This window comes from Catenovulum sp. 2E275 (assembly GCF_025515275.1).
Lineage (GTDB): Bacteria > Pseudomonadota > Gammaproteobacteria > Enterobacterales > Alteromonadaceae > Catenovulum.
In genome coordinates, this window is sequence record NZ_JAOPFU010000019.1 from 1 (window position 1) to 57671 (window position 57671).

The 57671-nt window shown below is 38.1% G+C and carries 39 protein-coding genes and 2 tRNA genes (1 of these 41 running past the window's edge); 24 read left to right on the plus strand and 17 right to left on the minus strand.

The window, feature by feature from the left end; genetic code table 11:
• Positions 1–77 (plus strand) — tRNA-Met (locus tag N7931_RS10520).
• 151 nt (positions 78–228) lie between these two features.
• On the opposite strand, the gene N7931_RS10525 is transcribed toward N7931_RS10520, so the two are convergent.
• Positions 229–1188, minus strand: a complete 960-nt coding sequence (locus N7931_RS10525; protein ID WP_262793918.1) for a TIGR03899 family protein — start codon at positions 1186–1188, stop codon at positions 229–231.
• A gap of 291 nt (positions 1189–1479) precedes the next feature.
• Here N7931_RS10525 and N7931_RS10530 point away from each other — a divergent pair, with 291 nt between their 5' ends.
• From N7931_RS10530 to N7931_RS10560, 7 genes are all read left to right on the plus strand, one after another.
• On the plus strand, positions 1480–3690 hold the full coding sequence (locus tag N7931_RS10530) for an EAL domain-containing protein (RefSeq protein WP_262793919.1): 2211 nt from the start codon (positions 1480–1482) through the stop codon (positions 3688–3690).
• A gap of 276 nt (positions 3691–3966) precedes the next feature.
• Positions 3967–5523 (plus strand): 2-isopropylmalate synthase, encoded by a 1557-nt coding sequence (leuA, locus tag N7931_RS10535; protein ID WP_262793921.1) that lies wholly within the window; start codon positions 3967–3969, stop codon positions 5521–5523.
• 28 nt (positions 5524–5551) lie between these two features.
• Positions 5552–6652, plus strand: coding sequence for a 3-isopropylmalate dehydrogenase (gene leuB / locus N7931_RS10540; protein WP_262793923.1), 1101 nt, complete (start codon positions 5552–5554; stop codon positions 6650–6652).
• Between the two features lie 119 nt (positions 6653–6771).
• Positions 6772–8181 (plus strand): 3-isopropylmalate dehydratase large subunit, encoded by a 1410-nt coding sequence (gene leuC / locus N7931_RS10545; RefSeq protein WP_262793924.1) that lies wholly within the window; start codon positions 6772–6774, stop codon positions 8179–8181.
• Positions 8181–8783, plus strand: coding sequence for a 3-isopropylmalate dehydratase small subunit (gene leuD, locus N7931_RS10550; protein ID WP_262793926.1), 603 nt, complete (start codon positions 8181–8183; stop codon positions 8781–8783). The genes leuC and leuD overlap by 1 nt, the downstream gene beginning before the upstream one ends.
• Positions 8784–9124: 341 nt before the next feature.
• Positions 9125–12193, plus strand: a complete 3069-nt coding sequence (locus N7931_RS10555) for a glycoside hydrolase family 15 protein (RefSeq protein WP_262793927.1) — start codon at positions 9125–9127, stop codon at positions 12191–12193.
• A gap of 176 nt (positions 12194–12369) precedes the next feature.
• Positions 12370–13566, plus strand: coding sequence for an HD-GYP domain-containing protein (locus N7931_RS10560; RefSeq protein WP_262793928.1), 1197 nt, complete (start codon positions 12370–12372; stop codon positions 13564–13566).
• Here the strand turns inward: N7931_RS10560 and N7931_RS10565 are convergent.
• Both N7931_RS10565 and N7931_RS10570 read right to left on the minus strand, forming a co-directional pair.
• Positions 13563–15350, minus strand: coding sequence for an ABCB family ABC transporter ATP-binding protein/permease (locus N7931_RS10565; RefSeq protein ID WP_262793930.1), 1788 nt, complete (start codon positions 15348–15350; stop codon positions 13563–13565). The two genes, N7931_RS10560 and N7931_RS10565, sit on opposite strands and share 4 nt — an antisense overlap.
• A 48-nt stretch (positions 15351–15398) precedes the next feature.
• A complete protein-coding gene (locus tag N7931_RS10570; RefSeq protein ID WP_262793931.1) occupies positions 15399–17354 on the minus strand; it encodes a monovalent cation:proton antiporter family protein in 1956 nt (651 codons plus the stop codon).
• A gap of 279 nt (positions 17355–17633) precedes the next feature.
• Here N7931_RS10570 and N7931_RS10575 point away from each other — a divergent pair, with 279 nt between their 5' ends.
• Together N7931_RS10575 and N7931_RS10580 are read left to right on the plus strand one after the other, a co-directional pair.
• Positions 17634–18536 carry a GGDEF domain-containing protein gene (locus tag N7931_RS10575; RefSeq protein ID WP_262793932.1) on the plus strand — a complete coding sequence of 301 codons (903 nt, stop codon included), beginning with the start codon at positions 17634–17636 and terminating at the stop codon, positions 18534–18536.
• A gap of 141 nt (positions 18537–18677) precedes the next feature.
• A complete protein-coding gene (locus tag N7931_RS10580) occupies positions 18678–19013 on the plus strand; it encodes a hypothetical protein (protein WP_262793934.1) in 336 nt (111 codons plus the stop codon).
• 61 nt (positions 19014–19074) lie between these two features.
• On the opposite strand, the gene syd is transcribed toward N7931_RS10580, so the two are convergent.
• Complete coding sequence (syd, locus tag N7931_RS10585) at positions 19075–19620, minus strand: SecY-interacting protein (protein ID WP_262793936.1); 546 nt, start codon at positions 19618–19620, stop codon at positions 19075–19077.
• A 47-nt stretch (positions 19621–19667) separates the two neighbouring features.
• On the opposite strand from syd, the gene queF reads away from it, so the two are divergent.
• The 6 genes from queF to N7931_RS10615 all read left to right on the plus strand — a co-directional run bounded on the left by queF (position 19668) and on the right by N7931_RS10615 (position 27380).
• Positions 19668–20516, plus strand: coding sequence for an NADPH-dependent 7-cyano-7-deazaguanine reductase QueF (queF, locus tag N7931_RS10590; RefSeq protein ID WP_262793937.1), 849 nt, complete (start codon positions 19668–19670; stop codon positions 20514–20516).
• 188 nt (positions 20517–20704) lie between these two features.
• Entirely contained in the window at positions 20705–22279 is a 1575-nt protein-coding gene (locus N7931_RS10595; RefSeq protein ID WP_262793938.1) for a GGDEF domain-containing protein, read from the plus strand.
• A gap of 49 nt (positions 22280–22328) precedes the next feature.
• Complete coding sequence (ppnN, locus tag N7931_RS10600) at positions 22329–23687, plus strand: nucleotide 5'-monophosphate nucleosidase PpnN (protein ID WP_262793939.1); 1359 nt, start codon at positions 22329–22331, stop codon at positions 23685–23687.
• 15 nt (positions 23688–23702) lie between these two features.
• Positions 23703–24407 carry an SDR family oxidoreductase gene (locus tag N7931_RS10605; protein WP_316250576.1) on the plus strand — a complete coding sequence of 235 codons (705 nt, stop codon included), beginning with the start codon at positions 23703–23705 and terminating at the stop codon, positions 24405–24407.
• A 114-nt stretch (positions 24408–24521) separates the two neighbouring features.
• On the plus strand, positions 24522–26363 hold the full coding sequence (locus N7931_RS10610) for a hypothetical protein (protein WP_262793940.1): 1842 nt from the start codon (positions 24522–24524) through the stop codon (positions 26361–26363).
• A 9-nt stretch (positions 26364–26372) separates the two neighbouring features.
• Positions 26373–27380 carry an isocitrate dehydrogenase gene (locus tag N7931_RS10615; RefSeq protein ID WP_262793941.1) on the plus strand — a complete coding sequence of 336 codons (1008 nt, stop codon included), beginning with the start codon at positions 26373–26375 and terminating at the stop codon, positions 27378–27380.
• 72 nt (positions 27381–27452) lie between these two features.
• Here N7931_RS10615 and N7931_RS10620 read toward each other — a convergent pair whose 3' ends face one another.
• From N7931_RS10620 to ppc, 3 genes are all read right to left on the minus strand, one after another.
• Positions 27453–28631, minus strand: coding sequence for a pectate lyase (locus N7931_RS10620; protein ID WP_262793942.1), 1179 nt, complete (start codon positions 28629–28631; stop codon positions 27453–27455).
• 478 nt (positions 28632–29109) lie between these two features.
• Positions 29110–29736, minus strand: coding sequence for a hypothetical protein (locus N7931_RS10625; RefSeq protein ID WP_262793943.1), 627 nt, complete (start codon positions 29734–29736; stop codon positions 29110–29112).
• A 145-nt stretch (positions 29737–29881) separates the two neighbouring features.
• Entirely contained in the window at positions 29882–32509 is a 2628-nt protein-coding gene (ppc, locus tag N7931_RS10630; protein ID WP_262793944.1) for a phosphoenolpyruvate carboxylase, read from the minus strand.
• Between the two features lie 599 nt (positions 32510–33108).
• Between ppc and N7931_RS10635 the strand changes: the two genes are divergently transcribed.
• Positions 33109–34020 (plus strand): DMT family transporter, encoded by a 912-nt coding sequence (locus tag N7931_RS10635; RefSeq protein ID WP_262793945.1) that lies wholly within the window; start codon positions 33109–33111, stop codon positions 34018–34020.
• A 101-nt stretch (positions 34021–34121) separates the two neighbouring features.
• Here N7931_RS10635 and N7931_RS10640 read toward each other — a convergent pair whose 3' ends face one another.
• From N7931_RS10640 to N7931_RS10665, 6 genes are all read right to left on the minus strand, one after another.
• Positions 34122–35126, minus strand: a complete 1005-nt coding sequence (locus tag N7931_RS10640; protein WP_262793946.1) for a YbaY family lipoprotein — start codon at positions 35124–35126, stop codon at positions 34122–34124.
• Positions 35127–35743: 617 nt separating this feature from the next.
• Positions 35744–36148, minus strand: a complete 405-nt coding sequence (locus tag N7931_RS10645) for a VOC family protein (protein ID WP_262793948.1) — start codon at positions 36146–36148, stop codon at positions 35744–35746.
• A 23-nt stretch (positions 36149–36171) separates the two neighbouring features.
• On the minus strand, positions 36172–38685 hold the full coding sequence (locus N7931_RS10650) for a TIM-barrel domain-containing protein (protein ID WP_262793950.1): 2514 nt from the start codon (positions 38683–38685) through the stop codon (positions 36172–36174).
• A gap of 70 nt (positions 38686–38755) precedes the next feature.
• The gene (locus N7931_RS10655; protein WP_262793951.1) at positions 38756–40666 is read right to left on the minus strand and encodes an alpha-amylase family protein; all 1911 of its coding nucleotides are present in this window, start codon (positions 40664–40666) and stop codon (positions 38756–38758) included.
• A 100-nt stretch (positions 40667–40766) separates the two neighbouring features.
• On the minus strand, positions 40767–45059 hold the full coding sequence (locus N7931_RS10660; protein ID WP_262793952.1) for an alpha-1,6-glucosidase domain-containing protein: 4293 nt from the start codon (positions 45057–45059) through the stop codon (positions 40767–40769).
• 34 nt (positions 45060–45093) lie between these two features.
• On the minus strand, positions 45094–48009 hold the full coding sequence (locus N7931_RS10665; RefSeq protein ID WP_262793953.1) for a TonB-dependent receptor: 2916 nt from the start codon (positions 48007–48009) through the stop codon (positions 45094–45096).
• 463 nt (positions 48010–48472) lie between these two features.
• Between N7931_RS10665 and N7931_RS10670 the strand changes: the two genes are divergently transcribed.
• Positions 48473–49570: a GGDEF domain-containing protein gene (locus N7931_RS10670; RefSeq protein WP_262793954.1), complete on the plus strand. Its 1098-nt coding sequence runs from the start codon at positions 48473–48475 to the stop codon at positions 49568–49570.
• Position 49571: 1 nt separating this feature from the next.
• Here the strand turns inward: N7931_RS10670 and N7931_RS10675 are convergent, their stop codons facing one another.
• Positions 49572–50111, minus strand: a complete 540-nt coding sequence (locus tag N7931_RS10675; protein WP_262793955.1) for a hypothetical protein — start codon at positions 50109–50111, stop codon at positions 49572–49574.
• 170 nt (positions 50112–50281) lie between these two features.
• On the opposite strand from N7931_RS10675, the gene dgt reads away from it, so the two are divergent.
• From dgt to N7931_RS10690, 3 genes are read left to right on the plus strand one after another with little or no spacing between them, the layout of a single operon-like run.
• Positions 50282–51670, plus strand: a complete 1389-nt coding sequence (gene dgt, locus N7931_RS10680) for a dGTP triphosphohydrolase (RefSeq protein WP_262793957.1) — start codon at positions 50282–50284, stop codon at positions 51668–51670.
• Positions 51663–52457, plus strand: coding sequence for a hypothetical protein (locus tag N7931_RS10685; protein WP_262793958.1), 795 nt, complete (start codon positions 51663–51665; stop codon positions 52455–52457). The genes dgt and N7931_RS10685 overlap by 8 nt, the downstream gene beginning before the upstream one ends.
• Entirely contained in the window at positions 52450–52878 is a 429-nt protein-coding gene (locus N7931_RS10690; RefSeq protein WP_262793959.1) for a hypothetical protein, read from the plus strand. The genes N7931_RS10685 and N7931_RS10690 overlap by 8 nt, the downstream gene beginning before the upstream one ends.
• A gap of 122 nt (positions 52879–53000) precedes the next feature.
• Here the strand turns inward: N7931_RS10690 and N7931_RS10695 are convergent, their stop codons facing one another.
• Both N7931_RS10695 and N7931_RS10700 read right to left on the minus strand, forming a co-directional pair.
• Positions 53001–54047, minus strand: a complete 1047-nt coding sequence (locus N7931_RS10695; protein ID WP_262793960.1) for a succinylglutamate desuccinylase/aspartoacylase family protein — start codon at positions 54045–54047, stop codon at positions 53001–53003.
• Positions 54032–55510 carry a hypothetical protein gene (locus tag N7931_RS10700; protein ID WP_262793961.1) on the minus strand — a complete coding sequence of 493 codons (1479 nt, stop codon included), beginning with the start codon at positions 55508–55510 and terminating at the stop codon, positions 54032–54034. Before N7931_RS10700 ends, N7931_RS10695 begins: the two co-directional genes overlap by 16 nt.
• A 128-nt stretch (positions 55511–55638) precedes the next feature.
• Between N7931_RS10700 and trmB the strand changes: the two genes are divergently transcribed.
• Positions 55639–56364, plus strand: coding sequence for a tRNA (guanosine(46)-N7)-methyltransferase TrmB (gene trmB / locus N7931_RS10705; protein ID WP_262793963.1), 726 nt, complete (start codon positions 55639–55641; stop codon positions 56362–56364).
• A 239-nt stretch (positions 56365–56603) separates the two neighbouring features.
• Here the strand turns inward: trmB and N7931_RS10710 are convergent.
• Positions 56604–56688, minus strand: a tRNA-Leu gene (locus N7931_RS10710).
• A 177-nt stretch (positions 56689–56865) separates the two neighbouring features.
• Here N7931_RS10710 and N7931_RS10715 point away from each other — a divergent pair.
• A complete protein-coding gene (locus N7931_RS10715) occupies positions 56866–57381 on the plus strand; it encodes an RDD family protein (protein ID WP_262793964.1) in 516 nt (171 codons plus the stop codon).
• Between the two features lie 257 nt (positions 57382–57638).
• Positions 57639–57671: the 5' end (the start) of a sodium:solute symporter family transporter gene (locus N7931_RS10720; RefSeq protein WP_262793965.1), read on the plus strand. Its footprint extends 1551 nt past the window's final position; 33 of the gene's 1584 nt are visible here — the first part of the coding sequence; the start codon lies at positions 57639–57641; its stop codon lies off the right edge, out of view.

Here is a 57671-nt window from a genome sequence, read left to right on the forward strand (position 1 = left end):
CGCGGGATGGAGCAGCTTGGTAGCTCGTCGGGCTCATAACCCGAAGGTCGTTGGTTCAAATCCAGCTCCCGCAACCAATTCTTTTTTAGTCTCATCTTTATTATTCTTTTACTCGCCCTCGGGCTGCACTCTGGAATGTCGTTGCTTCAAATCTAGCTTCCACAACCAATTTTTTTATAATTTTATTATTCCTTGTGCTGTATTTTTTTCTATTTAAGCTAAAAATCACTAACTTTTTATTACTTCACACTCAGGTGCAAATATTTCGCTGAGTTGATTAAAATATTCTTCTTTTGCGCTGGTTGCAATTAAACTGGCTAACTCTCTGCCTGCTTGAGTTAATTTATAATAAGTCAGAATAATATTTGGCTGTTTAATGGTGAGAATAACTTTTGATTGCATGGTTTCTAATGCCAGCGCATGGCCAAGCGGGAAAGGCGAGCTTTCTATTTCACTAGAATAAATTAATCCTAGGTCGATTAAACTTAATAAGTCAGGATAGCTTAGTCCAAATTTGCTTAAATTAATGTGTTTTGCTTTGGCTGGTTTAAACCAGTTTAAAATACCTTGCTGGCGATATAAGCCTGTCATAATTTTACCGCCCGTTCCTGATTTATCTTTTAACAACAGCGCGCAGGCAAGTTGAAAAGTACAAGCTTCTTGATAAGTCATTTTTTTGAGTGTATCTAATGCCCGTAACGAAAAACGATTAGGTTTGGCGGTTTGCATTGCCAAAATTTTACCCCAAAGCTGCTGCATTGGCCGCGAATAAATACTCTCAGCCGCTTCAAAAAACTGATACAGCCAATCCGGATCAACTTCTTCATTGGCGTTAGAACTATCAATATATTCTGCCGCATCTTCTAAAATCCGCTCTAAATTTTGTTGTTTTTGAACTAATTTTAATCGGTCTCGGCGATTGGCTCTTTGCTCTAAGGTAAAAGGTTTTTTATCCGGCCCTGTAGCTTTATCTAAACCAAATTTAATTGCTATGGCCTGAAGTTTTTGTAAATTTTGAGCCGTATTATCTATCGCTACTTTTGGTGTATTTTGTTTCCCATTATTTAAGTTTTGTTGTATTTGGGTTGGCGGTGTAGCCTTACCCTGAGCTTCTAGCTTAGGTTCTATTGATTGTGGAGGGGAGTTCGGTTGCTTTAAATTAACATTAGAGTTAGTTTCTATTTTCATGGCACTACTCCAGATTTTGTTAGGTAGTTTTACATCATATTAGCTAATTGTTTGAGTCTACCTGATTTAATAAACTTGCTAAAAGAATATATACAAACTTTATTTCTTATCTATTCCTACCTAAGCTATTAGTTAAGATGTGTCGATCTTTCATCATTAAAATTTAATTAAAGGGATCAACCATTCTCGGAAACTAGTTGCTCCAATTTATATAGCTTATATAGCGCAACGAGTTCACTTACCTTTCTAAACTGTAGCTTAAAGCTCACTAGTGAAAAATAAAGGTTATTTATGAATTCAACAGGCAATGATGATATTTTTTTGTTTGCAGAAGAAAATGAAGAAGCTTGTTTAACTTCAATAGATGAATATGGCTGGCACATTTTAATTGTTGATGATGACAAAGAAATACACACAGTCACGCAACTTGCACTTTCTGGTGTGAGAATTCTTGGTAAACCTTTATTATTTGGACACGCTTATTCAGGCAAAGACTCTGTTGAATACCTTAAAAGTCATAACGATGTGGCTATAGTATTAATGGATGTCGTAATGGAAAACGACAATGCAGGTTTGGATGCGGTGAAACAAATTCGTGATGAGCTACACAGAGACGATACCCGAATCATTTTGCGTACAGGCCAGCCAGGTTACGCCCCTGAAGAACAAGTAGTGCAAGAATATGATATTAATGACTATAAAACCAAAACTGAATTAACTCGCAATAAACTGGTCACCACCTTAATCTCAGCTCTACGCAGTTATAAACAAATTTGTCAGATTAAGCAAAACCATTTTTATCTTGAGCATATTATTTTAGCTAGCACTTCGTTGCAACAACAGCATCAGATTAATCAATTCGCTAAGCTGGTTATTGAGCATTTTTGTTTGTTAACCCAAATACTACCAGATGGCTTATTAGCAATTAAAAATACCTTAGCTGAAAAAACGCCAATTATTGTTATGGGTGGGAGTCAAAAATACCAGCAATATGAAAATCAAGCACTTGAGTTAATCGACAATGACCGTATTATTCGCCAAGTTAGTTTATGCATTAATCAAAAACAAAATATAATTTCAGAGCAGGATACAACCTTATTTATTAATAATCAGAAATACCAAGCTGCGCTGTATATTAATGCAACCCCAAATTTGGCTGAGTTAGGCTCATATATCGAAATTTATTTAGCCAATATTTCAATCGCGCTCGATAACATCACTTTAATTAAAGAGCTAAAAATTACCGCTTTTACCGATAAACTAACCGGCTTGCAAAACCGGGCCGGATTTATTAAATCACTCAATAAATTTATTGAACAACCTTCTCTAGGCGATACAGTTGTACTGGTCGATATTTGTCATTTTTCAGAAGTTAATCATGGGTTAAGTCAGGAAATTGGCAATCAATTATTAAAAGCTTGTGCCGACCGCTTGCAGGATGAATATGGTGAAAGCTGCCAGATTGCACGGATAAATGCAGATGTATTTGGCATTATTGGATCTGCGGATAAAGTGTCCCCTGAAAAAATAGAAGATACATTTAGTTTTCCGTTATTAGTGGCTAATCAAAGATTTCCAATTTATGTCAACTCAGGGTTTTATCAGCGGGAAACAACAGCTCAAACCGGCTTGCAAGTTTTAAAATATGCTGATATTGCCCTTAATCAAGCCAAACAATCTCATGCCCCGTCATTTGCTTATTTTGATGAGGCTTTTGAACAAAAAATGGCGTGGCGGTTAGGCATGGTGCAGCAACTTAGGGCAGATTTTCAAGCAGGACGATTACAGCTTTGGCTGCAACCTCAAATATCGCTGGATACTCAAAAAGCAACAGGTTGTGAAGCCCTGCTCCGCTGGAAAACCGAACAAGGCAATATGATTTCACCAGATATTTTTATTCCAATTGCCGAACATAGTGGCTTGATTAATGAAATTGGGGACTGGGTAATTGAAGAAGCCTGTCGCCATATAAAACAGCTCGAAAACCGTGGGATTCATAACATTAATATTTCAGTCAATGTATCGATTGCTCAATTTAGGGACCCTACTTTTATTTCTAAACTTTGCAATACCATTGATTTATTTAATGTATCGCCCGAGCAATTTGGCTTAGAGATTACCGAAAGCATTTTAATGGATAACCCGAAAGTGATTATTGAATCGCTTAATACCCTAAAACAACACGGTATTAATATTTCATTAGATGATTTTGGCACTGGCTTTTCATCTTTAAGTTATCTCAACCAGCTACCAATTACGACCATGAAAGTTGATCGCTCTTTTATTAATGAAATGGATACAACCAATGGCGAAGTGATTGTAGAAACCATTCTTGCTTTAGGTCAAAAACTAAACCTGATTACCATTGCCGAAGGCGTTGAAACCCAAGAACAAATCAACCGCTTAACTGAACTTGGCTGTAATATTATTCAGGGTTATTTTTACGCTAAACCTATGCCATTTGATGAATTTCAAGCGTATCTTAGCCAACAGCCAAGTTAAAAGTAGAATCAGTAATTGACATTATTAACTTGGCAACTCAAAATAACCAGTTCTACAGGTTTTATACCTTTGATTAATCTATATCAAATTTAGGTTTGAATAAATGATGACGACTTATTTGCTGACAAACTTATTATTACTCAAGCGCTTTGCGCATGGGTGAGTTTGTTTCGAGCGAATACCATCACATACCGAAACAAAAACCCGTGCTTAAAGCGCGGGTTTTTTGTTAGAGCTGCGCCGATTCCGGGCTAAATACAATGCAGGAGTAAAAATATGTCTGATCGAGTCATAATTTTTGATACAACATTACGCGATGGCGAACAAGCACTGTCAGCCAGTTTATCTGTGCGCGAAAAATTACAAATTGCACTGGCTTTAGAGCGTTTAGGTGTAGATGTAATGGAAGCGGGTTTTCCTGTGTCTAGCCCGGGTGATTTTGAATCCGTACAAACCATAGCTAAAAATGTTAAAAACTCAATTGTTTGTGGTTTAGCGCGCGCAGTAGAAAAAGATATAGATGCCTGCGCTCAATCACTCAGTATTGCTGAACAATTTCGTATCCATACTTTTATTTCGACCTCAACCATTCATGTTGAGCAAAAATTAAAACGAAACTTTGATCAAGTATTGGAAATGGGCGTTAACGCGGTAAAATATGCGCGCAAATTTACCGATGATGTTGAGTTTTCGTGTGAAGATGCAGGCAGAACACCAATTGATAACTTATGTCGAATGGTTGAAGCAGCTATAAATGCAGGTGCAAAAACAATCAATATTCCGGATACCGTAGGTTATACCATTCCTAATGAGTTTGGCGGTATTATCAATACCTTATTTAATCGCGTTCCGAATATAGATAAAGCGATTATTTCGGTGCATTGTCATAATGATTTAGGGTTAGCCGTTGCTAATTCAATTTCAGCGGTGCAAAACGGCGCTCGCCAAATTGAATGTACCATTAACGGTATTGGTGAAAGAGCTGGTAACTGCTCTCTTGAAGAAGTCGCGATGATCCTCAATACCCGTCAGGATTTATTTGCTGCCAACAGCCGGATTAATACCAAAGAGATTTACCATACGTCCCGCTTAGTCAGTCAGTTATGTAATATGCCTGTTCAGCCGAATAAAGCGATTGTGGGTGCTAATGCATTTAGTCATTCATCCGGTATTCACCAAGACGGCGTATTAAAAGCGAAAAACACCTATGAAATTATTACCCCGGAAAGTATAGGTAAAAGCACTAACGACCTAAACATGACATCGCGCAGCGGCCGTCATGTTATTAAACACCGCATGGAACAACTAGGGTATACCGAAAAAGATTATAGTTTAGATGAGCTATATGCCAGCTTCTTAAAACTAGCCGATCGTAAAGGTCAGGTATTTGATTACGATTTAGAAGCTCTACTTTATTTTAATCAGCAACAACTGGATAAACAGCATTACCAGTTAGCTTATTTAGCTGCCGTTTCAGGAACTGACGAAACTGCAACATCTGGGGTTAAATTAAAAGTTGGTAGTGATATAATCGCGGGCTCAGCGCTGGGTAACGGACCGGTTGATGCAACATACAGAGCATTATTAAACTTGGTCGATCTCGATTTAGAAGTTATTGATTATGCAATTGCAGCCAAAACTGGCGGCGAAGATGCACAAGCGCAAACCGATATTGTTGTAAAATACAAAGGCAAAAAATATCGAGGTTTTGGTCTGTCGACCGATATTGTAGAAGCTTCGGCGCAAGCTTTGGTTCATGTGATGAACTTAACCTACAGAGCAGATCAAATTGAATTACAAAAGCAAGCTAAACAAAACGAGCAAGCTAAGTAAGCAAATAAATAAAATTAGGAAATCACTAATGTCAGAAAACACAATGAAAGTTGCAGTTCTTGCCGGCGACGGTATTGGCCCGGAAGTTATGGTTGAAGCCTTAAAGGTGTTAAAAGTAGCCGAAAACAAATTTGGCGTAAAATTTGAATTTGACGAAAAAGATGTTGGCGGCGCTGCAATTGACAATCACGGTGAAGCGCTTCCAAAAGCAACCGTTGAAGCTTGTGAAGCAGCAGATGCAATTTTATTTGGCTCTGTAGGTGGTCCTAAATGGGCAAGCTTACCAGCACAACAACAACCAGAGCGTTGTGCTCTGTTAGGTTTGCGTGGTCATTTTGATTTATTCAGTAACTTACGCCCTGCCCGTATTTATCCGGGTTTAGAAGCGCTTTCTCCACTGCGTGAAGATATTGCTAAAAGTGGTTTTGATACCTTAGTAGTACGTGAGTTAACTTCTGGTATTTATTTTGGTCAACCAAAAGGTCGCGCCGGTGAAGGTGAAGAAGAATACGGTTTTGATACAATGCGCTATTCAAAACGTGAAATTCGCCGAATCGCTAAAATTGCGTTTGAAGCAGCATTAAAGCGCGGCAGCAAAGTACATTCAATTGATAAAGCAAATGTATTACAAACCAGTGTTTTATGGCGTGAAATTGTTGAAGAAGTAGCAAAAGACTACCCGAGTGTTGAACTTGAGCACATGTATATTGACAATGCTACTATGCAATTAATTCGTTACCCTAACCAGTTTGACGTGATGTTATGTTCAAACTTAATGGGCGATATTATTTCTGACGAATGTGCAATGATTACCGGTTCAATGGGGTTATTACCGTCTGCCTCAATTAACGAGCAAGGTTTTGGTATGTATGAGCCAGCTGGCGGCAGCGCACCAGATATTGCCGGTAAAGGTATTGCAAACCCGATTGCACAGATTTTATCGGCTGCAATGATGCTACGTTTCAGCTTTAACCGCGGTGATATTGCTGATGCGATTGAAGCGGCTGTTGTACAAACCTTAAACGACGGTTATTTAACCGGTGAGTTATTACCACCAGCCAAACGCGATCAGGCAAAAACCACTTCGCAAGTTGGTGATTACATAGCTAATTTATTAGCTGCACACTAATTTTCGCCAGTAATATGATATACCGGTTAAGCAAAAGTGCGGATTTTAACAGTTTAATCCCCTTTTTGGCTTAATTGGTATAAAATCACTAGCAAATTGACGCTAGTCGGAGTTTTAAAATGGGCAAAACTTTATATCAAAAAATTTATGATGCACACATAGTACGTGCTGCCGAAGGTGAAACCCCTTTAATTTATATAGACAGACATTTAGTTCACGAAGTGACCTCTCCTCAAGCTTTTTCTGGCTTACGTGAGAAAAACCGCCCGGTCAGAGCGGTTCATAAAACGTTTGCAACTATGGATCACAACGTATCAACCAAATCATTAGCGGTAGATGCAGCCAGCCCAATGGCGCGTATTCAAATGCAAACCCTTGCCAAAAACTGTGAAGAGTTTGGTGTACAACTTTATAAAGTGGGTGATTTACGTCAAGGTATTGTGCATGTTGTCGGCCCTGAGTTAGGCATTACTTTACCGGGTACAACCATTGTTTGTGGTGATTCGCATACAGCAACACATGGCGCTTTTGGGGCACTAGCCTTTGGTATTGGTACTTCAGAAGTAGAGCATGTTTTAGCAACTCAAACGCTAAAACAAAACTCAGCTAAAACCATGAAAATTGAAGTAAATGGTGTATTACCATTTGGCGTAACTGCAAAAGATATTATCTTAGCGATTATCGGTAAAATCGGTATGGATGGCGCAACCGGCCATGTTATGGAATATACCGGCAGTGCAATTGAAGCGCTTTCAATGGAACAGCGCATGACCATTTGTAACATGAGTATTGAAGCTGGCGGTAAAGCCGGTTTAGTTGCACCAGATCAAACCACCATAGATTACATTGAAGGCCGCGAGTTTGCACCTAAAGGTGATGCATGGCTTGAAGCTGTTGAATACTGGAAAACATTAAAATCTGATCCAGATGCTGAATTTGATACAGTGGTAACATTAAAAGCCGAAGAGATTGAACCACAAGTAACTTGGGGGACTAACCCGGGTCAGGTTATTGGGGTTAGTCAGGTTGTGCCGAATCCAGCTGATTTTAGCAATGCAGTTGAAAAAGCATCAGCCGAAGCTGCGCTTAAATACATGGGTATTAATGCGGGTCAGTTTTTAACAGACTTAACTGTAGACAAAGTATTTATTGGTTCTTGTACTAACAGCCGAATCGAAGATTTACGTGATGCAGCAGCAGTTGCAAAAGGCCGTAAAGTTAAAAACGGGATTGAAGCGATTGTTGTGCCGGGTTCTGGTCAAGTTAAAAAACAAGCCGAAGAAGAAGGTTTAGACAAAATATTTGTTGAAGCCGGTTTTGAATGGCGTTTACCGGGCTGCTCAATGTGTCTTGCTATGAATGACGATAAGTTAGGATTTGAAGAGCGCTGTGCATCTACCTCAAACCGTAACTTTGAAGGCCGTCAAGGCCGTGGTGGTCGTACTCACTTAGTTAGTCCATCAATGGCAGCTGCGGCTGCGGTTGAAGGTCATTTTGTTGATGTTCGCAAATTAATGGAGGCTAAATAATGTCAGGCATTACTCAAATTAACGGCAAAGTTGCTCCATTAGATAAATCGAATGTGGATACTGATGCCATTATTCCAAAACAGTTTTTACAAAAAGTTGATCGTACTGGTTTTGGTGTGCATTTATTCCACGACTGGCGCTATTTAGACGAAGCCGGTACACAAGATAATCCGGAATTTCCATTAAACAAACCAGAGCATAAAGGCGCTAATGTTTTATTATCGCGAGAAAACTTTGGTTGTGGTTCAAGCCGCGAACACGCACCATGGGCAATTAAAGATTACGGCTTTGATGTAGTGATCGCGAGCAGTTTTGCTGATATTTTTTACGGCAACTGTATGAACAATGAAATTTTACCAATCAAATTAACCGACAATGAAATTGAAGAATTATTTCAAGCTGTTAATGCTGATTCAAATGTTGCGTTTGAAGTTGATTTACCCGCTCAAACGCTAACGGTAAATGGTAAAGTTTATCAGTTTCCGATTAATGACTTTCATAAGCACTGTTTAGTTAATGGTTTAGACTCAATTGGCTGGACCTTACAATACGCCAGTGATATTGATGCTTATGAAGCTAAATTACCAAGCTGGTTAAAATAAGTTAAATTTTACCTGTTATTATTTATCTTCAAATTGCTTGGATATATAAAGGCCACTTAAACGTGGCCTTTTTAATTTTTGCGATCCAGATAAAAAAATCAGCAACTGGCATATATTTTGTAATACATTTTAGACATACTAAATACCTGAGCTGAGTTGCATAAAACCATCAAACAGAGAAAGGTCTATTTTATTTCAAGCGCTTTTATATGCAGCTTAAATTATCATAACAGCGATATTGTCTTCTTTAATCAAGCTGAAGTGCTTTATTGATTAACCTGATGTATTAAAACGACATATTACAGAGTTAAACTTCAGCCATTTGCGGTAAGGAATAACGAATGAAAAACACAGAGTTATTAAATAAATTATACCAAGACATTCACTCGATCATTTTATGCCGTCAGCATCCGGTTACCGGCCTGCTTCCGGCCAGTACAGCAATCACAACTCATGGTAATTACACCGATGCTTGGGTGCGAGATAACGTTTATTCTATTTTAAGTGTTTGGTCTTTAGGCATTGCTTATCGCCGTCATGGTGAAACGGAGCGTAGTGACGAGCTAAATCAAGCCACTATAAAACTGATGCGCGGTTTATTGCAGTCCATGATGCGCCAGTCCGATAAAGTTGAAGTATTCAAACATACTTTATCCGCTCAAGATGCACTACACGCTAAATATGATACCGCCAGCGGTTTAACTGTTGTGGCGGACGATGCTTGGGGACATTTACAAATTGACGCCACATCCATTTTTTTATTAATGCTGGCACAAATGACAGCTTCAGGGCTGCGCATTATCAATACCTTTGATGAAGTCGATTTTATTCAAAACTTAGTTTATTACATTGGGTTTGCTTACCGTATTCCAGATTATGGGATTTGGGAGCGCGGTAATAAAATTAATAATGGTAAAACCGAAATCAATGCTAGCTCGGTTGGTATGGCCAAAGCAGCACTGCAAGCATTAGACGGTTTTAACCTTTTTGGTGCAAATGCTTCTCAACGGGCTGTTGTGCATACAGTACCGGATGGTATTTCGCGCGCGCGTAATACACTTGCCCGCCTACTGCCAAGAGAATCAGTTTCAAAAGAAGTTGATAGCGCACTATTAAGTATTATCGGCTTTCCTGCGTTTGCCGTTGGCGATAAAAATTTGGTGCAAAAAACTCGAGATAAAATTTTATCTGAGCTTGGTGGACATTATGGCTGTAAACGCTTTTTATGGGACGGCCACCAAACAGCAATTGAAGATCACAGCCGTATTCATTATGAACATAACGAGTTAACCAACTTTGCCAATATTGAATCTGAGTGGCCGCTGTTTTATACCTATTTATATGTTCAAGCCTTATTTGATAAAGACACCCAATCAGCTAAACAATACCGCCGTAAAATCGAATCATTAATGATAGAGAAAAACGGCCAGCTATTAATCCCTGAACTATATTATTTAAACCCTGAACATATTGATGCAGAAAGACAAAATCCACGTAGCCAACCCAGAGTTGCCAACGAAAACTTACCTTTAGTTTGGGCGCAAAGCTTATATTATTTAGGTGTGATGATGGATGAAGGTTTAGTGCTGGACGATGATATAGATCCACTAAAATTACGTCAGCGTTCAAGCCGCAGCAACCCAACTCAAATCGCATTAGTAGTGTTAGCTGAAAATGAAACCATTAAAGAAACATTAGCAAGCCATGGTGTTATTGCCGAAACTGCAAAAGAAATTGCGCCAATCAAAGTAATGGCAGCATCACAATTGGCTGAAGCTTATCAGCAACTTGGCTCTAACCCAGCCTTAGGCTTAACCGGCAGACCAAAACGCCGCTTCCAAAGCCTAGCAACTGCACATACTTACTGTATTAATCAAACCAATTATTTGTGTTTATCATCACTCCACAGCGAGCAAAATAATTATCGCCTGTACGACGGTGAATTGGAAAGTGATGTTTTACTAAATGAAATTGCTTTACTGAACAAACACTGGATTAACAAAGAAGTTGCTGTAATGACATACATGGTCACTGAGTCCATGTGCAACTCAGCTAATATAAAACCTTTATTTAATACCTTAAAAAAACTGCAACTTCGTAACGAGCACAGCAATGTCGGTTACGCTTCTGCCACCTTGGCTCAGCGCGCATCAAGAGTAAATAAATTTATGTTATCTAACTTTAAATTTAGCATGAGCGTCCAAACAAAAGGCCAGTTGCAAATTACGCCGCAACTTTTACCAGAGCAATTAATTGAACCATTAGCCAGTGAATATAACCAGTTAATGCAATTAGGCGATGCAGCTTTATATGTACAATTAAGCCAGTGGTTGAACAAGTACGGATTAGAATCAAATATCGGCTCAATTGACCCGCTCAGCTTTAGACAATTAGTACTTGATTGTTATCATCAAGCGGTCTTTAAAGAATACTGGTTAACGGCTCGCTGGTGTTTTTCTATTTTATCTATGTCGCATTCAGATTTAACGGATGATTTATCTCTGCTGTGCTCACGTAACTTAACGATTTTAATTGGGACAGATAATCAAACCGTTTTATCCGGCGAATCCAGCAACTTACAGCAAGATGAATTAGTTCACACGATAGATTCCGTCAGCCGTAATCCAATTGAGCGAGCCTTAATTCAGGAAATTCTGGTGATTTTAGGTTATACCATGCGTACTCAATTAAAATTATTTAATGGTATCCGTTCTATTCACTTAAATAATTTATTGGCACTGTGTACCGATAATGAGATTAAACAATGTAAAACTTTAGATGGTTTGGCAGAAATGTCACCGTTTGAATTTATGCAGCATATTCAATCATTGCTTGAATCTCAGCATCAGGCTTACAACTATGATGTAAAAGCCAGTTTTTCTCAACAAGATGGTAATTTAAAAGACTTTAACCGCCAAACTTATGCAATGGATACTGACTGGTTATCATGGCGCTCAGAGAGAGGCTTAATCACCCGCTTTGATGACGATTTTTTAACGGCTATCTGGCAAAGTTTATCGCACTGTCCAAAAATTGTATTTGCCGATAAAGCCTCTGAACAAAACTGTTTAGAAAGCGAATTAATCCGTAGCTCAATGACCTCAGGTGAAGAAAGTTTTGCCCGTTTAATCGACAACCTAATTCAACCAGCTCACCCTGTTTATTATAAAGCCGCGTTAGTGGAAGTGTTGGCCGCTTATATCGACTATTGTGACTTAAATAAACAAGTGCAATTTAATCAACCAATTGTACTAGGAGACATTTTGGCACAAGCCGCCGATTTACACACAATAGAACAAGGTGAAGATGCCAATACCCAAAGTAATCTTGAGCAACTTTTATATCAACCACCGCAAGTATTGCAAAAATACATCAAAGTTATTTTAGATAAGACGATTTTGGCGCAATAAACTTCTGAAGCTAAAATGACCAAGTGTCATTTTAGCTAATTTTAACAACTTTGTTACTTCCAAAGTGTAACTAACCCGCTATAATCAAAAACGAATCTTTGTTTTTCTAGTTAAGTTTATATCTAGAGCTGTTGATCAAAATACAAACCGAAACCTCGTTTTTAATGTGAGATAAAATGCTAAAAATCATTCCGATAAAACAACTTGAAGTTGGTATGTATGTAACCGCAGTTACCAAACAACATGGTCAGGTTCTCGTTAAATCACAAGGTTGGATAAAATCCAAAGGACTGATTGATCAGTTAATTAAAAAAGGAATTGATGAAGTACAAATTGATCCAGACAAAACACTTAAAAAGCCTGAAACTGAACCCCAAATAATAGAAGAAAAGCCAGTAGAACAAGAAAAAATTCCATATAAAACAACACCCGTACAACAAGAAATTAAAAGAGCGAATAAGCTTTATCAGCAAGCTAAAACTCTACAATCTAAAATTTTACAGGATATATCTTCAGGTCACAAAATAGACTTAAAGCCAGCTCAAGAGTTAACAAGTCAACTGATTGATTCAATATTTAGAAATCAAGATGCACTTTCTTGCTTAGCTAGAATCCGTGAAAAAGATGCCTATTTAATGGAACATTCTCTTAATGTATCTATTTTAATCTCAATGTTTGCCAAACATTTAAACTTACCTCGACAAACAATAGAGACATTAGCCTTAGCTGCTTTTTTACATGATATAGGCAAAATTCTTATTCCAGATGAAATCCTTCATAAACCTGGAAGGTTAACAGCGGAAGAATTTGACGTGATGAAATCACATGTCATCAAAGGTGTTGATAGTCTAAGTCAAGTTGATGGCATTTCAAGCGATGTAATACAGATAGTTATTCAGCATCATGAAAAACTAGATGGCAGTGGATATCCTAATGGTCTTAAAAATCAGCAAATAGATCAGGCAGGCAGAATGATTGCCATAGTTGATATTTACGATGCAATGACAGCAGAGCGAGTATATAAAAAAGGCATGTCGCCTAGTGCAGCATTAAAAATGATGCTGGGAATGACTCCTAATAGCTTAGATATTGAATTACTTCAGCAGTTTATCCGCTGTATCGGGATCCACCCAGTTGGCTCTTTGGTATTGTTAACCAGTGGAAAACTTGGAATTGTAACAGAGTCTAACCCAGAAAATCCGCTACAGCCTATCATTAAGGTTTTCTACCATACTAAGTATCAACGCCATAGTGAGATTAAAGACATTGATTTATCCAAACCCTATTGCGATGAAAGCATAGAAAAAGCAGTCAAACCGGAAGATTTTAAAATAGATTTACACCGCTTTTTCCGTGAAGTTTTATTAAGTTAATCAATATCCGCCTGTTGTAATTGCCACATTTGAGCATAGTAGCCATTTAATAAAATCAGTTCATTATGGCTGCCTTGCTCAACAATTTCTCCGTTTCGCATCACAATAATTTTATCTGCATCAACAATAGTCGATAACCTGTGTGCGATCACCAAGCTGGTATGACCCTGAGCCACAGTTTTAAATGCTTTTAAAATCGCTTTTTCAGATTCACTGTCTAACGCAGATGTTGCCTCATCAAATACTAAGATAGGTGAACCTTTTAAAATGGCTCTGGCAATAGCAACCCGCTGCTTTTCACCGCCAGATAATTTAAGCCCCCGCTCACCCACTAAGGTTTCTGCCCCGTTTGGTAATTTAGCAATAAATCCGTCTAAATGAGCCATTTTAATTGCCTGCTCTACCTGCTGGTTATTTGCATCCGGCTGACCATAACGAATATTTTCAATTAAGGTATCGTTAAATAACACGGTATCCTGCGGCACAATCGCAATTTGTTTGCGCAAACTCTGCAAACTTAAACTATCTATTGATTGCCCGTCCAATAAAATATCGCCTTGGTTTTGTTGATAAAAACGAAATAACAATTTAACCAAAGTAGATTTACCCGAGCCACTTTCACCGACCACAGCTACTTTCTGTCCGGGTTCAATCTTAAAACTAACCTGTCTTAAGATTGCTCTTTGGGGCTGATAACTAAAATCAACTTGTTTAAATTCTATTTTTCCGGCGCAGGTAGGTAACTCAACAGGATTATTAGGCTCAGTCACCTGAGGCTGGCGGTTCAATAACTCAAACATATGCTCTATATTGGCTAAAGAGCCTTTAATTTCGCGGTAAACAAAACCTAAAAAATTAAGGGGCATAAATAACTGCATCATAAATGCGTTAACCAAAACAAAATCGCCAATGGTCATTTTACCGTTTGCCACATCATATCCAGCCATAATCATCATGGCGGTCATCGCGGCGGCGATCACTAAAGCTTGTCCTGCATTTAAAACAAATAAACTGAGTCGGTTTTTACGTTTTGCAACTTCCCATTCGGCTAATGCCGTGTCATAACGTTGAGCTTCGTAATGCTCGTTATTAAAGTATTTTACGGTTTCATAATTTAATAAACTATCTATCGCGCGGGTGCTTGAAGTGGAATCAGCTTTAGCTGCTTGCCTGACATAAGTGGTGCGCCACTCTGTTGCTAAAATGGAATAACCGATATAAGCACTCACAGCAACAATAATAACCAACGCAAATTGCCAGCCATAATTCACCAAAAATAAGCCGATAACTATGCCAATCTCTAACAAAGTTGGACCAATATTAAAGACTAAAAATCGCATTAAAAAACTAATGCCGTTTGTGCCTCTGTCTATATCTCTGGCGATGCCACCGGTTTGGCGGGATAAATGAAAATCGATATCGAGCGCATGTAAGTGCTGAAAAACCTGTAAACCTAATCTGCGCATGGCTCTTTCTGTCACCCGCCCAAATAAAGTATCGCGAATTTCACCAATGATAGTATTTAAAAACCGTAAACCACCGTAGGCAAATAATAGCGCCAGCGGTACAGCTACTATTTGAGCTTGTGCCTCAGATACATTTAACCCATCCACAATATGTTTTAATACAAAAGGCAAACTAACACCGGCTACTTTTGCCAAAATAAGACAGAACAGCGCTAAACCAACTCTGAACTTAAACTCAAATAAATAGGGTAACATTTGGCGAATAACCTGAAAGTTAAACGCTTTATCCTGAAAGTCATTAAAATGGGATGGTCTCATAGATTTTTATCTGTCTTAAAACTTAATAAGGCGGTTCGCACGCTAAAATCAGCGCCCTTCGAGTAAATAGATTTCTGCTTTTTCAACTTTATGTGGGCTACCCAGTAATACCAGAATATCACCGGCTTTTAACTCAACACTAGGATCTGGATTTATGTAATCTTGTTCGTTTCGCCGAATACTACTTACTTCAACTTGCTCCAGCGGTAAATCTAACTCACTTAACTGATAACCAATAGCAAATGCGCCTTCCACTAAAGTTACAGCATGTAAATATTCTATCTCATCATTACCCGTTTTTGAGCTATCACCCCGAAAAAAACCATGTAAACCATGATAATGATTTTTTCGTTCACGCCTTACTCTGCCAAAAATGCGCTTTACCGGAACACCACTATGAAATAAAACATGAGAAACCAGCATTAAGCTACCCTCTAAAGTTTCAGGAATCACTTCATCTGCACCAGCTTCTGTTAACTCCTGTAAATAATCATCAGCATGTGTGCGCACTAATACTTTGGCTTGCGGTGCATGTTGTTTAACTAAACGAATAATTGAAATGGCTCTGGGTAAATCATCAAATGCAATAATCACTAATTGTGCTTTTTCAATGTTGGTCGATTTTAAAATAGCCAATTTACGGGCATCACCAAATAAGACAGGTTCAGATGCCGCACTGGCCTCTTTCACCCGGGTTGGATCAACATCTAATGCAATAAATGGAATGGACTCCATTTTTAAAAACCGGCTCACCGTTTGCCCAACCCGACCAAATCCACAAATCACCACATGATTTTGTAAATCTTTAATTTGAGGGTTATCAGTCGGTTCAAGTTGAGGGGAATTTTTGCCGCTTAACCAAAACCCTAAATGCTCAGCATGAGCAATCAAAAATGGGGTAATCCCCATGCTAATTACCCCAACGCCAATAATAATTGCAGCCACATCACTGCCTATCAAACTGTGTTCCAATGCTAAAGCCGCAATCACAAAACCAAATTCTCCCACCTGAGATAACATTAATCCGGTAGCCCATGCATCGCTTTTTTTATAATTAAATGACCGGATAATTAACTGAATAATGACGACTTTAATCAACATAACAGCAGCAACCGCTAATAACAGCCAATACCAAATATCCATTAGTGAAAACAGATCAAACTGCATACCAACACTTACAAAAAACAGCCCCATTAATACATCTTTAAAAGGTCTGATATCAGCTTCAAGCTGGTGTTTATATTGGCTTTCGCCTAGCATCATCCCAGCTAAAAACGCCCCTAAAGCCATGGATAAACCAAATAAATGAGTAACCGCCCCGGCTAATAAAGCGACTAAAATCGTTGTTAATACAAAAATTTCGTCTGATTTAGAACGGGCAATTTCATTAAAAAGTTTAGGTAATACCCATTTTCCGGTTGCCATAATCAATACAAATACAACCAAACCTTTTAGCAAAGCAAACCACAAACCAATGCCAATTCCCCCTTCACCAGCTCCGGCAATAATTGGTAATACAATCAGCATAGGGACAACGGCCAGATCCTGAAATAACAAAACCGAAACCGACAACTGCCCTTTATAGGTTTGTAATTTTCCATTTTCACTGAGCTGTTTAATCACAATAGCGGTTGATGACAAAGCAAAAGCACAACTCATCACAAAAGCAGCTTGCCAGCTCATGCCGACTATGTATAACGCAATAAAACCGACTAATAAGGTGACCAATACCTGAGCCAAACCAATTCCAAACACCATATTTCGCATTGCGATTAAACGCGGGAACGAAAACTCTAACCCCAGCGAAAACAATAAAAAAACAATGCCCAACTCAGCAATAAAATTAATTTGGTGAGAGCCAGAGAATAAATCAAAAATAGAGGGGCCAGCTAAAATACCGGCAAATAGGTAAGCCAAAACCGGAGCTAAATTTAAACGCCTGAATAATGCAACAGAGGCAACGGCAATGGCTAATAAAAACAAAACTTCACTAAAAGCGCTCAAAAATCACCTAACCGGAAAAATAAACATAAAACATAGACATAAATTGAGTATAACCCAAGCCCCATAGTCTGCTTATTTATGTCATTTTTCAACAAGCTATCAATGCAAATTCTGTTAACCATGTCAAAAGCTTGACACAGCGACAATAGATTATTCACCCGCACAAAAAAATGAGATTAACGATTTGATATATATACATATTTAAACTTTGGCATAGTTTTGGCTTATTTAGTCTGTGATTTAGTATTTTTATTTAAAAGAAATTATAGAGGCCTAACAGTGGATAATTTTCAACGTTACTTAACACCCGACACTGGTTTTTTAAATCCATTGAAAAATCAAATACTAGCGGGTTTAAACGAAGATTTAATCCCTGATATTTCGCATCTATCTGAACAACTACATGCATCGCTTGATTTAACAAGAGTGCTGCAAACTTTTACCAGGGAAGCGGCAAACTTTGTTCAATTGAGCGGTATGCGATTTCAGTGTGAATCAACTTGTATAGAAACCGAAAACTTTGCTCAAGGCATTTACGAGCATATCACCGAGTTAAGCCACAACCAGCAAACGCTCGGTTATATCACTTATGCAGCATTTCGTGAAATTGGCCCAAAAGAAGCAAAAGTTTTACACCACATGCAAAGCAAACTGGCACAACCGGTTAAACATGCGCTGCATTTTGCCCAGTTGCAACAGCAAGCATTAAAAGACTATTTAACCAAGTTAGGTAACCGAGCCAGTTTTGACGAGCAAATTGAATTAGCGATTGAGCGCTGCGAACGTAACTCAACTGAAATATCATTAGTATTACTCGACTTAGATAATTTTAAATTTGCCAATGATAACTTTGGCCATATTGAAGGCGATAAAGTGCTGCAAGAATTTGCCAGCATTATTAAACAATCGGTTCGTAAAACCGATATTGCTTTTAGATTTGGCGGCGACGAGTTTGCGATTATTCTCGATACCGATAATCCAGATGTCGCCATTCAAGTTGCGAACCGTATTCATACTCTAATGAGTCAGTCAGAAATTATGTTACGCACCTGCGTGAGTAGCTCAATTGGCTATGCCCACTGGGAAAACGGTGAAAGCAGTTTACATTTATTTTCAAGGGCAGATGAAGCGCTCTACCTTGCTAAACACAATCAAAAAGCCAAACAGTTAAAACGCGCTTAGTTTCCTTCGCCGACTTGTTGTCGTGTGCTGGTGCGCTTGATGGTTTGCTGATAGAATTTATCACCAGTTTTGTTTAGCTATGTCTGATAATCAGAGTTAAAACAAAGCTGGGCTTTTTAAATAAATATCGGCTAATAAACAATGAAACAAGAACTCGCACTTCAACAAGTATTCGAAACCATTTGCCAGCTACATTTAGATGACAAACAAGTTTCGGTTGCTAATGTCCGTAACAAAATGATTATTGCAGCGCCACTGCCGTTAATTACCAAAGCAATTGCTGCATTTAAAGCTGATCCACAAACCTATATTGATAGCTATCAAAAAAATATTGAGCCTGCGATAAAGCTGGCAAACGAGCCACCGTCATCTCCGGCAGCCAACGAAAGCCAAAGTTTAACTCAACGAATTGAAGCACTTGAACATCAGGTTTTAGAGTTAACCAAACAAATCGCTAAATTAAGCCAGTTAACTTAGAGACGGTTTATCTTGGAGCGTTGTCCCTGCTGAGTGATAAAATCGCAAAAATAAACAGCCTCTAATTAATCTCAAAGCTAAGCTGGTTGATAAACTCAGCCAAGTTATCAGCCAGTTTTTGTTTGGGTTCACATCCAACCCGTTCAAGCACCACTTCGCCAGTTGCATTCACTACAGAAATTAAATATTCGTCATCATCAGTTGCAGCAACAAACACGGTCAGTGATTGTTTTAGCTTTTGTTTCATCATTAAATGACCTAATAAATTTTCCTGTAAAATTTCAAAGTCTTGCTCGTTCCATACCTGAATTAAACTGAGCTTATCTCCCTGCCAGCTTGACTCAAGCGTTGGTGCAAAAAACTGACAATAAAAAGTTTTAATATCAGGATTAAGCTCAAGACCCAAAGCCTGTTCAATATTATTTAAATCAGCTTCACGTGAGCGAACTTGCGGCTGCCAAAAAATTCGGCTGTCATCATACTTTGTTAATTGACAAGGGCTTTGCCAATCTGGATCATACTCAATAATTCCCTGACCATGCTCACCATTTTGTTGAATGGCACGCTGAAAATAATCAGTTAAAGCAGCAGTTAATTTTTCGGTCATAAAACACACAATTTTTAGTTAAAATTCAGAAACGGTCATTTAGCCTTATGTCGCAGCAGAACTCAAGTGATTTACTAGCCCAGTTAACTTTGGGAAAACAAACTCAATACGCCACTCAATACGATCCTAACTTACTGCAAGCTGTGCCAAGAGCTATGTCCAGAGCCACTTTAGGCGATAATGTGCCTGAACTAACCGGCGTCGATATTTGGACTGGTTATGAAGTTTCATGGCTAGAAGCATCAGGCAAACCCGTGGTTAAAATTGCTGAATTTGAGTTTAATGCACAATCAGATAATTTAATTGAATCTAAGTCATTCAAATTATATTTAAACAGTTTTAACCAAAGCCAGTTTAATAATGACAATCAAGTTGCACAAATAATGCAAAAAGATTTAAGCCAAGTATCTGGCTACGAAGTTAAAGTTAAGCTATTTAGTCTGGCCGATTATACCGCAAAAGGGATTTCTGAATTACCGGGTGAATTAATTGACGATTTGCCAGTAACAATCAGCGATTATGAATATTCAGCGGATAAACTCAAACCAGCAGAAAACTCAACGATTGTAACCGAAACGCTAAATTCGCATTTATTAAAATCGAATTGTTTAGTCACCAATCAACCGGATTGGGGTAGTGTTTGTATTAGTTATACTGGTCCTAAAATTGACCACGCCAGTTTATTAACTTATATCATTGGTTTTAGAAATCACAACGAATTTCACGAACATTGTGTTGAGCGAATTTATACCGACATTAACGAAAAGTTTAAACCTCAGTCGTTATTGGTTTATGCAAGATACACCCGCCGTGGTGGTTTAGACATTAATCCGGTTAGAGTTTCTGATACACAATTATTATCTGGTTTAAGCTGGCACAGACTAGCGAGGCAATAATAAAGTATAATGAAAACAAGTTGAATAAATAAGACAATACTGTCACAAAGTATTATACTCAAGTATTTTAAAACTATAGAAAATTTTTTAATAACTAAATAAAGTTAAGCTATAGTTAGATTGATTTCTGTTAGTGTCAATTACAAAGTTGTATTACCTGCTCTTATGTTTTGTTAGGAATAAAATAAGTGTCTGATGAAAAAATTGAATTATTAAAAAAGAAACTATTAATCTCAATCCAAGCTCGACAAAGCTTGGAAAAAAGCTATGAAAAGCAATTCAATACACTCACATCCTTTATAGTAAAATTGACTAACACAGCAAAAGGGATAGATGTAGAGCTTGATAATAGGTTGGGGAAATTAAGAACTTTTTTAAATCAAAATACTAATATAACTAAAATTGACCCACTATTAAATGAACTGAATCAGCTCTTAAACCAACACACTAGTAAACATGCTCAACAACTCTTACAAGCTCAAGAAACATTACTCAAATCAGCTAAAACGCTACAAAAATTTAAACATTTGCCTGATGAATTTCGAAGAAAACTCAGAACATTAATTAAAGACATAGAGCAGCCTCAAACCAGTATAATCCACTTATTACCTATCTTAACGCGCTTAGTTGAAAGTTATCAGAGCTTTTCAGTACTTCAAAATAAAGAGCAAGAAGAACCAGATGGTGACGTATTCACGGCAGAACAAAATCAAGTTTTAAATGGCCTACGCCAGCAAGTTGCAGCCGAATTAGTCAATATATTAAGCAATATTGCATTTTCTGGTGAACAAGCAGAAAAAATAGATCAAGTAAGACATACACTATCGCAGGATGTGACTACAGAAACCTTAGTAAGCTCTTGTGTTGAAGTCATTCGGTTAGTGGTTAGTAGTATTACCGAAGAACGCCAATCTGCACAAAGCTTCCTTTTTAGCTTAAACGATGCGTTAAATTCTGTTCATCATGCAGTAGCTACTTCAATCAACGGCTCAAAAGCAATTAATGAATCAAAACAGAAGCTAAATGAGCAATTAAAGAATAACCTTGTAGGTATGTCTGAAGAGGTAAGTAAAGCGACTTCACTAGATTCATTAAAACAACAAATTAACTTAAGAATCAAAGATATTGTAGATGCATTAAACCAAAAAGAGTCATTAGAATCCGAAGAGCACCAGCTATTAATAGATAGTTTATCGGAAATGGAATCTAGATTAAAAGATTTAGAAGTTGAAGCTGAAGAATATAAAAAGAAACTCTCTGAGCAAAGATTTAAGTCTTTACAGGATATGCTGACCAAATTACCCAACCGGGCATCGTTAGATGAACGGATGGAATTAGAATATCGCCGCTGGATGCGTTACAGTCATGACTTATGTGTTGTGGTTGCAGATATAGATCATTTTAAATCAATTAACGATAAATTTGGCCATTCAGTTGGCGATAGGGTCTTACAAATAGTAGCGGCTACTTTGCAAAAAGGCTTAAGAGAAACAGATTATATTGCCCGTTATGGCGGTGAAGAGTTTGTTTTGATTTTCCCTGAATCTAAACTTAAAGAAATAGAAAGTAAATTAAATCATTTACGTGAAGCGATTAGTAATATTCCATTTAAGTTTAAAAATGCTGATTTAAAAGTCACTATCTCTATGGGGGCAACCCAATTTAAAGCAATTGACCAGCCACAGAGTGCTTTTGATCGTGCTGATCAAGCTTTATATCAAGCAAAATCATCTGGGCGCAATAAAGTAATAATAACCAGGTAACTCTTTTTTCTTTACCTTTCCCCTCTTCTACTGAGCAAATGAGGTGTTTATGATCGTAGAAATTAACCCTATTGGGACAATGGATTTATTATCTCAGCTTGAGGTAGACAAATTAAAACAATCTTCAACTAGTGAACTATATCGTCTATACCGAAACTGCTCGCTGGCGGTCTTAAATGTAGGTAGCCACACTGATAATAGCGACGAAATATATGAGCAATTTAAAGATTTTGATATCAATTTAATCCCACGTGAGCGCGGAGTAAAAATTCAATTAATTAATCCACCAAGCCATGCGTTTGTTGATGGCGAATTAATTACCGGGATTAAAGAACTGTTATTTGATGTATTACGCGATATTTTATTTACCGGTATTCGATTAAAAGACTTAAGTAAAATAGATTTAGAACACCCGACTCATATCACTCACTATGTATTTGATATTTTAAGAAATGCTGGCGCATTACAAGCTCATAAAGATCCAAATATGATTGTATGTTGGGGCGGTCACTCAATTAAAGAGCATGAATACCAATATACTAAAGATGTTGGTTATCAACTTGGCTTACGTGGCCTTAATATTTGTACTGGCTGTGGTCCTGGCGCAATGAAAGGACCAATGAAAGGGGCCACAATTGCGCATTTAAAACAGCGTATCTCAAGCGGTCGCTATTTAGGTTTAACCGAGCCTTCAATTATTGCGGCTGAGCCACCAAATCCAATTGTTAACGAATTAGTGATTTTGCCGGATATTGAAAAACGTTTGGAAGCCTTTTTACGAGTTGCCCACGGCATCGTCATTTTTCCGGGTGGTGTTGGTACAGCTGAGGAGCTGCTTTACATTTTAGGCATTATGCTGAATCAAGCGAATAAATCACAATGTTTACCAATTGTATTAACTGGCCCGAAAGAAAGTGCTGATTATTTTGTTGAAATAGACCAGTTTGTAAAAGCAACTCTTGGTCAGGAAGCGGCAGATTTATATACCATTATTGTGGATGATCCAGCGGCTGTTGCCAGACACATGAAAGACAATATGGCCAACGTGAGAGCGCACCGCCGTGAAACTGGTGATGCTTATCATTTTAACTGGTCACTCAAAATTGAGCCGGATTTTCAACAACCATTTGCGCCAACCCATAATAATGTAGCTGAATTAAATTTAAATCTGGCTCAGGATAAAGCCCTGCTAGCAGCCAATTTACGCCGTACTTTTTCAGCCATCGTTGCCGGCAATGTAAAAGAAGAAGGCATTCGCGAAATTAAGCAACATGGGCCTTTCACCATTAATGGTGAACCACAATTAATGACCATGATTGATAATTTATTAAAAGCTTTTGTTGAGCAAGGCAGAATGAAGTTACCGGGCACAACATATAAACCTTGTTATCAAATAGAGCAAAAATAACAGGCGATAGGAATTATGATGCAAAAAACCGTTTTTATTACCGGTGCTAACCGGGGGATTGGACTTGAGTTTGTTAAACAATACCATGATGCGGGTTATCAGGTAATTGCGACCACCCGTAACCCACTTGAGCAAGATGATTTAAAAATATTAAGTCAGGCCCATAAAAACATTAAAGTCTTGTCTTTAGATATAACAGATGACAAGCAAATTGCCGGTGTTAAAGCGATGCTGGCGAATCAACCCATTGACGTATTAATTGCCAATGCCGGTTATTATGGTCCTAAAGACGAGCGAGCTCAATTTGGTCAGGTGGATTCAACCGAGTGGTTAAAAACGTTAGAGGTTAACACCATTGCGCCGTTAAAATTAGTTGAAGCGCTCTACCCTAACTTAACTTTAGGTAAAGAGAAAAAAGTCGCTATTTTAAGTAGTAAAATGGGCAGCATGGCGGATAATAGCTCAGGTGGTAGTTATATTTACCGCTCGTCAAAAGCGGCGTTAAATGCGGTGGTAAAAAGTTTATCAGTTGATTTATCTGGCGATCATATCAAAGTGGTTTCGCTCCATCCGGGTTGGGTAAAAACGGCAATGGGCGGTGTAAACGCACTAATTGATACCCAAACCTCGGTAGCCGGTATGAAACAAGTAATTGATAAACTGACAGCTAAAACATCTGGTCAGTTTATTGCGTTTGATGGCAAAAAAATTCCTTGGTAGTATCGATACCCGTATATCTCAAGTAACGATTAACTTAAACAAAAAAACAAATAAAATAAGTGGCAATTAAAGTTTGCCACTTATATAAACAGCCATTTTCAAGTTGAATCTTCTATGCTTGCCAACCAAATCGATGCCGCATTAAATTTAGTTAAAGATTTTCAAGCATTACATCAAAGCAGAATTGAACAACAAATTGATTCAGCTCAATTAATTGACCGCATTATAGAGCAAGCTCGCCAATGGCTTAAACTTTATCAGCAAGCACCGCAGTCACTCTGTGCATTATATTTTTTAACGGATGATTTAACCTTAATCGAACAAAGGTATTTAAAAACTAACTTGCTGCTATTAAGTTTAATTGAGTCGCTTCATTTGACTCAAACGCAGGCAATTAATTTACTTTGTGCCAGCGCGCTCAGAGATATAGCCATTTTTAACAGCTTAAATAAAACAAAAACTGAGCTTCGCGATTTATTAAACGACAAACAATTTAAAGCCAAGTTATATAAAAGCTGCCAGCATTCAGCCAAACAAGCCGAGCTGATAGTTAATGCACAGCCTCAGGTTTATTTGGCTAATTTAAATCAGTTAATTGCTTATCAATATGAGTTTACTAATGGCTCAGGGCTTTACCGCAAAATATTAGCTCAGGTTAACCAACAGCAATTTTGCGCCAGCCAATTATTTAGTTTTTGCTGCCATTTAGTGAATTTAGATATTTTGTATCCGCAGTTAGTTAACTGGCAGCTTCAACTTAAATTTATCGCCAGAAATCAATTTCATAAAATCGACAGCTATTTACTTAATTTGCTGTATCAGCAGTGGGGGCAATTTCCGGCAGGCAGTTTGGTAAGTTACCAACAGCAGGCTTGTAGAGTGTTTTATCTTGCTCCGGCCAATGATGATTTTGCGATTATTTACCAGAATAATCAGCTCATCAAATGTCCGCTAGCTAAATTATCAGCCTTAGACCAAACATTTGAAACTGAAGGTGTGTTAACTATACGGCAAGCTTATAAAACTCAACTACTACCCCATTTGGATGAACTTAATATTAAATTAAGCTCAGCCAAACTGGTTCAGTTTAGTTTAAATATTGATCCGCAATCACGGCTGTTAAATCAACACTTTAAACAAAATGACGAACCGTTGGATTATTTAGCCAAAGCTTTGCAAATACAAACCAACCGGTTCAACCAAGCTTTTAGTGAGTCATTTAAACAAACCACTACTCAAAATTTAATTGAATATGCTTATTCATTAAATTTACCGGCGGAACGTGCTGCAAATTCAAGTTTATCGGTTAATCAGGCCAGTATGTATTTAGGCAGTGATGCGCTACAGTTTTGGCTACCACACCATGTTTTAAAATCTCCGCTGCTTAATTTAAAACATCAGTTTAGTGAGCCGTTAAAACAATATTTATTTTTAGCACAAAATATGTCGGCGCAACTAGCCAAATATTCAGATTCAGTGCATCCTGAGCAAGCTAAGTTATTGCTCTGTTGTTTATTTTATCCGTATTTTTATCATCCAAAAATAACGATTTATGCTAACCAAGATTTGCAGTTAGCAACCCACATCCACCAACTACTCAAGTTAAATAAAACACAAACTCATTTGTCAGTTGAGCTAGCTCGCAACTGCGGATTAAGTTTTACTGAAATAAATGCGCTCGCTGCTACCACACAGCAAAGTAAAAATCATTATACAGAAACTGAAAAAAGCCTAATTAGCAGCTTAAAATTAAGCATTTTAGCCATAGGTTTAATCTTTAAAACACCGCAAATCTTTACACTTGATCAGCTTGCCGAGCAAGCCAATCCTGTTTATGATGAAACCCTTCAAAGTTTAGCATGCTTAAATTTGGACTGGGATAGCTTTTGCCAACTGGTTCAACACAGTGTAGAAGAACATCATTATTTTTGTCCTCTCACCAGCAAACTCAATTAAGAGGGTTCTATGGCCAATAAAACAATTACCGTGATTCCGGGCGACGGAATCGGCCCCAGTATTATAGATTCAGCAATCCAAGTTTTAGAGAAATTAAATTGCGGATTTGAATTTGAATATGTCGATGCAGGTTTAGCGGCAATGGAAAAAACAGGTGACTTATTGCCTGCCAGCACACTTGAATCTATCGCCAAAAATAAAATTGTCTTAAAAGGACCTTTAACCACACCGGTTGGCGAAGGTTTTACCTCAATAAATGTTACCTTACGCAAACGGTTTGCGTTATATGCAAATTTACGCCCAGTGATTTCGTTCAAAGGTACTCGCGCCCGTTACGATAATATCGATATTATTACAATTCGTGAAAATACACAGGGCATGTATTCGGGTTTAGGCCAAACAATTTCAGCCGATGGCGAAACGGCTGAAGCGACCAGCCAAATCACTCAACAAGGTGCAAAAGCAATTGTGAGTTTTGCGTTTGATTTAGCCAAGCGCGAAGGTCGCAAAAAAGTGACCATAGTGCATAAAGCCAATATTTTAAAATCAACATCCGGTTTATTTTTAAAAGTGGCTAAAGAAGTTGCATTGCAATATCCAGAAATTGAATGTAACGACATGATAGTGGACAACACTTGTATGCAATTGGTTATGGATCCTGAACAGTTTGATGTCATTGTTACCACCAACTTATTTGGCGATATTATTTCAGACTTATGTGCCGGTTTAATTGGTGGTTTAGGCATGGCTCCTGGTGCCAATATCGGTCAGGATTGTGCTATTTTTGAAGCGGTTCATGGCAGCGCACCGGATATTGCCGGTAAAAATTTGGCGAATCCCACCTCAGTATTATTAGCGGCTGTTCAAATGCTTGAATATTTATCGATGAAAGACAAAGCCGACAAACTTAGATACGCGATTAAAGATGCCATTGCCAAAGGCGACCGGACAACACGTGATTTAGGTGGCGAGTCAGGTACAACTGAGTTTACCCAAGCTATTCTAGAGCGATTATAAGACTGATTTATAGCGCTAAAACAAAAAATCAGTATCCATACAAAAAGGATACTGATTTTATCAAATTAACGGTTATAAACCACTCACATCAGAAGTTGAAACATCACAACTTGCGGTGTTCCAAGCCTGACCATATTTAGTCGATGAACTACCGCTTTGCACGCCTTGATACTCTTCACAAACAGGTGGATTACCTGATGAATAATTTTTAATTCGCAAGTTACGAATGGTTGCTTTATCACCATAATTACGGTTAACGCCGGCAATTGAGCCAATATCTGCATCAATATTGACATCATAAATAATGGCATTACGCGGACCACCATTATTTGAGCAGTTACCACATGAACGCCATAATTTACCGTGTGTACCATACGCAGTAAAACCACCAGAAATAATCGTTGTGCTGTTTTTAGAGTTATGCTGGAAGATTTTATCTGGATTACCGCCATAACCAGAAGTTGAGTTATAAGCTGAGCCACCGACAATCGTCATAGTGCCACCTTCTGACTTATTGGTTGCCGCATCTTCACAAATATCATTCCAAGTTACATCCGCTAACGTACAGTTACCGCCAGTACAATGAATCCCGTCAGCACCACCAGATGATGATAACTTAACATTACGAATTGATGAGTTATTTAACGTTAATACAGCGCCCTGACTTTCATCATCGCCAGAACAACTTAAACCAATTGTTTTACCACCACAATCAACAAATTTATTGGTAATAGTTGCACCCGCATAACATTCACTTGAGCTGCCTACTTTTTGGAAAGTCCATAATTGGCCAGCCCCGCCCCAATAAGAGTATAACCGAGCATCTGCACCGGCAAACATGCTAACACCCCAAACATCAATTGCTTTATTGCTGTATTTAGAGATCACAGAATAATAATTACTACCTCGATCATCTATATACCAGCGCTGATTATCACCACCTTCATACGGCCACTGTCTAAGCTCTGCACCATCACCTGTATTCCATTCCCATACATCTAATGACTGACCACTATGTACTGCCCGAATAGAATAAGTACCATCACCTAACGCGGTGACATCAAATTGTTGATTACTATAACCCAGCGTAAACCAAGTCATGACGTTAGCACCGCCAGTGGTACTAAAACTATCCACATCCAATGCATTACCATTTAATTTAGAAACAATAACATAGCGTCCGCTTGAAAGCGCAGCTAAGCTACTGGCACTAAACAACATAATGCACAGTCCTAATATTATTTTTTTCATACTTGAGTCCTTAATTTGTTTAGGATTAATTATTTTCCTAAGTTATTAATAAAACTAAGATTAATTGAAATACCAATATTTACCCCATTTGCTACAACCAAATGCCACCGGTAGCAATAAATAATAAAGCATCTCAACACTTAGTTAGTTTTAGTAATGTAAATAAAAAGAATTAACATTACTAAATTAAAATAATACTATAGGATTTTAACAATTAAAATACAAATATGTAAAATAAATCACACTTTTGAATAATTTATTAGACTTATCGAAGTCAAAAATTAGTAATCAAAAATAAACTAAAAATAAAAACTTTGATTAATGCTCGTATCGTTTCTATAAGGTTCTAAGCGGTTGAGATCACATTGTAGTTCAGGCTTCTGCTCGTTTTATGTCTATCACTTTGAACGCCATAAATGGCGAACGACAGAGAATTAACCATGCAAAACTTGTTAAACCAATATATTGACTGGGTGATTTATTGAGAGGAATTTAATAAATGGGCAAGATTATCAAAACTTTGCCACATACTGCGTAACATCACTTTATCCGTCAGCATATTTGGAATATCCCCGTTTAATCGGGTAATCGATGTATAAACAATGGTGACAGCGCCTTGTTTTGAGTCATTTATAACCTGCCAGTGCGAATAAGGCACACTCACAATCGTTTCAGTTAATAATTCAGGATAAAGCGCTTGCGCATCCTTTGAGTTAATCTCAAACCCATTTGGAGTAAATTCAAACTCTGAGGTTAAAATCATTTGTCTTTTGCTCAGTGGCCACACTGAGTCAAAATTAAATAAGGTGGTGATTTTAGTTACGCCGTGGTGATCAACTGTTTTAATTTCTTTAATTAATACCATCCAATTTTTGATTTTTTGTGGCTCCGAGATCCAACTTAAAATGGTTTCTGGAGTGTGTTGAAACGCGGTAACCTGCGCTGTTATTGCCAATGCATTTTGTGATTTAGCTTGTTGATAGCTGACTGTAACTAACTCAGTCTGTCGCCAAACCTGCCAATTATCCGGGTTAAATAATTGCTCATCGGCAATGGTCTTAAAACTGAGTGTAAAAGATAAAACCAGCAATAAAGCTTTAAACACAATGGTTATCCGAATTTAGGTCATGGTGAAATTGGGAAATAGTATAACTAAGATAGCTAAAAACGATAGTTAAAAACCAAAATGCCTGTCAGCATAAACTGACAGGCATTTTAAAATTTAACTTAACTAGCAGTTAACCGCGTGATTAACCTGTATTACGTAAACCTGTTGCAACACCGGCAATACTCACCATTAACGCACGTTCAAGATGATATTCCAGTTCGTCACTTTCAACTGCACGCGCACGATTTAACAGTTCAACCTGTAATAAATGTAACGGCTCTAAATAGAAAGCTCGGATTTGCATTGACTCTTTGCTGGCTGCATCATTTTGCATTACTTCGTTTTGATCCAACAATTTAAGTAATAAATCATTACTTGCTGCTAGTTCTTCACGTAAGTTTTGCCCAAAATATTTCAGCTCTTGTGGTACTAAAGTTTCATCATATAAAGCTGCAATATGCTGATCAGCTTTCATAAATACCATTTCAAGCATAGATAAACGTGAAGCAAAGAAAGGCCATTGAGATTTCATTTCTTTCATCACAGGTAAATGGCCATTATCAATAGCTGATTGGAATGCGCGCATAACACCTAACCAAGATGGCAATACCAATCGGTTTTGTGCCCATGCAAAAATCCAAGGAATAGCACGTAAACTTTCAACGCCACCATTTGGTTTACGTTTAGAAGGACGGCTACCTAATGGTAATTTAGATAATTCTAACTCTGGTGTTGCACTACGGAAATAAGCAACAAAGTTTGGATCGTCACGCACCACTGAACGATAGTTATCACGGGCTTTAGCAGCCATTTCTGTCATCACTTCGCGCCACTCATTTTGTGGTGCCGGAGGCGGTAACATTAAGGCTTCTAAAATTGCACTGGCATATAAACCAAAACTACGTTGTGCTAAAGGCTCAGTACCAAATTTGTAACGGATAGTTTCGCCTTGTTCTGTTACCCGTAAACCACCTAAACAAGATCCCGGCGGTTGCGATAAAATAGCGCCATGAGCTGGTAAACCACCACGCCCAATTGTACCACCACGTCCGTGGAATAAAGTAAGGGTAACATTGTATTCATTAGCTAGATTAACTAAAGCTTCTTGCGACTGGTATTGTGCCCAACCTGCAGCTAATGCACCGGCATCTTTAGCAGAGTCTGAATAACCAATCATTACATACTGGTGGCTTTGAATAAATCCACGATACCAGTCAATGCTCAATAACTGAGTCATGCTGTCGTGCGCATTATTTAAGTCATCTAATGTTTCAAATAATGGTGCAACTGGCATTGGCCATTTAATACCGCTTTCTTGCAATAATAAATGCACTTCTAATACGTCAGATGGCGAACGTGCCATAGAAATAATATAAATCCCTAACGCATCTTCACTTTGCTGAGCAATTACATTACAGGTTTTAAGCACTTCTTCTACTTCGGCTGAAGGTTGCCAATGCCTTGGAATAAGCGGACGTTTTGAACTAAGTTCACGTAATAAAAACGCTTGTTTGTCTTGCTCTGACCAGTTTGAATAATCACCTAAGCCTAAATGGCGGGTAATTTCACTAAATACCTGATCATGTCGGTCTGAATCCTGACGGATATCCAATTTTAATAAGTGGATACCAAAACAATATGCACGGCGAATTGTATCGGCTAATAACCCATTAGCAATGCCCGCCATACCCATTTCAACTAATGACTTATAACAAACTTCAAGCGGCTGAGTTAATTCAACTTGTTTGTTAATCCAGTTAGCCTGATTAACCGACTCACCATTTAAGTAAGCATCAATTCCTTCGGTTGTCGCAACTAGTTTATTTTTTAATTCAGCTAACGCTGCGCGATACGGTTCACGCTGATCTTCACCAACATAATCAAATAATGCTTTTGAACCATCAGCCATTGATAATTCAACATATAAAGTGCTGATGTCATTTAAAAATAAGTTAGCAGCACGTTGGCGAGCTAATAATAAAACTTTTTCTGTAACTTCTGAGGTTACAAACGGGTTACCGTCTCTATCACCACCCATCCACGAGGCAAAACGTACTAAGTTTGATTCAAGCGGTAACTCAATCCCAAATTTAGCCTGTAATTTTTCGCCTAAACCACGAATAAAGTTAGGAACAGCCTGCCATAATGAGTTTTCAATTACTGAGAATCCCCACTGAGCTTCATCAACCGGTGTTGGGCGAGCTGCGCGAATTTCATCTGTATGCCAAGCCTGACTGATTAATTCAGCAATACGGGCTTCAACCTGAGCTCGTTTTTTGTCTGATAATCCATCGATATGTAAATCAGATAAACACTCAGCTAATCGAGCATATTTATAAATTAAAGTACGGCGGGTTACTTCTGTTGGGTGGGCAGTTAAAACTAGCTCAATATCCAACACTTTAATCGCTTCTTCCAGCGACATTTGAGTTTTATCTACATTTTCAAGTTTGGCAAAAAACTCAGCGACCGGATCTTTTTCGCTGAATGCAGCGACGGTATGCTCTTGCTCAGCCAAGTTAGCTAAATTCAAAAATTGAGAAAATGCACGACCAACCGTTAATAAATCTTTATCATCCATTTGTTTGAATAAAGATTGCAATGACTCAGTACAACCAGTATCACCTAAAGCCGATTTTTTGCCTTGTTTACGAATGGTTTCAATTCGCTCTAGCCATTCATCACCTAAGTGCTGTTGAATAATTTGGCCTAATTCGCTACCTAAATAACGAACTGTTTCCAATAAAGAATCATCGATTCCCTTTTGCATAACAAACCTCTTTATAAAGTTGATTTACCGGTGTTCATACCTAAACCACTTCAAATCACGCATTGAGCGAGAAGTAACTTAGCTATAACCTGTGCCGATGTTGTTTTTTAATAACCATTATCTAACGCAATAGCGTTAAACATCAATGACAAAACTATAATTTACTATCATCTGTTTATCAGGCTATCAAATCAAGTTAACTAAAACTAGCATATTGGTAAGACCAAATCACCACACAAAACCAATTTTTGTATTAATTTCGCAAAAAAACGGCTTAAACGAACAAAAAACAAACAATTAAGCTTAAAAAATAAAATATAAAAACGCCTTGACCAAAGCTATAAAAAATCACAAACTAAATCCGAACCGTTTTTAAGAGCTAACTGGTAAGCAATATAACAATGCAAACTTTATTGATTAATGTAAAACCTCGTAATGTGATTTGGAATGTGCGTAATGCGCGCATGCCAAGATATTGCTGTGGTTAAATCAAACTCTTAAAACGATTAAAGCCGCAGCCAAAAACACTGCGGCTTTTTTGTTTTTACCGCAGTATTTTTGGCTAAAAAATCCAAGTATCGGAGATTAAGGAAGCCAAAATGCAATTCAATCCAAAAATAAGCAGTGCTTATACCGCTGTTGTATTAATTTGGTCCACTACCCCACTCGCTATTGTTTGGAGCAGCGCCAGCATGCATCCTATTTTAGCTGTGGCTATTCGTATGTTAATTGCGTTAATTATCGGCTTTGTATTGATTCGTCTATTACGCATTCCTATGCCGTTTAATAAAATCAGCCTTCGCCTTTATAGCTACTCTGCCATTGGGGTGTTTGGTGGTATGGCGTTTAGCTATTTGGCTACTTGGTATATAAAATCTGGACTAATTTCTCTTATTTTTGGATTAGCGCCGATTTTATCTGGCTTAGCAGGGCAAAAAATACTAAGCGAAAAACCTTTCAGCGCCATTCGCTGGTTGGCATTAATAATTTGTTTGGTTGGGCTGGGAATTATTTTTAAAGATGCCTTAACAACAGATAATCATACATGGCTTGGCATTGTCTGCGTATTAATCGCAGTCAGTTTGTTTAGCATTAGCGGCGTTATGGTCAAAACCGTGATTATCAGCATTCACCCAATGGCGACTACGATTGGTGCGTTGTTATTATCTGTCCCGTTATTTTTTGTATTATGGTTAATAATGGGTGCACAAATTGATATTAACCAGTGGCAAGCAAAATCACTTTACGCAATTATCTATTTGGGAATTTTTGGGTCTTTAGTTGGTTTTATTTGTTATTACTATGTATTACAAAAACTAAATGCCTCAAGCGTTGCACTGGTTACTTTAATTACGCCGGTTGTTGCCTTAATTTTAGGTAACCAGCTTAATAACGAGCCAATTTCGGTGTATTTAATGTTAGGTGCTATCGCAATTTTAGCCGGACTCAGCCTATATTTATGGGGTGATAAACTGCTAAGACTCAGCCAAATTAACACTAAGCCTTTGTGATCTTAGCGATATACCCAAAATAACCACTGACATCTTAACCCGTCAGTGGTTATTTATTGATTAGATTTTTGCTTTCTATTATTAGCTTTACACTGTTATAACTATTGAGCAATTAAGCTATTGCCTTGTCCATCATCTAAAATCAAAGTACCGTTTTCAATTTTAAACCGATTAACTTCCCCTAATATGGTTAAAAACCGGGATTCTTGCTCAGCGAGTTCGGCTGAAAGACAGGCTCTTTTGGTAACCGCAATCGTCGATAAATGAACTTCTGGGGCTGTGGCTTGATAATCAGCAGTATATTGATTACAACCAGCACTGCCATAAATTTTCTGCTCAGAAAAATTTACGGTGACTTTAGTATTTTCCATAATATTCATATTATTAATTTGCGCAACATACCACTGCGAGTTAGACAACTTATTGTTTGCCTGGGCATCATCTACCAACTGGCAGCTTTCTTTAGTGCCATCTACCACTAACATAGCGCCATCGCCTTTAAGCCAAAAATCAATTTTTGGCATACCTTGTTGCTCTAACTGGTATTTTTCGCCAGATGCAGCAACCACTCGATTTAGTTGATAAGGTGTCTGGTTTAAAACCAACTCAAGTTGATTATTTAATTGGCTTACTTTAATTAAATGCTCACCGCACTGATAATTTAAAACTACCGGATTACCTGTATTAGATTGCTCGGGTGCTCGCACCTTAACTAATCTCAATAATCCTAAATCCTGTTCAGTGACTCGAGTATCTATTGGATAAACTGTATCTGTTGTCCACAGTAATTTACCCTCATTGCTTTTTATTACTGCTCTCACTGAATAAATGCCGTTTACCCTAATTTGTTTACTGGCAAAATTTAATTCAAACGCAACTGGAACTTGCTGCTGTTTTAAATCAATTTTTTGCTCAGCGATTAACTCAGCTTTTTTATCAGCGATAGATACATCGTATAAACTAATAATTGCATGACTGTTTGGTGTTAAAGCAATGCGCTCCAAATAACCAATTTTACCGGTTACGCTGGCTTGCGGTTCACTTTGCTGACAAGCTGCTGTTAAGGTAATCAGCAAGCCCAACAAAAACACGTTAAAAGTTCTCATTACTTCACTCCTTATGAAAAAACTATTTAACCTCAACTCGGGTTAAGGTGTAATTCTAACCAATTGAGTTAATTAACTTTATAGCTCTAGTGGTTTCTAGCGAGCATTTTTTTGCGCGGTCAAGGCAAATTTACGCGTCAGTTAGCCTCGGCTTCAGTTCCAACATCGCTCTACCTACCCCATCTATGGGGTCATATTGTAAGTGAATCGCAGTCCCCGTGAAAAAGGCCGTTTGAAACCTATTCATCAAACCGCGTCATTAAACCGAGCTGGGGTTATATATTTTATGCTAATTCAATTAATTTTGAATGCGAGTTTTTCAATGTGCTTTTGACCACTAGCGCACATTAAATAAAAGTATTTAACCTAGAGCATGTTAGTGTTTAATGTGCCAATTTGGATTTTAGCTAAATGCTATTTAATCGAGGCCCAGCTTTTAAGACTCAATAGAGTAAGTTCAAAGGAGACAATAAAAGAGTAATAGCATTAAGAACGAACCCAAATGCTATTCGGCATTATTCAGAAAAATAAGGATGGAAGACAGAAAAGTCGCTTTGTAAGGCAATTTTATTTACCTATATTTCCTATCAACATTAAAGACATACTAATTTCTTAATTTACGCCTGTGGTTTCAGCTCAACTGTATTGCCTTGCGGATCTGTTAAGTACACAGATAAACCAAATCCTTGAGCACCATAACGGTTAACTGGTTCTGAGAAATTAAGGTTCTGCTGGTTTAAATAATCGCAAATATCATCGATTGAATTTGCTTCAACTTGCAGGCAAAAGTGATCTAAATTAGGACTGGATAGATCCGGAGGGTTATCTGCCAATTTGCCCAGTTTGCTGTCATAGTCAACAATATCGATTAATGTATTACCCGCTCTTAATTGTGTTAACCCAAGCTCTGGCTCGGTTTCACGCTCAATATGACAACCAAGCTGCTGACAATAAAAATAAAGCATTTCATCGAGCTTGGTAGTACGCAATACAATATGATCTAAACCTGCAATTTTAAACATGACTTTCCCTCCGGCTCAGTAACTTACTTAATCACAACAGAAAGCTGATCTACTTGCCAGTTTAACTTAACCATAAGTTGCTTAGTATGCAAATTAAACCAAACAGCCGATTGAGCCGTTATAAATTGCTGGTAAGTATCCACTAAAGCTAATGCCTGATCATTAATTGCAACCAGTTTTGGTTTAAAGGCATGGTGAATAATTAAATTTAAGCTTCTGGCATCCGGCATGTTTTGATAACCGGCATCTCCTTGCTCACGGGATAAATCCAACATCAGTTTAGATTCAGAGTTAGCTTTATTTAATTCAAAGCGACTGTTAAATAACAGTTTTTCATACATACCTTGATTAAATGAGTCTGCGGTTTTGCCATCATCTTCGTACATAAAAGCAGAGGCTTTGGTCACGGTATCATCATGATAATAATGCAAAGTTAATTGCTCAGATGAATAGCTGGCAGCATTATTGACAGCGTCAACCATAGGTACAAAACTACCGGCTTTCACAAATGCAGGAATGCTTTCTATATTAATTGCCAACTTGTGTGTTTGATTACCACTCAATTTTTGATCCGTGTAAAAATCAAACCAGATTCCCGCTGGTAGCTCTATTGACTTTTCCGTCACACCCGGCTCAATAACCGGAGAAACAAAAAAGGCATCCCCCCATAAATAATCGTAGCGATTATCTATATCTTTAATTTGCTCAGATGCAAAAAATAAAGGCTGCATTAAAGGTTTACCCGTTTGTGAGTTTTCAAATGCCATCGTATATAAATACGGCATTAACTGATAACGCAATTTAATTGACTGGCGGGTAATGTTTTGTACTTTTTCAGAATGAAAAACTGGCTCTGGAGCTACAGCTTCCTGTGCATGTGGGCGGTAGATTGGCTGAAAAACACCATATTGTAACCAGCGAATATAAAGCTCTTCATCCCAATTATCACCGGCAAAGCCCCCCAAATCAGAATGGGTGTAAGCCAACCCAAATAAACTCATTTGCAGTGATAATTCAACCTGAGGTTTTAATCCATCCCAGTTACGGCCAACATCGCCTGTCCACGGGATCATGCCAAAACGCTGGCTACCGGTAAAACCTGAGCGCATTAAAATAAACGGGCGTTTATTCGGATAATCCTGTTGATAATTCTGATATAAGGTTTTTGCCCATTCGTGACCATAAGCATTATGAATCGCATTAGCATTAACCGTTTTACCGTTAACTTGATGTAAAGCATCTGCCGGATGGACCTCTGGCTCACCTAAATCGCCCCACCAGCCTTCAACACCTTGCTGCATTAAGTTGTGGTAAATATCCCAAAACCAGTCTTTAGCCTGAGGTTTAAAAATGTCGATTAAACCTGTATTACCAAAATAAAAATCAAACGTTTTTGCCTGCCCAGAGCTATCCAGCGCAAGTATTTGATTATCTACTGCATCCTGCCATTTTTTACTGCTGGTTAAAATAAAAGGTTCGGTAATTAAAACGGTATTAATCCCGTCCTTTTTAAAATCAGCAATCATTTTTTCAGGGTTTGGAAAGGCGTTATAATCCCAGTCCAAATTGCCCATGTGTCCCTGTACATCTTTACCAAACCAATATAAGTCAAAAATAATCGCATCAACCGGAAAATCATTTTGTTTAAATAAAGTTAGCGTCTCTCTTGCCTCTTGCTCAGTATGATAGCCAAAACGTGAGGCAATATAACCCAGCGCCCAACGTGGTGGCATTGGCTGGCGACCAGTAATTTTTGTATATTGATTGGTTAAATCTGCATAATTTTCAGCGCCAATAACCACATACGAAAGCCGACCTTGTTCAGCTTCAAATGATAAAATATCTGCCTTGGTTTTACCGATATCCAACCAGCCAGATGCTGGGTTATCAAACAAAATCATATATTGTTTGCTCGAATATACCGCTGGCAAACCATAATTCATTTGTTCAGACTCAGCACCATAACCATAATGCGCTTTGTTGTATAAAGGCAGCCTGTAACCACGGCGATCCATCCCTAAAACCCGTTCACCGCCCCCTAAAATCTTCTCATTTTGAGATAACTTAAACTCAACACCACGGGGTTTAGTTTTATGAGTTAACTGACCTGATTCTGCCGTATTTTCACCACCGGCAATAAAGCCATCGGCCTCGCTGACTAATAGTTTACCTTGTTGCAGATATTGAATTTTTAACGGTGATTTTTGAATCAATGCAGTTAACTGAGCGCTGTTAAATTTAAGCTCGGTTTGGTTTTGTTCAAGGGTCACAGCCACATCCTGAAAGGATTCCAGTAAGCTAAAAGAAGCATTAATTTGCGCTGAATTATCCGCTTTGGCTTTAAAACTTACCTCAACTGAGTAGTCGGTTAAATAATCTAACTTAATTTGCCCGTCATCGGTTTGAATAATTAAATTATCACCCGATATCTGATGTGAAATATATTCACGCGCATTAGCAACCTGACTAGAAAATAAAACAGCTAATGAGCTGAATAATACGGTTTGGCCAAACCGGCTTTTAAAAAACATAATCATATTGGCAATTGCCTTTTAAACATAAGAAAAAGATATTTCAAAAAATCGACTTAAAAAGCTAAATGGATTTTTATAACGCATATTGCAGTACCAAAGATTCTAATCCGGCTAATTGCACTTTAATTCGCCCTAATCCATTTTTTACCGTTAAGTTAGCAGTTACTTTTTGGTAAAGCTGATCAGTAAACTGATAATCACCATCGGTTAATCCCATCGCTAAAATAATCTGTTGCGGCACAATTAATTCAATTTCTGAGGTAGATTTTTTTGCAAAGTTGCTGATCACAATCAATTTTTCATCATTTGAAAAACGTGCAAAAGCAAATTGTTGATCGGTATAACTAGGGTTAGCACTACGATTAACCTGATGTAAATCTGCGTATTGACCTACAGCAGCAGAGCTGCGCTGAGTAAAGTTTAATAATCGCTGGTAAAAATCACGCAGGCTGGCCTCTTTTTGGCTTAGTTGAGCACCGTCGAATTGACCGTTATTCATCCATCTTTGATGAGCCGGTACACCTGCATAATCAAAAATAGTGGTACGACTAGGATCGCCAAAGCCAGTTTCTTCACTACCGTCTTCGCCTACCTCCTGACCAAAATAAACCATAATCGGTGATGAGCTAATTAAACTTGATACCACCATGGCAGGTTTGCCCATATCCGCATCACCGGCAAATTCAGGACTAGCAACTCTTTGCTCATCGTGATTATCTAAAAAGTGTAATAAATGATGCTCAATATCAGCAAAACGATGTTGAATTGAAACCAGATTATCGGCTCCGGCTTTACCCTGCATTAACGGTTTTAATGTGTCGTAAAAATCAACTTTATCGTATAGATAATCCATTTTTCCTAAACGAATATAATCGCGGTAAGCTTTAGGGTTATAAATTTCTGCTAATAAAAAGGCTTGTGGATTAGCCATTTTAATCGCTGAGTTCATATAGCTCCAAAACTCAACCGGCACCATTTCAGCCATATCAAATCGGAATCCGTCAACGCCTTTTTCAGTCCAGTAAAGTGCAATATCTTTAAACTTTTTCCATGAATCCGGTACATCCTGAGTTTGCCAAAACGCATAGTGCGCCTGATAATTTTTATCAACATAACCATCCGGCAGGCTGGCAAAATCATAACTGCCGTCAGGTCGAACACCGTAGTTTACTTTTACTGTTTCGTACCAGTCGCCAAAGTCCGGTTGGGCTTTTCTTGAGCCATTGCCTGTCCATTTAGCAGGTGATTCGTCAAATTGACCATCGGCTAGCGGATGTTTTTCACCACCTAATGGCTGGTAACCATTTTGGGCTTGTGGCACTTTAAAATCTTCCCCAACCACATAATAAAAATTATTGTCACGTTGATATTCCACCGAGGTGTCATCATTTTCACCAAAATCGCTAATACCTTCTGGTTTTGCGAGCGAATGATAATTACGAGCAACATGATTCGGTACTATATCAATAATGACCTTTAAACCATTATTGTGAGTGCGCTCAATTAGAGCTTCAAACTCGGCTAAACGATTAGCAGGGTCAACCGCCAAATCAGGGTTAACCGTATAATAATCTTTGACAGCATAAGGCGATCCTGCTCGGCCTTTAACGACATCTGGGTCATCTAACCCAATGCCATAATCTGTATAATCATTGATTACAGCATGATGTGGCACACCGGTATACCAAATATGAGTCACACCCAAATTTTTAATTTCAGATAAAGCTTTATCGGTAAAATCATTAAATTTACCAATACCATTTTCTTCAATTGTGCCCCAAGGTTTATTGGTTGTATTAGTATTGCCAAATAAACGGGTGAATACCTGATAAACCACATGCTTTTGAGGAGCTTGCTCGGCTAAAGTTTGGGCTGGTTGTTGATTCACATTAGGCTCAGTAACAGATGAAGAGTTTGCACATGCTGTTAAGGCTAATACACTGCTCAGCAGAGTTAAAGGAAATGCTTTTCTAAATGAAGTCATAATTAAACGCTTTTTGCTAATGAAGTAAATTGACAATTTAGTTAACTAATTTAAACAAATAAGCCGCCCGAAGGCGGCTTATTATTAATTGCTCACAAAATTAAGGTAACAAGGAGATTGTTAATGTCGGGCTTGCAGCATCCGGCCCAGTCACTAAAAAGCGATAAGTACCGTCTTGCGCTGCATTAAAGGTCATATTTGCACCTTTAAATGCTAGCTGCTCATCTGTCGCAAGTTCAACCGCTGCTTCTTCTTGAGATTGAGCACCTAAATCAACGGTTGCCCAGTCTGCTGACGCTATTTTAAACTCATAATCACCAGCACTTAATGGCAAGTCAATTGAATAAGTACCGTCATCATTGTAGCTAAGCTGATCAACTTCACCCCAACTATTCATGCCACCACGAATAAACACAGGTGTGTCACCAAAAAAGTCAGCTTTATATACTCTCAATTTTGGTTCCAGATTAGTCATATCAAAGATGAAAGTTAAATCAGCATCCTCGGCTAAAGTTAGGCTTAAATTATCATTGCTTTGAGCAAGGTAGTTAACTGCACCAATTTCAACCTGAGTTGTGTCTGATGATTCAGCACCAAAGTTCACTGTACTCCAATCTGCTGAAGCCACTTTAAAACCATAAGTACCGGCAGCTAAACTTGTGCTAAAGGTATAAATGCGGCCACCTTCATAAGTGAATGCATCCGCTTCACCCCAACCATTCATGTCACCACGTAATAATACCGTTGTGCCAACAAAAGGTTCTTCGTTCACAATATTTAAGACTGGAGCGTCTTTGTCTGATGCATCAAAGCTAAAGATATAAGTTGCATCAACACTTGGGGTAAATACGATATTGCCTGAATCACCACCAGCAACTAAGGTTTTATCTGTCGCCAGAGTGACAGTACCATCAGAACCAGCTGTAACACCAAAGTTCACAACAGCCCAATCAGCATCAGCAAATTTAAAGTTATAACCTTGACCTGCACTTAACTCTACAGCAACCTCATACACACCGTTACCAACATAACTTACCGGTGTTGTATTAGACCAGCCATTCATATCACCTTTTAAATAAACGGTGGTATCACCAAATGGTACGATATCCGGCGCGCCTTGAGTCGCTTGAGCAGATAAACCTTCACCTTGCGCATCGCCTTGAGCTTTAACAAATACTGCGGTGGTTAATGCCGGGACATTAAATGTGCCTTCGCCTTCACCCTGAGTAAATGATGCACTACTTGCTAAACTGTCTACTGAGTTTTTCTGAATTGAATGCAATTCAAACCCTTGAGCAGTTGCAACTGTATGAGACTGATCCATTGATGAACCATTAATAACAACTACCATAGCATCAACATTAGGATCGATATCAGTTAACCCTGTACCGTCATCAATACTCATGACAATTAAGCCCTGTGCCTGACGTGTACCTATATTATGGAAACCAACACGGTCGATAATATCTTGAGCTGTGGTTAAGCGTAATAATGGGCTTTGCTGACGAATTTCTAAAAATTCAGCAAATACATCAGCACTCATCATTAACTCTGCGCTGCTTGGTTTATCAATTGTATTTAACAGCTTGTTGATCTCAGTCCATTTTTCTTCGTTTTTCTCAGCAGGCGGCAAACCAATACTCCAGTTATGTTGCTGCATTGAAAGATCGATATTATTGAACCAATCACCAGAGTTATAGCTGTCTCTGTCCATTGATTTGGAGCGCATTAAATCAACACCCAATTGGAAGAAAGGAATACCTTGGCTTAATAAAGGAATACTGGCTGCAATATTATGAGCACGTACACGTTCCTCTAAACTAAATGAATCAGGTAAACCATATTGCAATTGATCCCACAAGGTTTCATTATCATGTTTTGATACATAGTTGATAATATCAGCCGGATCCAGCGCATAGCTTGGCTTACCAAAACTGCTGCCAGTAGCCACGCTACCTAAATTACCCATTAGTGGGTAGTTAGCTAGTGTACCTGCTAGCCCTAAACGGATATGATCTTGCGCATCTAAACTGCCACCTTCATTAAATAAAGCTGCGCTACGAATATCATCGCGAGGTCTGTCGTTAAATGTACCAATTTCACTGCCGGCTAAATTGTCCTGACGTGCTTGCTCAAATAATCTGTCATTTTGAACGTCACCGCCAAAGTTCCAACCTTCACCATAAAAATAAGTATCAGGGTCAATTGCAGCCACCATATCACGAGCTTCTAATACAGTTGTTTTTGGTAAATGACCCATAATGTCGAAACGGAAACCATCAAATTTGTAAGCATCAGCCCAAAGCACTAAAGAGTCTTTGATAAACTTATCAAACATTTGGTTCTCAGTTGCTGTGTTATCACAACAGCTTGAGTTTTCAACATTACCTGTTACTTCATTACGTCTGTGATAATAACCTGGTACAACTTTATCAAATACTGAGTTATCCCATAAACCAGATGCACTGGTATGATTATAAACTACATCCAATACCACACGTAAACCTAAAGCATGTAGCGCTTGATTCATCTCTCGCATTTCAAGAATACGTGCAACACCATCAGGGTTAGAAGCATAGCTTCCTTCTGGTGTATTAAAGTGATGTGGATCATAACCCCAGTTAAAGCCATCAATATCTTTAATTTCACTAATTAATTGCTGTGCTTTTTTAGGCTCAAAACCACCTGCGTAGCTTTCTAATACACTCCATAAAGTATCTGAGTTATTTTCTACACCACAAATTGAAGCATCTGATTTTTCAGCGCACAAATCTGCAACCGTATCATTTAAGTCAATTCGTACATTTTCATCTTCTTCAATGGTTGCAATATCATTTGCTGGTAGCATGTGGAAATGAGTTACACCCGCATCAGCCAAACGTTTTAAATATTTAACTGCATTTGAATCAGATTCAGTAAACGCTAAATATTTACCACGATTTGCTTCTGATACAGTTTCATCATTAATACTAAAATCACGGATATGGCCTTCAAGTAATACCGCATCTTCGATATTAGCAATGGTAGGAATAGCATGAGTTTCCCAATCCAATGGTTTTAAGTCTTCATCATCCAAGTTAACAAACTGAGAATATTCACCATTAGTTGATAAACTGACAGAATACGGATCTGACGTTGTTAAAGTTTCAACTTTTTGATTAATATGATGATAAACTTCAATTTCGTATTGATAAAAATGTCTATCTAAGTCAGCGCTGTCACCTTCATACGACCAGATACCTGTCATAGCATCGTAAGTCATTTCATGGCTACCAGTTTGTGCTTTACTCGCATCATATACTTTTAATGTAACTTGCTGAGCAGTTGGAGCCCAAACCGAGTTTTTAATCATGCCGTTTTCATACACTGTACCCAATACAGCTTCATCGGCATCATTTTCACCCATTGTATAAAGTGCATCTAATGCTTTAGCGGTTTGAACATAAGTTGCTGCAACTGCAACCCCTTCTGCATCATACGCAACTGCAACCAACTGCTCTTTTAATAAAGCTTTTGCTTCATCTGCAGTTAAGTTATTGGCAAAAGCCGCCCATGCATTAATCACTGGCGTTTTGGCTTCTTGCTCCTCAGTTAAATCCGTTAAGCTAAAGTCAATAGTTGTGCCAGAAACAACAGAGTCGTCTACTTCAATATCAGCCATCGCAGAATGATGAAGCTTAACTTCAGCAACTTCTGTGGTGTCTACATCCCAAACTAAAGTATTTGCATCAATTAAATGCGCAGCATAATCGCTAATCGCTAGCTCTTTTTCACCTAACGATACCAGTGGATATTCAAATACTTGAGCTTCACCAGAAAAACTAAAGCCCATTCTAGCGTACTCTGGTTCAGGCTGAGTTAATACTAATTTTTGGTCTACACCGCCTAAATCTTTATCATCGCCTTTATGCACAATAAAGTTTACACAGTCGCCAAAATCTTCTTTTAAATCAAGAACCCAATAAGCCCCATAATTTGGATCAACGCCTTGATGGCCAAGACCTTGTGTCCAACTGGTTGCAATCGAGCTTGCAGCTAAACTATCACAGGTTTCATTGTTCCAAGTATGTAATACCCAACCGTCATAATCGCCTTTATCTCGCTTATAAAATAAAACAGCCTGATTTTCAGAACGACTAACAGATACCGCTGGTGCATTAGGATCTGGAGCAATAATACATTTTTCATTTGTCTCATCCGGTACAGTCGGAATCGGACATACTTTAGGGGTAGGCGCAACACACTCAGTACCAGCTTCATTAGCTACCATAGGCGTATCACAAGTCAGTAATACTTCCCCTTTTTTAATATCTTCACTGCCGCCACAAGATACCAGCGACATACTTACAAATGCCGCCAGTGGCAACATGACAAAGTTTTGATTCAGTTTCATACTAAACTCCTAAATTTGTTTCAGCCAATGGCAATTACATTGAATAATTCACACCAAGATAAAACTGGCGGCCAAAGTATTGAATTGTTCCGGTTTTTGCTTCAGTTCCAAAGTAACTTTTGGTTGGTGCATCAGTCAGGTTATTGGCCTGGAATAATACGCTCAACTCTTCAGTAATTTTGTAAGAAGCCTGATAATCCAATACCGTTTCGGCATCGTAATTTACAATTTGGGTATCAATTGCAGTTTGGTCAGAAACAAATTTATCGCGATAACGAACACTGATTCTGGTTTCAAAATCCTTGTATTCCCAGAAAGCGGTTCCGGTAAATAAGTTTTTAGATAGACCCGGTAAACTGGTATTAAAGGTATCACCACCAACATCTTGCATTTGAGTGATTTCACTTTCTGTATACGAGTAGTTAAGGTTTACCCCAAGTCCTGAAAATAACTCAGGTAACTCAGTAAAAATTTTGGTGAATGATAATTCTATGCCGCGTAAATAACCGCCGTTTTCATCGTTATACGCAATCTCGAAGTTACCATTATAAGTTTCCAGCATTGCCCCACTTTCCTGCTTAATAGACGCAGGTACAGGGAAGCCATAACCAGCAAAATCAAAATTTTCCAACGTAATCGAGGTAATACCAGTTGATTCAATATCTTTATAGAATAAAGCCACAGCTAATGAGCCTGATGCATCGTCAAAATAACGCTCAAATGATAAATCGTATTGAGTTGCATAAAATGGCTTTAACGCAGGGTTATTAGTAGCACTACCAGTTATTTCACCTGTTAAGGTATTAATGTTATATGAACTTTGTGCCGCTAAACGGTGAATTGGCGGACGCGACATCACTTTAGCCGCAGCAAAACGAATTTGGTCGTTTTCTGTTACTTTAAAGTTTAAGTTCATTTGAGGCAGGTAATCTGTGTATTTAATCCCGCGAATTTCCTGACTATATAAGTTGTTAACTAAGCCAACTTCATCAGTAATATTTTGGGCGCCGGCAGTTACATCACCATCTACGTTTTTCAGTTCAGTTGCAGATTGTTCTGTTTCAACCATACGCACACCTAAGTTACCCGTAACAGGAATACCAAATAACTCAGTATCAATATTAGCCATAACATAAGCAGCTAATACATCTTCATAAACGCTGCCGCTTTGTACCATAGACCATGCATAATCAGTTGTTGTGGTTGCATCTTCACTATTCACAACACCTGTTGCGCCACCCCAAGTTTGAACTGGTTGTGGAATACCATCAGGGAACCAAGCATTTAACGCTTTATCCATATCAATCGCCAAATAGCTAGGGAAATAAGAAAATTCACCTTCCCAATCTACCTGATGCACCATATCTTCGGTCAATTTAAGTGGGGCTTGTTCTGTTAAAAATTGGCCATCACTACCGTATTCAAATACTTGACGTTTAGCTGTGTATTCACGCTCAGACTGACGAGCACCAAATTCGATAGATGAAATAAAATCGTTATCTAGGCTGTATTTAACATCAAATTTAACCGCATCTACCTGATCTGAATAAATGTAAGGATAAATACCGTATTTACTCACCATTAAATGGTTAATATCGGTTAATTTATCTGCCTGATTAATCCCTAAATCCGGTAAATCTAAACCATTTAATTGATAGTTAATTGATAAGTTAGTATCAACAACTGGCGTTTCTGCATTAGCATCTTCGGCAATTAATGCCCATAACAAACCATTTCTGAAATCACTGTCGGCTTCAGAATGCGAAACATCAAAGGTAAACTCGAGTCTATCGGTGATAAACCAGTTAGCGTTTATCCCAAAACTCTCAATATTGTTAACTTTATTATTATTATCGTTAGCGGTTTCAACTCGGGTATAACCATCAGCATAACGGCTAATAGTGCCACCAATCATATAATCACTATCTTCTAGAATAGGGTTATTAATTCCTGCGTTGGCTGGTTCAAACTTAATTCTTAAACCTCGGGCAAATTCTTCTGAATCAAATTTAGATTTAAAGTAATCAGCTTTTAATACAAAATTATCAACCGGGGCATATTCAAGTACACCCATAAAACCAGTACGGGTTTCAACACCACCTCGGTGTTGTAATTCCATACCTTCACTTAAATATTCTTGACCTGGGTTTTCAAGACCTAATGCTTCGTCCTGCTCCATCTCAGCTTCATCATAATCTAACTCTTTACGTTTGTTATAAGCTAAACCGATAAACTGAGTTGAAACGCTTGGCTGATACAAACGAGCAATACCAAAACCAACCCCTAAAGTTTCGTCTAAAAACTTACCTTGATAAGATACGCTTAAACGATGACCTGTATCTTCTGAACCATATACTTCAGATGATCTGTCGTTTTTCATCATTCTTGCATTGGCAGATAACTTATAATCATCTCGAATGCTTAATGGGCTTGCGGTTGTTAATTCAACCGTACCAGCAACACCACCTTCAATTAATGATGCTTTAGGCGACTTATAAACTGCCCCTGAGCTAATTAGTTCAGATGGGTACTGATCAAACTCAATGTTTCGTTCACCTTTAGTTGATACCTGCTCGCGGCCATTTAACGTAGTGAATACAAATCCCCCCGCTAAACCACGAATGTTAATCTCACCCGACTGACCATTGGTTCTTACAGCTGAAATACCCGGTAAACGAGTTAATGCATCAGAAATCGATACATCCGGTAATGCACCTAAATCATCCGCTGAAATTTGCTCAGATACTGTATCTGAGAAACGTTTGGTATTAATTGAGTCAATCAAACTACGGCGGAAACCTGTAATTGAAATAGTTTCCATAACTTCTTCTTGTTCTATTGCCGTTTGATTCGCCTGTGTATCATTCTCAGCACTGTAAGCTGACAAAGGCATTGCCAACCCTGCTGCACACAAAGCAAGTGTAAGTGTGTTTGGTTTAAATAAAGACATAGGTACTCCCCAGTTGTCATTTGATTAAATGAACGCTACCTAAAACATTCATAAACAAAAACATCAAGAATGTTAAATTAATGTTTAATGAATAATAGATATAAATTAAGCTGAGGGGTATAGCTTTGCATACGTATTCAATACTAAAAGATGACTAAAAATAAGAAATTAAAACTTAAAATACATTAACTTATACATAAAAGTTGAATAAAACCTAAAACCAATGCATACGTATGCAAACCATCAATGTTGCAGAATTTTAACTATAGTTAAAGAAAAAGAGTTCGCCCATCGTAAATTCAACTGTTACAATTACACCTGTTCAGGGATGAGCTAATAAATATTGATATATACCAAAGCCCAAATCGCATTATTAACTTCTAAAAATGGCTAACCCATTACTTAAAATTGCACTAAGCTCTAATTAAAGATTAATAAAAAGAAGATATTATCTGTGTTTTTAATGTTCAAAAATAAACTCATTCAGTGGTGTGAGCAAGGCACACCACCAGGGGCCGGACTGGAATTAAAAAGAAAAATCTTTATCCTCAACCTTTTTTCCTTCGTAGGCTTTTCGATTACTGCTACTTTAGGATTTAGTTCATTTATTCAACAGAATTTTATTTTAGCTTTTTGCTTGCTAGCTGCCGCTCTAAGTTTTTTTCTTGGACATTATATTTTAAAAACGACCCATAACTATAAGGTTCCATCAAGAGGGTTATTGTTTGCACTTTCAGCCTTAATGTTATATTTGGTTTATTCTGGCGGTGTAGAAAATACTGGCCCATTATGGATTTATATTTTACCTCCTGTTGCACTATTTTTAGGGGGTTTATTATCAGGTTTAATTGGCATATTTATATTCATCTTATGCTGTACTTTTTTAATGTTTTTCCAAGATGGAATACTACTAGCCACAAATTATTCACTTACCTTTAAATTACGACTCGTCTATTCTTTTTTGACAGTTACGTTTTTATCTTACTGCTACGAGTATTCCAGGAAATTATCCTATCAAAGCATCCACGAGCTCAGTGATAAGTTTGAAAAGTTGGCTAAATATGATCCATTAACCAGTCTATCAAACCGACGAGATATGCTAGAAAAAATTCAAACAGAAGTTTCGCGACTTTCACGCTCCCATAACCCTGCTTGCCTGCTATTATGCGATATTGATCATTTTAAATTAATTAATGATACCCATGGCCATGAAGCCGGAGATAATGTACTCAGAGAATTATCAAAACAATTTAAAAGTATGATTAGGCAACAAGATATAGTTGCACGTTGGGGAGGTGAAGAATTTTTATTTTTATTACCTGATACAAGCTTATCTAATGCTCAAATAGCTGCCGAAAATATTCGATATAAAATTGAAAACTCAACATTTAATACGGGTGAAAAAAATATTAGCATCACGTTGAGCATAGGTGTTTCTAATCTATCAGAGCATAGCAGTATAAAAGATAGTATAGCGATAGCAGACCAATACTTATATTTGGCTAAACAAAATGGTCGCAACCGAGTATGTAGTGTAGCTACACACCCAAAGTTACCCTAAATTAAAATAATTCTATGTCATCACTCTCCTGTGATTCTAGTAATTTTTGTTTATATTGAATCAAAGCCTCTTCCGGGGCATGTCCTGACATAATCAATTCAAACATTTCATGTTCTGCTTGCATAGTATATTGCTTGCGAATAGTTTCCCTAAGTTCCTGCCAACCTTTTGCTTTGGTAAGCTGTGCATCATCTTTTAATAAATCGGCTAACCCATTTAAACTAGTCGTAACATGTTCAAGCCTTTGGCATAACCTATCGTAAAATTGAAACGCGACAATTGCATTTGTCACTTGAACAGACATATTACTTGCTAACTCAGATACCCTTGTATAATCCTGACTTTGTTCACTTTGAGTTAGTGACTCCACCTGAGCACAAAACCCCGCCAATTTTTGAAATGAGTCAGTCAGTGTATTTATTGAATTATCACCTTCAGTTAAACTCATGTGAATTTGAGCAATAGATAAAGCGAGTAAATTTGCGGTCTCTGCCCGGTGACACCATTGCTCGTCTGCTAAACGTTTATCATTATCTGACATTATCAATCCTTTATCCTTTTCAATACTTAATCCAAGTATAACTTTAAAAATTGATTAAGAAAGTCTGCATCATTCAAAATCAATATAACGTTTAAAAATCAATCAATTCCATTGATTTTTAAATCAAGTTAGCGCAGGATGACAACACCTTTTAAAATGGAAAACAGGCAATGTTAGATTGGGATAAATTATTAAACGGGCAACGCCGTAAAGATCGCTACGGTCAACAAACTCAAACCTTATCAGCCAATGGCCGGGTTGAACTTGAACGGGATTACGACCGAATATTATTTGCCACCCCAACTCGCAGAATGGCAGATAAAACTCAGGTTTTTCCGCTGGAGCGAAACGACAGTGTGCGAAACCGGCTAACTCACAGCCATGAAGTTTCTAGCCTTGCCAGAAGCATAGGCATACGGCTTGCTTTTGATTATCGCCAACAAATATTTGCTCAACACGACAGTAAAGAGCTGGAGCGCTGTGTACCGGCTTTATTAGCTGCGATAGGACTGGCGCATGATTTAGGTAATCCACCGTTTGGCCACCAAGGTGAAGTAGCCATTCAAAACTGGTTTAAACGCAATCAGGCTCAGGTTTTTGGTAGTGAAAATCACGCCGATGCCCAAGACTTTATTCATTTTGACGGCAATGCCCAAACCTTTCGTCTTGTTTCCCGCTTACAAATTTTAAACGATAGTTTTGGCTTAAACTTAACTTATGCCACTTTAGCTTCCATGATCAAATATCCGGTTTCCAGTACAAATTACAAAACCTTGGGTTGGAAAAAAGCAGGCTTTTTTCAATCTGAACAAGATATTGTGAATGATGTTTGGCAACAAACCGGTTTGCAACAAGGTATCAGGCATCCTTTTACACTGATTATGGAAGCCTGTGATGACATTGCTTATTCAGTGCTGGATGCAGAAGATATTGTCAAAAAAGATATTGCCTCTTTTTCTGATATCGTCGATTTTTTAGAGCACCATAATCCAGACGATGTTGTGACTCACGAGATTTTAAGAAATGCCAAACGCAAAAATAAAGAGTTTAAAAACTCCAGCATTAGTCCTAAAGAACTCAACGATGTATCTATGCAAATGTTTCGGGTTTATTCAATCAGCGCTATGGTTAAAGCGTTGCTGGATACTTATGTCAGCGATATTCATAAAATTTTAAAGGGCGATATTCAACCGCATTATGTTTTGCTCGAACAATCCGCCGCAAAAGCCTTTTGCCAAACCATGAAACAATTTGACATGATCCACGGCTATCAGCATAAATCCGTATTAGAGCTGGAGTTAAAAGGAAATAACTACATTAGCGGCATTATGGATATGTTATGGCAAGGGATAGAAAACGAACATAACTCAATTCACAGCAGCTTATTTGGTAAATATGCATACCAACGAATTTCAGAAAATTATCGCCGTATTTTTTCACAAGAAAGTTCAGTTAGCTTAAACTATCGCAAAGCACAATTATTAGCAGATGCCGTTTCCGGCATGACAGATAATTATTTAATCCATTTATATAACGAGTTACAGCAATTAAATGACTAAAATTGCCAGTTCAGCACTGGTTTTAAGGCAACGACTTCAACGATTTTTATATACGCCACATAATGCAGGACGAATGCAAGTTGCCGCTATTAGCGGGCAATTATGTGAATTAGGTCAGGTCTATTTATTTGGCGGTGCATTACGTGATATTGCATTAGAAGGCATACGATATTTCAACTCAGATCTAGATTTTGTTGTGGATTGCCAGCCAGATGCATTAAATAAATTAATGCAACAACTGTCTGCAACATTAAATGTTAGCCAAAATAAATTTGGCGGTTACCGGATTAAATGTGATAAATGGTGGCTGGATATTTGGCCGCTTTGCCAAACTTGGGCTTTTACACATCACCACGTAACATTTGACTCAGTAAATGCGTTACTAAACACCACCATCACCAACTGGGATGCCATTATTTTTAACCTAAACCGGCAAAGCATAATCAGCTCCGCCAGTTATTTTACTGAATTAAACTCTGGTGTTTTAGATTTAAATTTAGCGGCTAATCCAAATCCGCAAGGCGCTTTATTAAGATTATTAAGGTGTTTAATTGCAAAACCTGTAAAATGGCTGACACCTGAATTACAACATCATTTAACTGCACAGCTTAACAAGATTGATTTTGTCACTCTGGTTGAATACGAGCAGCAGCAATATAGCCGTAGTTATCTTAGTCAAACTTCTGGTTTTTTAATAAACCAGCAATTAACTCAAGCAGCCAACTCAAATGGTTTATATTTAAACTGCCTGAACAAATTAAACTTAGAATTGGAATACCATGATTAAAACGCGTTATTTAGTTTTTGCTTTAGCCGCCTTATTTTTAGTAATGACTTTTTTATCATTTTATTTTTATTGGCAAGAAAATGGCGCTTTATTAACTAAAGAAACCGAACAAGCCCGTTTTGCCGGTGCTGAATTTGCCAAAACGCATAATCAACAAGCCTGTTTGGATACAGTTATTGAACGCAGCCAAACTTGCCGAGATACCAACTGCACTGTTGAACTAAAAAATTTTTTAACCACCTGCTTTGAACAGGCAGAAAAAAGCCCAGCAGTGTGCGATCAAGTACCAGCCCCAGCTGATTACATTAATAAAGTAAGCTGGACAGTATCAAAGTGTCGTAAAGCCAAAATACGCAACGGCAACTGCACCAATATAATTAATGAAATGCCGTTATTATGCGAACAGGAAATGCGCTTTTAGTTTGGAATGGTTAATTCACATCTATTCATCTGTAGATCGAACTTTAACCCTTGCATAACCTGATTTAACGGCGTAAACGCCGATCTACAAAGCGGTTTAAATCAATCAAAACTATATATACCCTAACAATCTTCCGCTAACTCAGCGCAAACGGCATAAAACAAGCAGTCTTTTTTGGCAATCACAGTGTTATGGGTCGCCATAAAAATACGCAGCGGGGTGCTGGTGTAAAGTTCACCATTTTTACAATACAGCAGCGGGGTTGAATGAGTTTGACCCGCCTCGTTTTTAACCGAAAAAGCATCCATTCCAACCTGGCTCCAACCAATAAAACAATCTGCTCGGGTAATCCCCATATTATGTTGCTCAATATCAGCGACTAAAGTGACATCCGAATCATCTTTTTTATGTTGGGCAAAGGCTAAACTATAACCCGGCTGAATCTCTAACCGCAGCGGATGTTCAATAATATCAACCAGCTTATAATGGTGTCCGGCAAATAAATTATCGGCAGCTAAAAATTCAACCAATCCTTGATAAGCCACCTCATGCGCTTGCTGATCAGCCGCGCCGCCACATTCAATAGTCACGACCGGGCAATTAAAATCTTGCTCCATTAATGCGCCCAATTTAATTCGGGTATACAACATGGTTTGACAAAAAAATGAAGCCAAAGCCTGTACTTGCATATCAATTTGAGTAGCGACACTAAATGCAGGGCTGGAAGAAGAAGTATTATGCATATCAATTAATGCTTCTGGCGCAACTTCTACAATAGCTTGTTTAATACTAGCCGCCCTAATTTGCGACTGACCCGCTTGCGCTAGATTATCTTTAGAAACAGAAAATAACCGGTTTAAGTCAGTTTCTCCGTCAACAAAACGACAACTAAAAATCGGTTCCTGCTTTGCCGCTTCAACCGATGCAATAATAAACCTGACATTGCAATAAGCTTGTTTGTCCGATTTTAACCACCGGTGCAGCGCATAAAAACTAGAAGGCTCATTACCATGCACCAAAGTAGAAACCACCCGGGTTTTATCGCCATGTAAACCTTTAATATCAATCACGACCGCACTTTGTAATTGGCTTAACCATAGATGAGGATCATCCGGGATTTGTTTTCGCTCAAGCTGAATATACCTCAGTTTATTTAATTGGATTGCCATACCCGCTCCCATTGTTCTACCGGCAAATTTGCATTTGAAAACTGAGCATACAGCTTTAACATTTGCTGGCAGGCTTGCTGCCGGTTTTGTGTTTGCTCAAAAAACTTTACGGTTTCTAGCTGCCAACGCGCACTGGTCATCCCACTTTCTAAGCGTTGCTCAATTATCTGTAAATATTTATTGGCCTCAGCCTGCTCAATTTTTAACGCTAACAAACCTTGTTTCGCCACCGGTAAATACTGACGAATAATTTGACCCACCGCCTGTTGCGATAATTTAAATTGATGTAAATCTGGCCACATTAAATAAGCATCAATGCCCGACTGAGCCGCGCGATAAAAATTATAATCAGCAAAATCAAACGGCATAATTGCCATAAAATCATCTATTTGATCTCTCAACCCATAAGCTAAACCAATTGCAAAAGCCGCATTGGCTAGCATATCGATACAACTTGGTCCTGCTGGTAATGCTCGTAATTCAATGCGAATATGGCCATTACCTTGCGGACAATAAACCGGTCGATTCCAGCTCCATATTGTGCCCATGTGAAAATTTAGCTCGGCAAAATGAGGTAACTGGCTATCTACGTCTTCAGTTAAATAAGGTAATAAAATTGGATATAAGGCTACCGCCTCAGCATAGAGTGACCAAGCATCATTTTTAAGCCAACCACAGCCTAAATTCACTCTTGCTGGTAGTTTATGAGCATTCATTTCAGGCAAGCGGCAATCTAAAGTTTGTTTTAATAACGCGACTCGGGTTTCATGCCATGCTCTTTTGGATAAAAAAAACGGTGAATTAGCTGCAATTGCAGTCACCAAAGGCTGAGTTAATAAAACGGCGTTATACACTTTGGTAAATTCATCCGGTGGCACCATCATGTGTACCTGAAACGAGGTATTAGCGCCTTCGGCAGTAACATCCGTTAAATTGAGTTCTATCGTTTCTTCGCCATGAATATCAATATGGAAAGGTTTGCCGCGCGCACAAGATAATTGATGAGATAACAATTTATATCTAAGTTGATCCGTCATTTTATCTATATCTAAATCGGTACGGCTTAAACTGGGTAAAATACCAATTGCTAAAGGTAATAAATCAAGCTGTTCGGTTATTTTGCTTAACTCACTGAGCTTATTTAGCATCTTGGCTTCAATGGCTGAAAAAGGCCGACCTTGGGTTGCAACCGCCGGTAAATTCAACTCAATATTGTATTGATTGATCTCATATTGAAATAAAGGGTCATTCAGATTAGCTAATACCTGATCACTGGCACAAGCGGGTTTAAAGTTTTCATCCAATAAATAAAGCTCTAGCTCAGCACCAAGTTGTAATGGTTCATCACCAAAAGTGGGTTGCTTAATCAGTTTTTTAAGTGCTGCAAGCTGAGTTACCAGCCTTTCTCTAAACTGGACAAAATCAGCATGTGAAAAGTGCTGTTGAATTATTTTTTGCCCCATAAAGCCCAACTTAATCAAACAAATAACCCTAAGTATAGCCAATAGAATATAAAATATACTTGCACTTAACCGGCAGATCACAATAATGTGCCACTGTTATTAGTAATCAATCAATTGTGTATCTAAAAATGAGTGAAACCCCACAAGAAAAACTGCAACGCGCTAAAGACAGCGGCAGAATTATCCGTGAAGTAAAAAGTTTTGTTGTTCGCCAAGGCCGGTTAACTAAAGGTCAAGAAGCAGCCATTGAAGAGTTCTGGCCAACTATGGGTTTAGAACACCAAACACAAACTTTTGACTGGCCAACCATTTTTGGTAATGCTAATCCGGTAATTTTAGAAATTGGTTTTGGCATGGGTAAATCTCTGGTGGCTATGGCTAAAGCCGCACCAGAAAAAAACTTTGTTGGTATAGAAGTACACCATCCAGGTGTTGGCGCTTGCTTAAAAGAAGCATCGGATGCTGGATTACAAAATTTAAAACTCATTTCTCACGATGCAATGGAAATTTTAAAAGATTCAATTGCCGATGGCAGCTTAGCTGGTGTGCAATTATTTTTTCCAGATCCTTGGCATAAAAAACGCCATCATAAACGCCGGATTGTCCAGCCAGAATTTGCTCAGTTATTACGCCAAAAATTGGCAATTGACGGGGTATTTCACATGGCGACCGATTGGGAAAACTACGCGCAGCACATGGCTGAAGTAATGAATAGCGCTCCGGGTTTCCAGAACATTGCCCAAGATTCAGATTATGTACCTAGACCCGATTTCAGACCATTAACCAAATTTGAAGAACGAGGCCATAACTTAGGCCATGGCGTTTGGGATTTAATGTACAAAAAAATCAGTTAAATCAATCTGCCAAACGTCTATACAGAGATAAATAATATGTAATTAGATATATTCAATTTCAAATACTGGAATTTAAAAGTGTTTATTAAAAAGTTTTAAAATTTAGTCCAACTACAGATTTTTTATATGTTGGACTAAAAAATCCTATTTAATATCAAATATTAAAATTTATAAACTATTGGAGCAGTCCAATTATCTTGAAGTTGAGAAGCATAAAGATATTCAAAGAATGTATAAGATGGTACCGGTGGGCGGACTTGAACCGCCACGCCCGAGGGCAACGGATTTTGAATCCGTCGTGTATACCAATTTCACCACACCGGCACAATTAGATTTGACTCTAAATGAGAGGTCGCATTATACAAAGGCTTAAATCGCGCGCAAGCACTTTTTTATAAATATCAATTAAATGTTTATTATTTGTTCAAACGCTATACTCTGGCTGGGCTTTTGTGATCAATTTACGTATTATTCTCAAGCTTATTTATTTTGAGAATCATTATGTCAGCTTCTACTTCATCACCTGCTTTAAATGAACGGCCAAGAGCCGGTTTTTTTCGCCGTTTGGGCGCTTGGGTTTACGATTTATTAATTGTTGTCGCCATCTTATTATTGGCTACCCTAATTGCTTTATTTTTGCAGGCAGGTTTAGTTGCGACCGGTTTATTAACGCTTCCAGAAGGTACTGAGCCTTCTGAGTTTTTACGAACAAACCTGATCTTTCAAGCTTATCTATTTAGTTGTTTATTTGGCTTTTTTATCTGGTTTTGGCGACGGGGCGGGCAAACTGCCGGAATGAAAACATGGCGTTTAAAATTACAAAGTTTAGACGGACAAAGATTAACTCACCGCCAGTGTATTGTACGTTTATTAACCTGCTTTTTTGGGTTAGGTAATATTTTGCTACTGGTTCCGGGTTTAAAAAAGCGGAGTTTGCAGGATATTTGCTCAAACACTGAGATAATTGTTTTAAGCAAAGAAGAAAATAAACATATCAACTGGAAAGGCTATTTATAAACTAAATAGCTGGCATTCATTAAATAAAACCCTTTTATCACAATAATTTATCAAATAAACAATAAGTAATACGAATAACAAATCTATAACGGATTGTTAATTTGTATTATATATGATAATTTACGTCCGACTTTGACTACAGATAGCTTGGTTTACTTTAAGCTCAGTGCATTACTCCCATAAAAATAGGTAATGCGCTTAGTTGAAAGGAACCCAAATATAATAATTGACAATCACAACACGAGGTTCTGCCTTTTATGGAAATAGCAACCATAGATATAGCGATTTTC

Excerpts from the sequence above, each read along its gene's own strand:
- N7931_RS10675 (WP_262793955.1), bottom strand. The coding sequence starts at position 50,111 with ATGTCAGATAATGATAAACGTTTAGCAGACGAGCAATGGTGTCACCGG.
- trmB (WP_262793963.1), top strand. The coding sequence starts at position 55,639 with ATGAGTGAAACCCCACAAGAAAAACTGCAACGCGCTAAAGACAGCGGC.
- N7931_RS10645 (WP_262793948.1), bottom strand. The coding sequence starts at position 36,148 with ATGTTTAAAATTGCAGGTTTAGATCATATTGTATTGCGTACTACCAAG.
- leuA (WP_262793921.1), top strand. The coding sequence starts at position 3,967 with ATGTCTGATCGAGTCATAATTTTTGATACAACATTACGCGATGGCGAA.
- N7931_RS10605 (WP_316250576.1), top strand. The coding sequence starts at position 23,703 with ATGATGCAAAAAACCGTTTTTATTACCGGTGCTAACCGGGGGATTGGA.
- N7931_RS10620 (WP_262793942.1), bottom strand. The coding sequence starts at position 28,631 with ATGAAAAAAATAATATTAGGACTGTGCATTATGTTGTTTAGTGCCAGT.
- N7931_RS10660 (WP_262793952.1), bottom strand. The coding sequence starts at position 45,059 with ATGAAACTGAATCAAAACTTTGTCATGTTGCCACTGGCGGCATTTGTA.
- N7931_RS10580 (WP_262793934.1), top strand. The coding sequence starts at position 18,678 with ATGAAACAAGAACTCGCACTTCAACAAGTATTCGAAACCATTTGCCAG.
- N7931_RS10690 (WP_262793959.1), top strand. The coding sequence starts at position 52,450 with ATGATTAAAACGCGTTATTTAGTTTTTGCTTTAGCCGCCTTATTTTTA.
- N7931_RS10685 (WP_262793958.1), top strand. The coding sequence starts at position 51,663 with ATGACTAAAATTGCCAGTTCAGCACTGGTTTTAAGGCAACGACTTCAA.
- N7931_RS10530 (WP_262793919.1), top strand. The coding sequence starts at position 1,480 with ATGAATTCAACAGGCAATGATGATATTTTTTTGTTTGCAGAAGAAAAT.
- dgt (WP_262793957.1), top strand. The coding sequence starts at position 50,282 with ATGTTAGATTGGGATAAATTATTAAACGGGCAACGCCGTAAAGATCGC.
- N7931_RS10640 (WP_262793946.1), bottom strand. The coding sequence starts at position 35,126 with ATGAGAACTTTTAACGTGTTTTTGTTGGGCTTGCTGATTACCTTAACA.
- queF (WP_262793937.1), top strand. The coding sequence starts at position 19,668 with ATGTCGCAGCAGAACTCAAGTGATTTACTAGCCCAGTTAACTTTGGGA.
- N7931_RS10695 (WP_262793960.1), bottom strand. The coding sequence starts at position 54,047 with ATGGCAATCCAATTAAATAAACTGAGGTATATTCAGCTTGAGCGAAAA.
- leuC (WP_262793924.1), top strand. The coding sequence starts at position 6,772 with ATGGGCAAAACTTTATATCAAAAAATTTATGATGCACACATAGTACGT.
- leuB (WP_262793923.1), top strand. The coding sequence starts at position 5,552 with ATGTCAGAAAACACAATGAAAGTTGCAGTTCTTGCCGGCGACGGTATT.
- ppnN (WP_262793939.1), top strand. The coding sequence starts at position 22,329 with ATGATCGTAGAAATTAACCCTATTGGGACAATGGATTTATTATCTCAG.
- N7931_RS10665 (WP_262793953.1), bottom strand. The coding sequence starts at position 48,009 with ATGTCTTTATTTAAACCAAACACACTTACACTTGCTTTGTGTGCAGCA.
- N7931_RS10555 (WP_262793927.1), top strand. The coding sequence starts at position 9,125 with ATGAAAAACACAGAGTTATTAAATAAATTATACCAAGACATTCACTCG.
- N7931_RS10610 (WP_262793940.1), top strand. The coding sequence starts at position 24,522 with ATGCTTGCCAACCAAATCGATGCCGCATTAAATTTAGTTAAAGATTTT.
- N7931_RS10615 (WP_262793941.1), top strand. The coding sequence starts at position 26,373 with ATGGCCAATAAAACAATTACCGTGATTCCGGGCGACGGAATCGGCCCC.
- N7931_RS10655 (WP_262793951.1), bottom strand. The coding sequence starts at position 40,666 with ATGACTTCATTTAGAAAAGCATTTCCTTTAACTCTGCTGAGCAGTGTA.
- N7931_RS10650 (WP_262793950.1), bottom strand. The coding sequence starts at position 38,685 with ATGATTATGTTTTTTAAAAGCCGGTTTGGCCAAACCGTATTATTCAGC.
- N7931_RS10565 (WP_262793930.1), bottom strand. The coding sequence starts at position 15,350 with ATGAGACCATCCCATTTTAATGACTTTCAGGATAAAGCGTTTAACTTT.
- N7931_RS10700 (WP_262793961.1), bottom strand. The coding sequence starts at position 55,510 with ATGGGGCAAAAAATAATTCAACAGCACTTTTCACATGCTGATTTTGTC.
- N7931_RS10715 (WP_262793964.1), top strand. The coding sequence starts at position 56,866 with ATGTCAGCTTCTACTTCATCACCTGCTTTAAATGAACGGCCAAGAGCC.
- leuD (WP_262793926.1), top strand. The coding sequence starts at position 8,181 with ATGTCAGGCATTACTCAAATTAACGGCAAAGTTGCTCCATTAGATAAA.
- N7931_RS10560 (WP_262793928.1), top strand. The coding sequence starts at position 12,370 with ATGCTAAAAATCATTCCGATAAAACAACTTGAAGTTGGTATGTATGTA.
- N7931_RS10670 (WP_262793954.1), top strand. The coding sequence starts at position 48,473 with ATGTTCAAAAATAAACTCATTCAGTGGTGTGAGCAAGGCACACCACCA.
- N7931_RS10525 (WP_262793918.1), bottom strand. The coding sequence starts at position 1,188 with ATGAAAATAGAAACTAACTCTAATGTTAATTTAAAGCAACCGAACTCC.
- ppc (WP_262793944.1), bottom strand. The coding sequence starts at position 32,509 with ATGCAAAAGGGAATCGATGATTCTTTATTGGAAACAGTTCGTTATTTA.
- syd (WP_262793936.1), bottom strand. The coding sequence starts at position 19,620 with ATGACCGAAAAATTAACTGCTGCTTTAACTGATTATTTTCAGCGTGCC.
- N7931_RS10635 (WP_262793945.1), top strand. The coding sequence starts at position 33,109 with ATGCAATTCAATCCAAAAATAAGCAGTGCTTATACCGCTGTTGTATTA.